This window comes from Vibrio gallicus, from assembly GCF_024346875.1.
GTDB lineage: Bacteria > Pseudomonadota > Gammaproteobacteria > Enterobacterales > Vibrionaceae > Vibrio > Vibrio gallicus.
Genome location: NZ_AP024872.1, coordinates 690,573 through 748,243, shown reverse-complemented (window position 1 = coordinate 748,243; position 57,671 = coordinate 690,573). Strand labels below are relative to the sequence as shown.

Sequence of the window (57,671 nt, the reverse complement as noted above, 5' to 3'; positions counted from 1 at the left end):
TACCTTTGTGGCAATCTACACACGTCTTTTCGCCAGAAGCAAGCGCTGTGGAGTGCTGCTGTGCGCTTCGAGAGCTCTGCTCAGAGAAGTCCATATACTCAAATTTATGGCAGTTTCGGCACTCTAATGAGTCGTTATCTTTCATACGAGCCCACTCACGCTCAGCTAAGTGACCACGTCGAGCTTGGAACTTTTCTTCAGTATCGATGGTACCAAGAAAGTGATACACAATCTCTTTAGATGCCTGCACTTTACGCACGATCTTATCCGTCCAATTGTGAGGTACGTGGCAATCTGAACAGATTGCGCGTACCCCAGATCGATTCGAATAGTGAATCGTTTCTTTGATCTCTTTTACAATAGGGGCGTGACAGCCTGAACAAAATTCTTCGGTATTTGTCGCTTCTAGGCCGGTGTGGAGTGCGCCCCAGAATAGAAGACCACCAGCAAATCCCAAGAAAAGCACGACACCTACCGCAGCTTTACTTGGCTTTGTTAGCCTCTTCCAAAACGCTTTTAATAATTTCATAAATAGCCTCTTCTATTAACTACTAGCAAGGTTAGTCTTTAAGCGAGTCAACGCTTTCAAATTTGTTCTCTACTAGAGGCTTAGCGTTTGCTTGTGGTACGTGACATTGTAAGCAGAAGTAGCGACGCGGGGATACGTCGGCCAATACTGCATCTTCTCGGTTCACGTAGTGCGTAACACTGATTTTGGTTGCACCCATTTCTTTAGCATTCTTCCAGCTATGACAAGACAGGCATTTGTTTGCGTTTAGATCTACTTCATACGAGCGAACATTATGTGGAACCATTGGAGGTTGATACACATAGTTGCTATCAGGAAGAGATTGTTCGCGAGGGAACTTTTTAAATTCGTCTGCAGGACGTGTGTCTTCAAGCTCGGCAGTACCGCGTAGAGACTCAACTCCCCCGATGCCCCCAGGGTTATTGAGTTCTGCTTTTGCGATCCCGGCACCTAAAACACCAATCGATAATAGAGCAAGCAGTAGCTTCTTCATCATTTTTTTCTCCGCCACATGGCAAGTTGTAAGGGCCATACTAACTGACCCCAATTGACTAAAGGCCTTAGGCCACTTTGGTGATTTTAACTGGACACTTCTTGAAGTCGGTCTGCTTAGAAAGCGGATCGGTAGCATCAAGAATTAATTTATTGACCAGAATGCGCGCATCGAAGAATGGGATGAATATCAGCCCTTTAGGTGGGCGGTTTCGTCCACGAGTCTCGACACGAACTCTAATTTCGCCACGTTTATTGGAAATTAAAGCCTCTTCACCACGGCGTAAGCCTTTTGCTTTCGCATCATCTGGGTGCATGTACACCAAGGCATCCGGAACCGCTTTATACAATTCAGGAACGCGACGGGTCATGGTACCTGTATGCCAGTGCTCTAGCACACGGCCGGTACATAGCCACATATCAAACTCTTCATTTGGCACCTCAGGTGGAGCCTCATATGGCGCAGAAATAATCCATGCCTTGCCATCTGGTTTGCCATAGAAGTCCCAACCTTCACGTTTAGCGTATGGATCCGTACCGTTTTTAAAGCGCCATAGGGTTTCTTTGCCGTCAACTACCGGCCAGCGAAGACCGCGTACAGTATGGTAGTGGTCATATGGCGCAAGATCGTGCCCATGACCGCGACCAAATGAGGCGTACTCTTCAAACAAGCCTTTTTGTACATAGAAGCCTTGGTCGTGTGCGTCATCGTTGAGTTCTTGCGCTTCTGATAGCGGATATTTATCAACGTGACCGTTTTTGTACAGTATGTCGTACATGGTTTTTCCGCGATACTCAGGCGCTTTAGCAAGTAACTCTTCACCCCAGATTTCTTCAACCTTGAAGCGCTTTGAAAACTCCATAATCTGCCATAGGTCAGATTTGGACTCGCCTACGGTTTCAACTTGTTGATACCATGCTTGGGTACGACGCTCTGCATTACCGTATGCGCCTTCTTTTTCGATCCACATTGCCGTTGGAAGGATAAGGTCGGACGCTTGCGCGGTCGCAGTTGGGTATGGGTCTGAGCACACAATGAAGTTTTCAGGATTACGATAACCAGGCAGGCGTTCCGCATTGATATTTGGACCGGCTTGCAGGTTGTTGTTACACATAACCCAGTAAGCGTTTAGCTTGCCATCGTGCAACATGCGGTCTTGTACAACAGCATGAAAGCCTGGTTTTGCTGGAATGGTTCCTTCCGGCAGTTTCCATATCTTCTCTGCAATCGCACGGTGCTTCGGATTCGCAACCACCAAATCTGCAGGCAGACGGTGAGAGAAGGTACCTACTTCACGTGCAGTACCACATGCCGACGGTTGGCCGGTCAATGAGAACGGAGAGTTACCCGGGGTAGAAATCTTACCGGTTAACAAGTGGATGTTATAAACCAAGCTATTCATCCATACCCCACGGGTGTGCTGGTTCATACCCATAGTCCATAGCGACATGATCTTGATATTAGGATCGGCATATTGCTCAGCAAGATGGATAAGCTTGTCTTTTTCTACTCCAGAGATCTCACTGGCTTTCTCAACGGTATAAGGTTCAACCGATTTAGCATACTCTTTAAAAGATATAGAGCTCATTGCCCCTGAGTTAGGGTTTGCAGCTTCCATTTGAAGAGGGTCATCATCACGCAAGCCATAGCCAATATCAGTTGTAGCCTGCTTGAAGTGAGTATGCTTATTAACAAAGTCTTGGTTTACTTTGTTGTTTTGAATAATGTAGTTTGCGATAAAGTTCGCAATCGCCAAGTCAGATTGAGGATGGAAAATGTAGCCATGATCAGCCAATTCGAATGAGCGATGGTGATAGGTTGAGAGTACATTGACGCGCACGTGAGGATGGCTTAGACGGCGGTCTGCAATGCGAGTCCATAGTACTGGGTGCATTTCAGCCATGTTCGAGCCCCAAAGCACAAACGTATCTGCGTGTTCGAAGTCATCATAGCAACCCATTGGCTCATCGATACCGAAGGTACGCATAAAGCCACCAACCGCTGATGCCATACAGTGGCGTGCATTCGGGTCAATGTTATTTGAGCGGAAGCCTGCTTTCATCAACTTAGAAGCCGCATAACCTTCCATTACCGTCCACTGACCAGAACCAAACATGCCGACGCTGGTAGGGCCTGATTTTTTAAGAGCCGCTTTCCATTTTTCAGCCATGGTATCGAAAGCAACATCCCAAGAAACAGGAGCAAAGTCACCATCTTTATCATATTTCCCATTCTTCATACGAAGTAGGGGCTTGGTTAGGCGGTCTTCGCCGTACATGATTTTAGATAAGAAGTAACCCTTGATACAGTTAAGTCCCTTGTTGACAGGAGCTTCTGGATCACCCTGGGTAGCAACTACTCGACCATTTTGGGTACCCACCAGCACGGAACATCCAGTACCACAAAAGCGGCATGGGGCTTTATCCCACTTAATCTTGGTTTGGTCAGAGCTTGCGATAAGGTTGGTTGCTTGGGCGGGAAGTGAAATTCCAGCTATCGCTGCTGCCGAAGCAGCTGCGTTTGCTTTCACAAACTCGCGTCTTGTCATTTTCATAGTCAATCCTCTTGCACTAATCAGTTAACCGATGCTGGCATCGGTAGTAACCGTTGCATGAATGTCGGCGTCTAGTTTTGTTATGTCTGCTTCAATCTGGTGATAAACCAGAGCGGTGTTAACCACTCCGGAAAATTCATTTATTTGGTCTATTGCTGTAGTAATAAATCCTTGATTTTCAGTTTCCATTACCACGACAAATTTGCCATCTTCACTCTCAGCATAGATTTCTGTGCCTTCGAGTTGATTAATAAACTGTCTTACGGAGTCTATGCGTTCTGGTGAGCAGTAAACTACGAAGCTGGAGATGTGTACTTCATTGGCCGGCATTTGAACCCTCTTTTTCGTCGGACATAGAGATGGCGGTTACTGGGCATGCGCTTACACATGCACCGCAACCAGTACATAAGTTTGAGTCTAGTTTAGGTTGCGCCACTCGCCCAATCTGAAGAGCAAATTGTATTGCGAAAGGCTCACAAACATCGCTGCAAGTTCGACACTCTACATTCTGTATAGCGAGACAAGACGGTTTAATTGTAGCCTTGATTTTCCAAGGTATTGTGCTTGTTGGCCTAAAGATAGGCTCGGGACATACCTCGGCACATTTTTCACAAAAAGTGCATTCGCCCTTGTCAAAATCGATTGAGGGGAACCCACCAGCGCCTAGCTTGATAATATTGGTTTCGCATGCCGCTATACATTTGCCACACTGAGTGCACCCATCCACAAACTCAGCGTCATCCTTCGCCCAAGGTAGACGTGTGCCTACTTGATAGATAAGCTGGTTTTTTTGGGAGCCGCTTGTAAACAAACGCCGTCTAGACAAATCGACCAAATTGCACCTTTGTGTTTGAATTCATAAACATTTCCTATAATAGAAGTGTAAGTGATTAACAAATAAACCCCATACCTATTAAGGGTTAATCACATGTGTAAATTGTTTTAGATCAATTGTTTACTATATTCAAGTTCGCATAATTGCTTTTTAAGTCCGTCTAAGGAAGAAAGTGCGCAAAATTAATACCAACTCGGTAGCCTTTACTATTGGTGGGGCAGTGTCTCTTATGGTTTTGGTCGCAGTAAGTACCATTGCTATTGCGGTAACCACAGTATATTCGAGTCTCGATGATGCGGAAGCGGTGAATGTGTCGGGTTCGATGCGGATGCAGAGCTACCGCCTCGCTTTTGATGTTATTACTCACTCCAATCAATTAGACAAGCATATTGTGGAGTTTGAACATTCCCTATATTCCCCATCAATGAAGAGTGTAAACCACTGGATGACCCCGTTGGCTATTCGTGATGACTATAATAATTTAATTGCGCGCTGGCTTGAGGTGAAGTCCTTAATGCAGAGTGACAACAAGCAAAACTACTCGGGTGAGGTATCGGAATTTGTCACACTTATCGACAGATTTGTATTGAAGATACAGCATTATTCAGAGCGTAAGCTATTGAACATGGTGGTTATTAGCCTGTTTGGTATTACGGTTATTATGCTGCTGTCATTTGTTATTATGCGCTTTGTTCGAGTAAAAGTGATTCAGCCATTAGAAGCGATGGCGCGCGCCAGTCGGGCGGTAGAGGCGAATAACTTTGAGGTCAAACTGAATGAGTCATTAAGCAATGAATTAGGCACAGTGGCGGCGACATTTAATGGCATGACCAATAACTTAAAGAATCAATATACTCGCCTTGAAGCAGCGGTAGACGCTAAGACAGAACAATTGCATAAAGCCAACAACTCATTGCAGGTTTTGTATCAAAGTTCACAGCAATTATCAGTGGCTAGAATTACCCCCGAGCAATTTAAGCACATCCTTAGTAATCTAGCGTCCGTTGAATCTGTTTACGCAGCTAAACTGGTGATTGATGATGCTGCAGGTCAGGCCGTTGAGTTTATTGAAGGGCAACCACGATCTATTAAGTGGCAGCATACGCGGCTTGAGATAGATGGCATACGCTTGGGAAGCCTCGGTATTCAAACGTCACCAAGGTTTAGTGAGCAAGACCTAGTTAAGAACATGAGTCAGATATTGGCAAGAGGCGTATATTACAATCAGGCGCAGAAAAAGTTTGAGCAACTGCTGATTTATACTGAAAGAAGTGCAATTGCTCGTGAATTGCATGACTCCTTGGCGCAGTCTTTAAGCTTTTTGAAGATCCAGATGAGTTTGCTCAAGCGCCACTTAAGTCATAGCTCAGAAAATGGACAGATTGCGGAAGTCGTTGAAGAGATTGATACTGGCCTGAAAGAGGCTTATACCCAGCTAAGAAGTTTGCTTACCACTTTTAGGTTTAGTATTGATGAAGCTAACTTTGGTGAGGCATTGCACGTACTAATGGACAAGCTACAAACTCACACCAGTGCCAGTATTGAGATTACCAACCACTTGTCGTCTTTACAGGTACAAGCGCAACAACAGGTGCATTTATTGCAGATTGTTCGCGAGGCGGTGAATAATGCGATTAAACATGCACACGCCAAAACCATTAGTATAAATTGCGACCAATATGATCAGCTGATTGAGGTATCGATTGCAGATGATGGGGTTGGATTTGACAGCGGGTTAGACAAAGCGGAACACTATGGATTAAGTATTATGCGCGAACGAGCTCAGTACTTAAATGGTAAGCTCACTATAAAAAGTGAACCGGGAACGGGAAGCCAAGTTACTGTTGTATTTAATTGTGAGGATAGGGTAGCAAGTGACAAATAATTATCGCGTAATGGTTGTAGATGACCACCCGCTGATGCGCCGCGGAATTAAGCAATTGATCTCATTCGAGCCTGAATTTGAGGTGGTGTGTGAAGCGGCAAATGGCACTGAAGCGTTAGCCCATGCTCACGAGTTTGCATTAGATCTGATCTTATTGGATTTAAACATGAAAGGCATGTCAGGGCTAAATACCTTACAAGCGCTTAAAAAAGAACAGATACAAGCCAAGATTGTTGTACTTACCGTATCTGATTCTGCCGCCGATATTGATGCGATCGTGAAGGCAGGAGCTGATGGTTACCTACTAAAAGACAGTGAACCCGATGAATTATTAGAGCACTTACATAACGCCCTAGATGGCGATAAAGTATACAGTGATATTGTGGCTGCTCATATTCGAGATCGAAGTGAAAACCCAAGTTTATTGGACTTACTTACCGACAGAGAGCTAGAGATACTATCTAAGGTTGCCTTAGGCTACCGCAATAAACAGATAGCCGATGTATTGTTCATCTCAGAATCTACAGTCAAGGTACATATGAAAAGCTTGCTTAAAAAATTGCAGGTGAAATCACGAACCGCGGCCACTATTATTTACTTAGACCACCACGGACAAGCCTAGCATCGTGGATGGTTAATAACGCCGTACGATATGCGGCGTTATTGGGTTCTGTTCAAGCCAAGCTAGTCGTTTAAGGTAAAACCGACCTTTACCGTCACCTGCCAGTGTGCGACTTTTCCTGCGTCGATATGTCCTCTAACCTCTGTCATCTCAAACCAGCGCATGTTGTGTACGCTATGACTTGCTTTGTCTACCGCGTTATTGATAGCGTCTTCAATTCCGGTGGGTGATGAGCCGACAAGCTCGGTCATTTTATAGGTATGATTGGGCATTCTGCTTCTCCTTGAGCATGTGAATACTCAATAAAAGCTAGTCGTGACACCGGTATGTGGCAAGAAAATGACGGATTTGCGGCATAAAAAAACCTCGCAACGTGCGAGGTTTGAATGTGATGGAATGTTTGAGCTTAGCTAGCTAGACGCTGTTTTAGCATGTCTTCCAGTTTAAGCTGGTCAACCGCAAACAAACGGATGCCGTCGGCTAGTTTATCTACCGCCATAGCATCTTGGTTGTGATCCCATAGGAACTCAGAGTGGGTAAGTGGCGCTGGGCGCTCTTGAGTTGCACCATTATCAAGGAGTTTTGTCTCAACATCGCCTTGCGCTTCTTCTAGCTCAGCGAGAAGTTGCGGGCTAATTGTTAGACGATCACAGCCTGCTAGTTCAAGGATTTCACCAGTGTTACGGAAGCTTGCGCCCATTACCACTGTATTGTATCCGTGATCTTTGTAGTAGTTGTAGATATTGGTTACAGAGATAACACCAGGATCTTCCGCAGGTTCAAAGCTGCGACCTTCTTTTGCTTTGTGCCAGTCCATAATACGACCAACAAAAGGTGAGATTAGGTACACGCCTGCTTCGGCACATGCTTGCGCTTGAGCGAACGAGAATAGCAGTGTTAGGTTACAGTTGATGCCTTCTTTTTCAAGCTGCTCTGCGGCGCGGATACCTTCCCAAGTTGATGCCAATTTGATAAGGATACGCTCTTTGTTGATGCCTTCGGCTTCGTACATCTTAATGATGTTACGTGCACGTTCAATGCTGCCTTCTGTATCATACGAAAGACGTGAATCTACTTCTGTAGATACGCGACCAGGTACTACCTTGAGGATCTCTAGACCGATCTTAACTGCTAAGTAATCACCAGCGAAAGCAACCTGTTGCTCGATGTTATCGAACTTCTGTTTTGCACTTTCAACTACGCTATCAATAAGTGGTTGATAGTGGTCAAGACTTGCTGCTTTTAATACCAGAGAAGGGTTGGTAGTTGCATCTTGTGGAAGATATTTTGCAATCGCTTCGATGTCGCCTGTATCGGCAACAACAACTGTTTGAGAGCGAAGTTGTTGTAGTTTATTGCTCATTCCTATTCATCCTAATCAGAGTAAATACAAGGAGACATTGCTTCCTTGCCTTCCCGTGTGGGAGGTGTTTGAATTAATCTAAGCTATCCGAGCGCATTTGTGAATGCTTTTTCTATTAAGAATGCGAACTGTAATAAGCGCAAACGTTTAGTTGCCACAAATTTTACACGATTGTTGCTTTAGTAGCTTAAATTCCCGCCATTTCAGGTTTAGAGCATCTAACATCAGCAGCTTACCTGATACTCGCTCCCCGAGCTTAGTCAGTACGCGAATCGCTTCTAATGCTTGCATGCTTCCAATTACGCCAACCACGGGTGACAAAATACCCGCTTCGACGCAGCTGAGGTTTGTCTCACCAAATAGTGAGCTTAAACAGTGGTAACAAGGCTCATCGTCGCCATAGGTAAAGCTAATCACCTGTCCTTCTAAGCGAATGGCTGCCCCTGAAACTAGAGGGGTTCTATTGGTAAAACAAAGCTGGTTTATCTGATTGCGGGTATCGAGATTATCGGTCGCGTCTATAACCAGATCATGCTGTTCAATTAAGGCTTGTAGTTGTTGGTTGCTAAGCTTGGCATGTATGGTATCTATCTGGCATAGGCTATTGAGTGCGCTGAGGCTCTCCTTGGCGGAGTCGACCTTGCGCTTACCAATATCTTGCTCAGTATGCAGTATCTGGCGCTGTAAGTTAGAGACCTCAATGTGATCAAAATCGACAATAGTGAGTTTGCCAATTCCAGCGCTCACAAGATAAGGGCTGGTGGCACAACCAAGGCCACCGGCACCTATCAGTAAAACCGAGGATTGCTTTAGCGTTTCTTGTCCCTCAAAATCAAAGGAGGGTAAGATTATTTGACGGTTATAACGAAGCAGTTCGTCATCACTGAGTATGTCCATGGGCTAGTACATCGCCGCACTAAACGGTTGAATCTGTACCGTTTCACCAATACTCACGTGACCACGCTCGCGTTCTAATATAGCAAAACAGTTGGCAATGCTCATGGAGCGGAACGCACCAGAGCTTTGGTTGCCGGTACTTTCCACCTCAAGTTGGCCTTGTGCAGTTACCGTAAAAATGGCGCGTTGATAGTCAGCGCGACCTGGGTTCTTTTTGAAGGCCGATTTAGAAACTGCAGACAGTCGAGGCGCCTCTTGCCATTGGCTCTCGCCACTTAGCTTAGCAATCAGTGGTTGAACCAATACGTAAGCAGTAACAAACGCCGATACGGGGTTACCAGGTAGACCACAGAAAAGTGCGTTACCTAATGAACCAAAAGCAAAGGGTTTACCTGGTTTTATGGCTAACTTCCAAAAGCTAATTTCACCTTGCTGTTCTAAGATATCCTTAGTGTAATCGGCTTCGCCTACGCTAACGCCGCCGGAGGTGACAACCACATCGGCGATGGATTTAGCTTTCTCAAATGCTTCATAAAGCAAAGCTTCATCATCGGGAATAATGCCAAGGTCAATTACTTCACAACCGAATTTATCCAGCAGTGGACGTATACCATAGCGGTTGCTGTCGTAGATTTCGCCAGCCTTTAGTTCACAACCGACCGGTTTTAGTTCATCACCGGTCGAAAATACAGCCACAATAGGTTTTCGCAATACTTGCACTTGCGCCACACCGAGAGAGGCGAGCATAGGCAGGTCGCGTGCGGTGAGTCGGTTGCCTTTTTCAATCGCGAGTTGGCCGGTTTGAATATCATCCCCAGTTGGACGAATATGCTGTTGCGGTTTCAGTGCTGCAATATCAATATTAAACTGGATATCATTCCCGTTGGGAGTAACGTCTTCTTGCATTACGATAGCGTCACAGCCTTCAGGGATTTGTGCGCCGGTCATGATACGAATGCAGCTGCCTTGAGGCCATTGTCCATCAAACGGAGCACCGGCAAACGATTTTCCAATAACAGGCAGAGTGAGGGAGGCAGTAAGGTCTGCAATGCGGACAGCATAGCCATCCATTGCTGAGTTATCGAATGGAGGCACATTTATAGGAGAGCGTACATCTTGTGCCAGCACTCTGCCAATTGCATCTTCTATCGCAAGAGACTCGGTTTCTTTTACGGTAGGGGTTTGGTTCAAAATAATTGGCATTGCCTGTTCAATAGGCATCAAACCGGGAGCGTCACAACAGCCCATGATCTTTCCTCGTGTCGCATTCAATAAGAGTCAAACTTTAACATGATGTCGACCTTATACGACACCTTCAAAAGCAAATAGAAGATGTAATTTTTGCAAAATCCGAGTATTCTCTCACGCCATTGTGGAATTATTAGCCGCACAGAGCGAAGAGTTGTATAGGAGACGTCATACTATGTCAGGTTTAAGCGAATCTGCTTTACTCGTAAAGCAGGCATTAGAGGCCAGAGGACTTGAAACCCCTATGCTGCCAAATGGATTAAGCAGTGTAGAGAAAAAGCAGCGTATAGAACACCATATGCGCGAGATCTTAGGCTTATTGCAGTTGGACTTAACGGACGACTCTTTGCAAGAAACCCCACATCGCATCGCAAAAATGTATGTTGATGAGGTCTTTTCTGGCCTTGATTACGCTCGGTTTCCGAAGATCACCGTCATCGAAAATAAGATGAATGTCAGTGAAATGGTGCGTGTCAAAGATATCACTCTAACCAGTACTTGCGAGCATCATCTAGTGACTATCGATGGACGCGCGGCGGTGGCTTATATCCCACGCGGTAAAATTATTGGCCTGTCTAAGATAAATCGAATTGTACGCTTTTTTGCGCAGCGTCCTCAAGTTCAAGAGCGCCTTACCCAACAAATTTTAGTTGCCCTACAAGCTCTGCTTGGGAGTGACGATGTTGCCGTGACTATAGATGCGACCCATTATTGCGTTAAATCACGCGGGGTTATGGATGCTACCAGTGAAACGACAACTACCGCATTAGGTGGGATTTTTAAGTCAAACCCGGCTACCCGTCATGAGTTCTTAAGCGGCCTGCGATAAGCTCTCAATATCAATTTAGATGACTTTATCTGAATTGATATTGGTTGATTTTGGCCAGTACATCCTTACATATCCCATAGATACCCAAACAACTAATAGCGTTGCTATAGTCAGTTCAAACAGGCCAAAATTATGTAGCCAGTACCAATGCTGGTGCATATCTTCGAACCAGGTTGTTAAACGAGACATCGCGATTGCGCTGATTACTGATGGAAAGGTAACGGCTGCAATCGACGGCTGAAAATCAAGCTTAAGAAGCTTAAAATAGAACAGGCAAACCAATAGTGTCATGGTAATCGCAATGCCCGATAATGCCCCAGTGAGAATAGGGTCAGGTTCAGGAAAGTTAACCAGATAGGCTGCCAATGTTAGGTTGATAGGGGCGGCCATGATGGCAAGGGTTGGACGCGCGCGCCGCGGGAGCTTACCCAAGAAAATTAAACGATAAAGCACTACAGGTAGCATTAAGAAATAGATAGCAATACAAATGTTAGCCATATTCTGCGAAAAAATCACATGCCCAAGCCCAGAGCCTGCCAAGGTGCTACTTATTACACCTACTGGATATAAAAACCAACTTGGTACTATGTTCGACATCTTAAAATCTGCAATTTGAAAACCAAAAAACAGTACCATCATTATGATGTGTAGCATTAGAGATGCAAGCCACAGATAATGCGCGATGGTCGGTACGATTGTTGCAAAGTAATCACATAAGACCAATAAAGCCATGCTCATTGGTGCCATTAAGCTTCCGTTGAGCGGGTGGCGAATATCAGACATGAACAGTCGAATATTTAGGAAGTATTTCAGCAGCACAGGTATCAGTAGCAAGGTGCCAATAATAGCTAGGCCGGGGCGAATCATCTCACCGATACTGGGAATATAGAGCGCCCACGCTTGGCCTAAACCTATGATCCCAAGAGCAAGAGCAGCTTGAGATGGAGGAATATGATGAAAGCGGTTAAATCTGCCTAGCAAAATGGTGGTCTCGGGAGTGTAAAGTTTCGAGTAGTTACTCAATATTAACCTTAATATGCGCCTAGATACTATGATAGAGGTAGGAATTAGAGCTATTCGTTGCATAAAACTTGAAATTTTGAAGATATGAGCCATGCTTAAACAGCAAGAGGCAATCAGAGGTAACACAAGCGTTTCATAGATACTTTTGTGGTATACAATCCGATATCCTTACAAAGCTGAAGAGCTTCTAATACTCTATTGCTCGTTAATATATCTCCGGTTTATATTCCGCGAGATTCGCAAACTCACGATTGAGTAACGAGACTTTATAAGGCGCAACTTGTTGCGCCTTTGTGCTGTTTGCTCGCCTGAATTTAAGCGCTAGTAATTGATTATGTTTGTTTTTCTTTATGCTCGCCATTTATGCAATTTAAGTTACCCCTGCATATGCACAGCCATCGGTTTCATAGTGGTTGTGAATCCGTATAATCGCTGTGTGTTTCATAACATCATTTGAGTGGGATAAGTGAAAGTCACAGAGTATGTTTTAATGTCGAGTGTGCTGATTACAATTATTGTTGAGTGTTATACCACTATCATGAATGCATCGGATATTTGGTCACATATTCTATTATAGAGTGGGTAGTTAATTAGCTGTTATCATATTTATCACGCAATGAATTTCGGTATTTAATATTCCAAATATGTGCTGATATAATTCGTTGAATTATGCATGTTGCAATGTTTGTAAAATCAGAATGTTTAATTCCATTAATGCACTTTCAGGTTAGCCTTTGTAGTGATCTAGATCACTTTTTTTGGCGGGCGATATATATTAATATCAAGTGTAACGCGTGGGAGGGAACCGAACTCTATTCGGCATGATTCATTTAACGGTCATATTTTCTATAGAATGCTCTCGTTGAATTTTTTACGTCTATTAGGGTTGTCGCTGGTTAGGTTTAGTGAATTTATTTGCTAAAACCAAGCAAGGATTGCTGGTTAAATAACTATTTAGGCTATTCAACTATCTGTATATCAATGTACAGTGTCTTTCTATTGTTGTCGTTTTATGTGAGTTTGGTTATTAAACTATATTCAGTATTATTGACTGCAATTGGTCCCTCTCAATAAGTACAAATTATTTGAATTTTATTGAGATACTAAATTGAACAAATCAAATCTAGTGATAAAAGCTGGGCTTTTACTGGCCATGTTTTCGCTCTCGACGACCGTTGCTTTAGCGAACCCTATAACGAGTGATATCAGCAATACAGACCCTGATGATGTGCAATCTGAGCAAACATTTACTCCAAGTTGGGTAGGTGCTGTCTCTGTAACGTATGCTGACAACTGGGCAAATGATTACCGAGATAACCGCAACGTAGACTTTGACCTTCAGCTTGGCTATCAGTTCACTAATAATTTTAGTGCGGGTGTGATTACCGGCGCGTATTACCTAGATACTCAATATTGTTCTACACACACCAAGGATTATTGGTGTGCTTCTTCTACGTATCTATATGCTAACTACGCTAACCTTTATCAATTTGGTGATTTCACCACTGTTGGTCTGAAAGGGCGTATCTTGTTGCCAACATCTCAGTACTCTCGTGATACCGAGCTTTACTTTGGTACCAGCGTATATGTACCTTTCTCTTTTGATGTAAACCGTTATATCGACGGGTTAAGTCTTGTATTCCAGCCGTCAGCGACTAAATACTTTAATAAGTATGAGTCTATCGGTGGCTCAAACTTAGTTGAATATACCTTCGGTCTAGGTCTAGCAAGTAGTTATCAAATTACTGACAATCTGTCGTTCTCGTTTAGCATGACCGATAGCTACTACATCACCTATCAGGGTTATACCAAATACCCAACCATTTCTCACAGTGAAGAGTTTGACTACACATTTACAGACAATCTGTATGTCGGTCTTGGCTATACCAACAGTGCGCAATACTTTAACCCTGACAAAGGTCCAAACCCTGTTTCTGGTTTATTTGATGACAAAGACCCGAACTACTACGTGTCAGTTGGCTACAGCTTCTAAACCTATTTTTATAATCAAGGGAGAACCCCATTGTTAGGTTATTTTGTTAAACGATTGCTGCTTATAATCCCAACCTTTATCGGGATAACAGTACTGATCTTTTGTTTAACGCGCTTTGTTCCCGGTGGTCCGGTTGAGCGTATGATTTCTGAGATGCAGATGAATGGCGGCGCAAAGAGTGCTTCCCAAACATTATCAGAGAGTGACATCAATGAGTTGAAAGCAATGTATGGCATGGATAAGCCAGCCTATATTGCTTACGCTGATTGGTTGACTGATGTTGTTCATCTGGATCTTGGTGTATCTACCCGCTACTACGATCCAGTATGGGATATGGTCAAAGAACGTATGCCTATATCTCTATTTTATGGGGTGATTGCGCTTATTTTAAGCTATGGGATTGCTATCCCATTGGGTATTTATAAGGCAATTCATCATGGAGGTAAGGGAGATAATATAAGCTCGGTTATTATCTTCGTCGGTTATTCAATGCCTAACTATGTATTAGGTGTATTGTTGCTTTCTTTACTGGCATTTTATTACGATATTTTACCGTTAGGTGGATTTACCAGTAATAATTTTGAAGAGCTTAGCCTTTTAGGTAAGGCGCAAGACTTGTTCTCGCACGCAATACTTCCGGTTATTTGTTACACCATTGCAGATGTTGCCATTCTAACAATGACAATGAAAAATAACCTGTTAGAAAATCTCTCTTCTGATTATGTTAAAACAGCGGTGAGTAAAGGGTTAACTTATAAAGATTCTGTTTATAAACATGCGCTTAGAAATAGCCTAATCCCAATAGCTAGCCATTTTGGTTCTGTTATTAGTGTGTTTTTGTCTGGTTCATTCCTAATTGAAGTTGTGTTTAATATCGATGGTATTGGCCAGCTTGGTTATGAAGCAATTATTCAAAGAGATTACCCAGTTGTAATGGGCATTCTTTCCCTTTCTGCTCTGCTACTGATGTTCGGTAATATCATTTCGGATCTGTGTGTGGCAGCTGTCGATCCTCGCGTTAAGTTTGGTAAATAGATGTTTAATTTTGACGATTTAACTAAGAAGAAGATTGCACGTTTTTGCTCAATAAAACGTGGATATTTCTCGCTTATCTTTTTGCTATTACTGGTTGTATTGTCGCTATTCTCAGAGGCATTAGTTAATAGTAAGGCATTGGTTGTCTCTTATCAGGGACACCTTTATTTTCCTACTTATTCAAAGATGCGCACTGGCGAAGACTTCGGTGAGCAATATGGCTATGAAGCAGATTATCGCGACCTGCAAGCCAAGTTTGAACAAGCAGACCAAGGTGACTGGGTAATTATGCCTATGGTGCCATGGAACCCATTAGAACAAGACTATTCTAATGGATTCCCACCGACAGCTCCGAATGCTCATGCGCAACATTATCTGGGAACAGATAACTCAGGTCGTGACGTATTAGCAAGGCTGGTATACGGCTTTCGTATTGCCATTTTCTATGCCTTTATCACTTTAGCCATTTGTTACTTTATTGGTGTAATTGTGGGCAGTGCAATGGGGTACTTAGGCGGTCGTTTTGACCTAATCATGCAGCGCTGTATTGAGATATGGTCGATGCTACCGATGCTGTATGTGATTATGATATTGGTATCGATAGTGAAGCCAAACTTTGCTCTGTTTGTATTTATAAACGTCCTGTTTGGTTGGATTCCAATTACCTGGTATATGCGCTCTATATCTTACAAAGAGCGTGCGCGTGAATACGTGCTGGCAGCTCGCGCTCAAGGAGCGAGCTCTTGGCGAATCATCACGAAACATATTCTGCCAAATACCTTAGTTATGATTGTAACTCTGGCCCCGTTTACCATTGTTGCCAATATTTCAACTCTGACAGCGCTTGATTATTTAGGCCTAGGTTTGACACCACCAACCCCAAGCTGGGGTGATTTACTTCAGCAAGGTAAATCTAATCTAGATGCATGGTGGATCATGAGCTCGGTTGTGTTCTCTATCGTTGGCATTCTCACCATGATTACCTTTATTGGTGAAGCAATCCGCGAAGCATTTGATCCTAAGAAACAGACTAAATATAGCTAATATGATGACCTTAAATTCTCTTAAAAAATCGGCGTTATTGGCCTCACTATTGGGTGTGTTTCTATATACATCAAGTAGTGCAGTGGCTGCCGAACAGCCAGCTCAGACTCAGCAAGCTGAAACGCCAGTACTGCCAAGTAATCTGCATTGGATTACTAATTCAGACTTGCCGTTATTTGCAAGTCCTGAAGCAAAACAAGGTGGCACGCTGAATCTATATGTGGCGTCTTATCCGCTAACACTGCGCTCTATTGGACCAGATACTAATGGTTCATTCCGTTCATATTTAGCAGACGGTTATCCGGGCTTGCTTGGTATCCATCCTAATACGCTACAAGCGTATCCTGAACTGGCGACTGCTTGGGCGTTTAGCCAAGACAACAAGACCATGTATTTTAAGCTTGATCCACAAGCAAAATGGTCAGATGGTGAGCCAATTACGGCTGAAGATTACACGTTTTTCTTTGACTATGTGAAGAACAAGAACGTTCATGCACCCTTCTATAAAAACTATTACACGACTAAGGTAATCGGCATCACCGTATATGACAAATATACGATTGCTCTGCATTCAGCGGATGCACTGCCTCATGATCAATTGATTGATCGCATCAACATGCAGCCTAAACCGAAGCATTTCCTTAAAGATGCCTTAGATAAAAACTATCTACGTGGATACAACTGGAAAGCAGAACCAACAACTGGGGCTTACTACGTATCGTCTTTGAAGAAAGGGCGCACGATTGAATTGGCTCACGTTAAAGATTGGTGGGGATATCACAACCGTTACCTCAAGAACCGTTACAATCCAGCTAAAATCCGTTTTTCTGTGATTCGTGACCCTGATCTTGCGTTCAAGTACTTTGAAAAGGGTGAACTGGATGTGTTCTTTGCCAACGATCAGAAGATCTGGTTTGAGAAAACAAATTCAGCACCGTTCCGTAAGGGTTATATCGTTAAATCAACGCTGGCTAATGAAACCTCAAAAGGCGCAACAGGCATCTGGCTGAACATGGTCGATCCCGTGCTTAAAAATGACGAGTTGCGTGCTGGTATTGCTTATTCTATGAACTTTGATTCGGTCATCAAGAATGTGCGTCATGGTGAAGCTACGCGTCAAAATGGCTTTGGTACCTTAGTCGGTGCTTATGCCACGCCTAAAGATGTGGGTGTAAAACCGTTCTCTCCAATTGAGGCGCAAAAGCACTTTGCTAAAGCTGGCTACACTAAGCTGGGATCTGACGGCATTTTATACAACAAACAAGGCCAGCCACTGCAGATAACCTTGATGTATTTAGGTGCTAAAAGCACTGCTGATGTGATCGTACTAAAAGAGCAAGCTAAAAAAGCAGGACTCGACATCGAGTTAAAACTGGTTGATGGTTCTACCGGCTTTAAGAGCCTACTAGAGAAAAAATTCCAAGCTGCTTATTTTGGAATGAACAGTGGTCTTTATCCAGCATATCGCCAGTACTTGCATTCAAGTAATGCTATCCCTCAAACCAACAACTTTTTTAGTTTTGTAGACCCTGAGATGGATAAGCTGATTCAAACCTTTGATACCAGTTTTGATACCAAAACTCGCATCGCAGTATCTAACCAGATTCAGCGTAAGGTGATGGACGCGAATTGCTTTATTCCTGGTACCGTTAGCAGCTTTACTCGCTCTGTACATTGGCGCTATGTCCGTGCTCCTAATTCAGTAGGTACAGCGCAATCACGCTTCTTATTTGATTCCAACAACCTCGACCTAGGTCTGATGTGGATTGATTCTGATATGAAACGCACAGTGTTAGATGCAAAAAGTGATGGTGATACTTTCCCTATGATGACTCATATGAGTACTCAAGTAATTAACGTGGAAGGCAAATAACATGACTAATAACGTAATTTTGTCGCTTAATAACGTCACCACCAAATTCAGCACTGATGAGGGTGATATCACTGCACTTAGCGGCGTTAGCTTTGATGTTATTGCTGGGCGTACCCTTGGTATTGTTGGTGAGTCTGGCTGTGGTAAGAGTATTACAGCGGCATCGATTATGAACCTTCTTCCTCAACCATACGGTAAAGTGACCGATGGCGAGATCATCTTTGATGGTCGCGATATCACTAAGCTTAACGAATCAGAGCGCTGCGCACTGCGTGGGCATGACATATCGATGATCTTCCAAGATCCAATGACCGCACTCAATCCTGTAGTGCGTGTTGGTAAGCAAATCGAAGAAGTTTACGAGCTACACAGTGATAAATATCTTGATGCGGCGAGCCGTCGTCAAGCCGCGCTTAACATGTTTAAAATGGTTGGTATCTCTGAGCCTGAGAAGCGCTTAGATGTGTACCCACATGAACTGTCTGGCGGTATGCGCCAGCGCGTAATGATTGCAATGGCACTGGCATGTGAGCCAAAGGTTCTTATTGCAGATGAGCCAACCACAGCACTCGACGTTACCATCCAGGCCCAGATATTGGATCTAATGAAGCGTATGCAAAAAGAGCTGGGAATGGCGATTGTGTTCATTACCCATGACTTGGGCGTTGTGGCTGAAATTTGTGATGACGTTGCAGTGATGTACGCAGGCAACGTAGTAGAGCAGGGGGATGTCTACCAGATCTTTGGGAAACCAACCCATCCCTATACACAAGGTTTATTGGCTTCTATGCCAACTGTATCTACGGTTCCAAAAGCGCAACTTGTTACCATTGAGGGTAGCGTTCCACAATTGAAAGATATGCCAAATGGCTGTCGTTTCGTTAACCGCTGCCCTAAGGCGATGGAAGCGTGTCACGAAACCAACCCCAAGCCTGCGCTAGTTGAAACTGGCCATGCCGTATCTTGTCTCGTTGTTGAAGAGGTTCTGTAATGACGCAGGCGACTCCTTTATTAAAAATCGAAAACCTGAAACAGCACTTTTTGGTATCCAATAAGCTGTTTCAGGAGAAGAAATACGTATATGCCGTTGATGGTGTGTCTTTTGATCTTTATCCAGGCCAAACCATTGGTTTAGTGGGTGAATCAGGTTGTGGTAAGAGCACGGTAGGCCGTACCTTACTCAAGCTTTATGAACCGACTGCGGGTAAAATCTATTTTGAGGGGCGTGATATCACGAACCTCAAAAACCGTGACATGATCTCTTTGCGTAAAGAGATGCAGATTATTTTGCAAGACCCCCTTGAGAGTTTGAACCAGCGTCATACCGTTGGTGAGATATTAAAAGAACCGTTTGTGGTTCATGGCATTGGTAGCGCGCAAGAGCGTGATCAATGGGTTGCTGAGTTGTTAGTTAAAGTTGGCTTACGCCCAGACGCCGCATCTCGTTTTCCCCATGAATTCTCGGGTGGCCAGCGCCAACGTATCGGTATTGCCCGCGCGATCGCGCTAAAACCTAAGCTTATCGTATGTGATGAATCAGTATCTGCGTTAGACGTATCGGTACAGGCTCAGATTGTAAACCTACTACTCGACTTGCAAAGAGAGATGAATATCGCACTGATATTTATTGCCCATGATTTGTCGGTAGTAAGACATGTTTCAGACACTATTGCGGTTATGTATTTAGGCAAATTTGTAGAAGTAGGGGATGCGGAGCAGGTGTTTAATCACCCAAAACATCCTTATACCGAAGCCTTGATTTCAGCAATACCTCAGCCCGACCCATGGGCTAAAAAAGACAGAATTATTCTAAAGGGTGATATTCCATCACCAATGAATCCACCGGCAGGCTGCGCCTTTTCTACAAGATGCCGTCACGCAGAAAAGTTATGTCCAGAGCGCTCACCGTGTTTAAGCGATGATGAACATAAAGTTGCTTGCCACTTAATAAAACCGTAAACAGGATGTAACAATGAAAAAAACCGTGTTTGGCCTCAGTCTCGTAGCTGTTGCCACAGGACTGGTTGGTTGTGGGCCCAAGGATCAGCCCTATGATACAGTCGACCGTTCCCCGTATGAGTTGTCAGTCGCAGACTTGAATCAATTATCGACTAAGACATTCTTATATCGCCGCATGATGGGTGAAACGCCACGTTATCTTACCGCGCTTAGGGGTAAGGTGCCGGATGACGTCAAGTTGGTAAAACTCATTACCACTGAGAATGGCATCCAAGTAGTTCAATTTGATGATGATGTTGTTAGCGCTGACACTAAAGGGCGCTTTGATACCGAAAACAACTATCGTCCAATTCTTACTATTGGTGGTAAATACGTTGATTATAAGTGTTCAGAAGACAGCTATGATAAATGTACCAATAAAGAGCAAGTTGACAGCAGCGCGGCTAAGACATGGGATCAAAAGCGTTATTTCGTGCCTGATTTCTCAAACGTAACCGTTTCTGAAAAAGACATCAATGACCTATTTGGTACAAGTTGTGCAGTGAAAACTGAGAGCTCAACCTTGACTCAGGTTCCTGAGCAAGACTGGAAAGGCTACCTTCTCGACCTTAAGAATGGCGTGATCAACTTTGAGCTGAGCTCTATCTATTCTGTACCGAGTAAACACTGTATTCCTAAGTTTACTTCTGATTGGGATTTCGACAAGCTGAGCTTCCAAACAACAGAATACTTCTCACTGGTTGAGCGCGATAAAGTTGTATCGAAAGACTATAAAGTCGTTCCATATCAACATGCAGACGATCTAACTTACGGTATGTTCCATAGTAATCGTTCTTTCCGCGATGAGAACTACGTAGATGGTCAAGATGGATATAGCCGTTCTTATTTAAACCGCTTTAACCCAAATAAAGATCAGATTACTTACTATCTTTCAAATAACTTCTGGAACAAAGATAACGCAATCTTCTTAGCAGCAGCTAAAGAAGCGGAAGCGGTTATCAATGTTCAGAATGAAATGTATAAGACTGGCCTGCCTCATATCAACTTTAAACAAGCTAAAGAGAAGCGTTACGGTGATTTACGTTATAGCTACTTGCGTTTGTATGATCAACCTCTAGATAACGGTCTACTTGGTGTTGCTAACTATAGTAACGATCCCCTTACTGGTGAGATCATCAGTGGTGGCTTTAACCAATTTAGTGCTAACTTCTTAGGTAATGCGGCATTTACCTACAATAGCTTTGTTCGTCAATATAACCTAGGTCGTCTAAACCCAGAAGCAATTAAAGATGCAGTTGGTGTTGATTACCCGAACAAAGATATGCAGCAAACTAAGCTGGAAGGCATAACCGACTATGCACACCTTAGTCAAGATGGTGCCTTGCTAACAAGAACTGCGGCGCGTCAAGCACCACAAGATATTGAGCATGCAACAGAGCAAGCGGGTAAGTACGTAAGTCAAGAGCAACGTGCTAAAGAAGCAGATCAAAAAGCGGAACGTGCGCTGCAATCTGGTGGCTATCCAATGCTACAAGAGACCATGCAGCAAATGACTGAGCGCAAGGCTGTGTCTTTCGCACACCTGCAACAGCTATCTGAAGATGTAAATGGTGACCTTAATTACCAATTAACTCCACAAGAAGCTATTGCTCAGGCTGACAAGGCTAGCGAGTTATATGATCAGCGCATGGCATTTAATGCTGAGCATAATATCATGACTGCGGATGCGGCGAACCTAGGGGCTAACTACGATGTTCTTCCTAAGGGCGTTAAGGGCTATCCGATCAACTGGAAGAACCCAGAGCTATGGGTTAATAATGCAGTTGGTGGCAAGCTTAAAAAGCTAAAACAGCTTCCTAAAGCACTGCGTCATGACATGATAATGAAGACTGCAGCGGCTGGTTTTGTGGGTACTATTATCCATGAATTCGGGCACAGTATTGGTCTGCGTCATAACTTTAAGGGTAGCTTAGATTATACTAACTTCTTTACAGCTGATGATATCGCCAAACAAACGGCGGCACTTGCTAAGTTAGGTTACAAGAATGTAAGCCTATCAACTGCAAGTACATCGCAGATGGAATACAACCAAGATATGTTCGGTATGGGCTTTGGTCCTTACGACTTAGCGACGCTACGTTTTGGTTATAGCCGTCAAGTACAAGCAAATACAGCGACCTACGCGAATTGGAACAATCCAGAGGATTGGTACTCTCTAGAAAAATACGACCAACAGCGTCGTGATGAGTGGGCTCAGGGCATTGAACACGGTGCAACCGATGCAGGCTCTTTGGCTATGCTACGCGATGATATCGGTGGTAACGAAAAGCTTATCAGCTATAAGTACTGTACTGATGGAAACCGTACTCTTAACAGTGACTGTAATATGTTTGATATGGGTTACAACAAAGAGCAGATCGCTCAGTACTATATCGAGCAGTATTTAGACCGCTATAAGATGCGTAACACGCGTGATGATCGTGCTAAGTTCTACGATACTAGCTACTCTGCCTATATTTCTGCTCGCAAGCGTGGTTTCAATACCTTACATGAGTTTATTGAAGATGCTGGCGGTTTAGAAGATAGAGTGGGTTGGGAAGCTGGCGTTTTAGACTCTATGTGTGCGCAAGACAATTCATCTTGGTTATGTGATGGCGTTGCTGCAAAAGATGCAACGGCGAAGTTCTTCTTACAGGTCGCAAGCCAGCCAGATTCAATAGTTAGTATTAACTTTAGATTGCCTGACGGTAAAATTGCATGGCCAAGCGGTGGCATGGAAGTGCACTTAAATTCATTGCTAGGCAACTATGCCAAAATGGATAAGTCTTATCTTACCGATGCTGAAAAACTAAAACCAGGTCAGGTACTGACTCAGTACTCTGATGCACCTAAAGTGTTTGATGAATTAGCTATCCAGAGTGCAATTAAAGCTGAGTATCAGGATAAATATCGTCAATTTACACCTGTGGTTAAGGTAATTGGTCGTCAGCTAAACAGCGCACAAGCAACGGTTAAAGATCCACAACATCCGTACAGCAACGAAGTTGATTTGTTGGGTGTATGGCCTGACCGACTACTTGCAGTACAGCAGTTAGTAACTCGCCATACTCACCGTGATACTAGCGGTCTGACATCTCAAGCCTTGGTTGATTATGCGCCTATCAACAAGCTGTTCAAAGATATGCTATGTCGTATGACAATGGCAAATAATGAAGATGATAAGTTCCAGCCTTATATGGTGAAGATGATTGCGGACACTGAAAAGCCTTGTGATGACTATGCAACGCCAACGCCTACCGGATTACCTTGGGCAGGCGTATCTAGTGTTGATGATTTCTATACCTCATACACAGATATGGTTAATCAGAACATCGAAGCACTTACTCCAGATTTAACCCGTGCAACCCTAGGCTTTGGTTTTGACCGTGACTTTGGTGAAATCAAAGGTAAGACTAACCTGTTGCATGCAATGCTAAATCAAGTGGCGTTGTATTCAACTGATAGTGATACCGCTAGTCAAGAAAAAGCACGCGTACTTCGTGAGTTTGTGGGCATCCACCAAAAAGCGGATTATGTGGCTGCGGGTAGCATGCAAGTCATAAACCTTAATACGAAGACACCGGATAAGGTTACGATTGATCCAGTATCAATTCGCGGCAAACAGTACATTGTTACTGATGAGAACGTGCTTGCTAAGAGTTTGATGCAAGAAATTGCTATGCTGAAACAGTATACACCTGACGTTATCGCGAAGTTGTATCCAGATGCAAAAGATGCAAAAGATGCAAAAGCCTATAATGATATAAGAGCGAACTTAGTATACGTAGCCGGTCAACGTATTAAACGTGACCAAAAAGCATTGGAACAGCTTCCAGTACTTTAAGTTAACGTAGAGTTACTATCATAAATTCAAAGCCGCTTTCGAGCGGCTTTTTTCTTTCTATTGAAATAGCCATTTAACTTCTCTTCTCTATGTGCACGTGGACAACGAAACTGGGTTTTCTATCTGCTCAAAACTGAAAACATATTTACCCCTCCGTGATGGTTGTCACACATTGCGCTATATTTTTTATATGTGAGTTTTTCATTGTATAACCGCTTTCAAATACAGTTTTTACAGTTTACGTCGAAAGACCGCACATTAGGGTGGGGACTAACACTATTTTTGAATGCTTAACTCGATTTTGAGTGGCGAATGTAGAGTTAGAAATCATCGTAAGATAATGAAAAAACAAGAAGATATTTTCAGGTAGTGACTCCTGTTAAGGAATCCACTGTGATTCACACTTTATTTGGTAATGCCGTTTTGCCAAACAAAGTATGATTAAAACGCCTCTTTTTGCATAAGAAGCGCATCGGTGGCCATTACTGTGGCAAGTTTAATTAGGAACGAAATATGAAAAAAAGTCTGTTGCATTGCAGCTTACTCCTAGCTTCCGTTAGCCTATTTGGTTGTGGGCCGGGTGATGAGTCGTATGACACGGTTGCCAAAGACCCTGACATGCTAAAAAGTGCCGATATTGAGCAAACAGTGAAAGAGGCAGATGGCAGTGTCCATGCGCGCCGCTATCTTTATCTGCGTACGATTCGTAAAGCGCCACGTTACTTCGCCTCTATGGGAAGCAATACTTGGTTTAATGACACCAAACTTGTCACTCTACATCGTTCTGAAAATGGGATTGAAGTACTGCAAGAAGACAAAGGTGCCATTGGCGCAGGTCAAGAGTACTCGCCATTTGATAACCCAGAAAACCTGCGTCCATTACTGACCATTAATGGTGATTACGTAGATTATAAGTGCGCCACTGACAGCTACGATAAGTGTACTAACCAAGAACAAGAAAACACCGATGCTGATGTTAAGTGGGATCAGAAGAAGTATTTTGTTCCTGATCTAAGAGATATCACAGTTAAAGATACAGGTTACAATGATTTAGATATGAATCGTTGTTTAACTGAAGCGGGTGCTCCGCGCCTAGTAAACCGTACCGAAACATCAGAAAACGATAAAAAAGTTACTTGGAACGGCCATGAAGTCGACCTTAAAAACGGTATAATTAACCTTGAGATTGCTCAAGATTATACCGTGAGTACTTCAGCAGGTTGTGAAGATTTTGCTCCTCAATCTAACCTAGATGACTACTCACTAACGGTAACAAGCTTTGTTTCTATTGTTGCTCTTGATGCGCCAGTTACAGATGGTGCTAAGCGTACAGGAACGCTAGTTTCTAAGAACTACACACCTGTTCCGTATGCAGAGCAAGAAACGACAACCTTTGGTTTCTTCACCACCACTATCGACCACCTAGATACCTTCTATCAAGCTAATCAAGATAGTGCGTTCCGTCGTTACCTAAATCGTTGGAACCCGAAAAAAGCCAAGCTAAATTATTACCTGTCTAACAACTTCTATGAGCCAAAAAATGCCCCTTATCTAGCGGCAGCGACTCAAAGTATCGATTTAATCAATGCTGAAAACGAAGTGTTTAAAACAGGTGTACCTAAGATTGAATTAGCCCCTGCGGGTAATCGTCAATCCGGTGACTTGCGTTACGCTATTATCGAGCTTGCCGATGAGCCGTTGGCAAATGGTCTATTGGGTTATGCACCGACTGCAACTAACCCACTAACGGGTGAAACCATATCAGCGGTTGTTAACCAATACAGTGGTAATGCGATTAACTCTGTACCTTACTATTGGGAAGCTATCCGTCGTTCATTCAATCACGGTAAATACTCTCAGCAGCAAATTGATACTCAAGTTTCGCACTCGGTTTCTTATACGCCTACTGACGATAAAATCAGTGAACCAGATGCAGAAAACCTTGTTTCACCTATAGCGGATGGTTCTACTTCATATGCGCAACGCGTGCATACCGCGAAGGTGATGGCGGGTGAAAATGAGAAACTTCCGGCATCTGAGCTTAAGAACATTGTTCAGCATAAGACTGCAAACAGCATCTATCAAGATCGTGAAGATGGTGAAAAAGTATCTCTAACCAAAATTGCGAAACAGTCACGAGAAGATCTCTATAACTTGGGTCGCAATAATATGCTAAGTACCCAAGCTTTAGAGCATACTGTGTTTGGTAATGGTGATTACCGTACGCTACCAACGGGTGTACGTGAACTACCTGGTGAGGCGGCAAACAAATACCGCATCGACTGGAGTAAAGACAGCTATTATAGCGACGCTAACCATAAACAATTGAAGCATTTTGGTAATTTAAGCGTTGCTGATCAACAAGATATCAAAGTGAAGCTTTCTGCTGCAATCTTTGCAAGTACCATTTCTCACGAAATGGGGCATAGCCTCGGTTTGCGCCATAACTTCAAAGGCAGTATGGATGCAGAAAACTTTAACTTCAATACACAAGAAATTGCGAAACTGAAGCATAAACTAACGGCAATGGGTTACCCTGATATCAATCCACGCTCTAACTCTAGTAGCCGCATGGAATACAGTGTTGATGCGTATACTACAGGCTACGGCCCGTATGATATTGCTGCCTTGCGTTTTGGTTATGCACGTCAAATGGAGCTGTCGCAGGGCACTCTAACCAATATGGTGAGTGGCACAACAACCTTATCTGACACTCCTATTGTCGATGGTAAATACGTTTCACTAAAACAGCGCGATACTGAGCGCCGAGCGGAAATCGCTGATCTTATTGGTCAGGGTGAAGCGCGTGGTCAATACTCACGTGGTGTAGCAGATGCAACGTTAATTGCTCAAACCAAAGCGTATCAATTCTGTACTGATGAAAATACCTTCTTAGGCAATACCTGTAACCGTTTTGATGCTGGCTTTACTGCATCTCAGGTTAGCCACAATATTATTGAAGGCTATAAAGATTTATATACCTACAATAATACCCGTGACGGTAAAGACTTCTTTGGTATCAATTACCTAACGTATTATACCATTTCAAGAATGAACACCTTCGAAAGCCTGCATAGCTTTATTGATGATTCTCAATATCTGCTTGCTACTGGTGAATCGGGTCTAACGGTTAAGAACCAAAATACAGTTGATAAGGTTATCAAAGAGTGTCGCACTCAAGACCCTCTAACGGGTAAATATGACGCGGCAGATATCCCATCTGTAATATCGTTCTACGGTGATGCGAAGACAGGTGGCATAGTATGTGACTTGGTCAAAAGTGCAGACAACGGCCGTCAATTCTTGCTTGGTAACGCGTTGGAACCTGCAGGGCGCATGCTACACCTTGTATTTGTAAAACAAAGCGGTGATATCAAGCTGTTAGATGTGCCTTATGGTATGGTTAGAGATGCGTATATTAGTGACAATGATTCATTGGGCCTAGAAGCTGGTGAGGTAATACTGGATTCAGATTCTCACCCTGTAATCTTACGTAAACTGGCTGAATATGCTGCAAGTAGTATGGTCCCAGGCTCTCATCTAGTTGCTGAAGACTGGACGGGTAGCAAACCTGATGGTTCTACTATTACGGGTAAAGTTCGTTTGACTGGACACCCACTTAACAGCTTATCGGGTGATACTAAAGATCCTAACCACCCTTATGTTAATGACCGTGATGTGCTTGGTGTATGGCCAGACAAATTGCTCTCAGTACGTACCTTGCTTTCTCGTGTAACCACGCAAATGCAAGATTCAAGTACCACAGCTTCTCTTGCTGACAGTGCATTTGCCGGTGAAGTACTCAAAATGGGTATCTGCCGTCAAGCACTAGGTGGTGCTTATGGTACGGACGAAAAAAAGGCTACCTCTGAGTGTTTCCAAGCAGTGAGTAATGGCATCTACCTAGGTGGACAATACAACACCGATCCAGATGCTTTGGCGGCGAAGACCTCAATTACTAATGCATATGACGAGCAAAATGTGACGTTCTCACCGTTGGCGGATTGGGCTGATATTAATATCGAAACTATCCCTACCTCAGGTTACCCAGTAGCCGCTTATTTTGATTTGCCAATGGCAGGTAAAGTAAGCCTATTAAGAGCGATGTTGAATCAATTTGTGCTAGGTTCAATCACAAACAATACCGGTCCTAACCTCAAAGCGGTTTCAAAGGAATACCGTGAGTTTGCGAGTGTGTATAGCGAAGATGCGGTATACGCTTATCAATCACCGATTGTGTGGGATTTCGATGGCGATAGGAGTACGATTCAAGCTGGTCAAGCTAACCTAGCTAAGTTGTTAAAGCATGACCCATCAGCTAAGAGCATGGTGGTGCATTTACCTGGTTCTCACAATCGATTCTGGGTTAAAGAAAACAACCGTTTGGCACTTATCGTTATGAACGCATATGTTAATCCGATAATTGCTAACGTGACTGCTAAAGATCAAGCAAGCAAAGATGAAGCTGAGACGAACACTAAGCGTTTGGCTAAAATCCTAGAGATGATGCCGCAAACCAACCGTAATGCAGAGCTAGAGAATTACTCTCTACTTACAAACTTCTAATCTAGATTAGATTGCAACGATAAAGCGACGCCTTAATGGTGTCGCTTTTTTTTGGGTTGGGTTTTATGTAGACTCAGGCTACGATATTAAAAATATAAGAGCGCGACCGTGACGCACAAAGTACCGACCAATATTATTACTGGTTTTCTTGGAACAGGAAAAACCACCGCCATCCTAAATTTACTAAAGAATAAGCCTGCCGGAGAGAACTGGGCGGTGCTGGTGAATGAATTTGGAGAGATAGGCATCGATGGTGCTTTGATGTCAGAGCAAGGAGCGATGATCAAAGAAGTTCCCGGCGGCTGTATGTGTTGCACTGCTGGTGTGCCGATGAGCGTTGGTATTAATCTGCTATTACGCCAAAAACCAGACCGGTTACTGATTGAGCCAACAGGGCTTGGACACCCTAAACAGGTGATGGCGACACTGACATCAAAGCAATATCAGCCCTATATTGAGCTACGCTCAACCTTGACCCTGACTGACGCTCGCTATTTTTCTAATCCAAAATATACCAGCAACGATAACTTTCAACAGCAATTGGCAGTTGCGGATATTATTATTGCCAATAAAACCGAGCTTGCTTCTACCGCGCAAACTGCGGCTATGCAAGCGTGGTTGGCAACTCAAGATTACAGCGATAGAGTGATTGCAACGACCCGTGGCGAGTTTGATTTGCAGTTGCTAGATGAGGTAGTAAAGCCACATGTTGAACTTGAAATAGCGTTTCATCACCATGAACATGCTGCATTAGAGCCTCAGTTTGCTATACCGCCGAATCAATCCTTTGTACGTAAAGAAAATAAGGGGCAGGGATACTTCAGTTGTGGTTGGTTATTTGGACCCGAGTTCGAGTTTCCCTTTGATGATATTTTCTCTCTGTTTTCAGACCTTACCGCTGAGCGTATCAAAGCGGTAATTAATACCGATAAAGGGTGTTTTGCCTTTAATGTTGCAGATGGGGTAGTGTCAGTAAATGAAATGAGCCTAGATGGCTTTGAGTCGCGTATGGAAATCATCGATACACAATTGATGCCATGGGATCAGCTAGAGCAAATTTTATTAAATATTTCGACTACCAACTGATCTGAACATTATGCTTTATTGAGGTAATTGAGCGACTTATAGGTTAGTCGCTCTTTACCAATAGCCGGTCTAACATGGGTGTAGATAACAATCTGCGCAGTATCCCAAAGATATAGGTAGGCTTGGTGACATAGTAACGAGCCTTAGGATTGTCACTATTGAGAATGTGTACAACCTTGTCAGTGACCGCATCAGCTGACAGAGTAAACTTGTTAGACGATGAGGTTTTACTAAGGCGCTGTATGGTATTTTGATAGCTACTTTTATGGCGAGAGTTATCAATATCAATGGTTTTTTGAAACATCTTTAGGGCATTTTGCCTAAACTTACTCTCAATTGGACCCGGCTCAATCAGGCACACACTGATATTGGTATCCATTAGTTCGAGGCGTAAGGTATCGGTATAGCCTTCAATCGCAAACTTACTGCTGTTATAAGCGCCACGGTATTTCATCGCCACCAATCCGAGCACAGAACTATTTTGGATGATCTTACCGTCGCCCTGCTTTAGCATTATCGGAATAATGGCTTTTGTTAGGCGATGCCAACCGAAGAAATTGGTTTCAAATTGCGCTCGTAACGCATCAGTAGGCAGGTCTTCTAGTGCGCCACACTGCCCGTAAGCCGCATTATTGAATAATACGTCAATCCGTCCATTTCCCGATTGTAAGCTGTGTTGTATCGCGTTTGATATTGACGATTCTATAGTGACATCTAACACTATACTATTAAGTCCTTGCAGCTTAAGCCTATGCACGTCAATGGGGTCGCGACAGGTCGCGATGACGTTGTAACCTGCTTCATGCAAAGTCTTGGCCGTATGATAGCCAATTCCACTACTGCAACCTGTGATTAATATTGTTTCTCGCATCTATGACTTAAACCTCCACTGTTTTAATGGAGATATCCTAACACCACCGAACGTACAAAAGACACAGCTATACATCCCAAAAAGGTTAGTAGTGATGCCTAACCGCTGATGAAGTGATTAAAGTCTTTAATTATTTCACGCGCCCCTTGCTGGATATCGCGTATTGGGTCGCCAGAGATAAATTGCCACATCTCTTCACCAAAGAAGATGCACAGGATAAGAAATAAGATAATTGCAGGATAGAGTAGGCGGCGTAGCATGGTTCTTCCTCCATGAAGAAAGGCGTACTATCGCTTAAATATAGGCTATCTGAATAAAAAACACCTCTGATCACTGGTACCAGAGGTGTTGTGGGGGGGGTATTAGCGTTTGTTGCGCAGATAGCGCTTACGGCGTTCTTCTTTTTTCTTCACTTTGAGTTCTTCTCTAAGGGCCGTTTCTTTCTCAACCTCAATTAGCTCTTTGGTAATCATTTCAGGAAGCTCTAAGGTTACTTGACCTAGGGTTCCTTGACGTAATTCATGCAGAAGAATCTCCGAAGCCTTATGCAGGTCAATACGTCCGCCAGCGCGCAGCGCGCCACGTTTTCTGCCGATCTCTTCCATCAGCTCAACTTCTGTTTCAGGTAGTTGTTCTATCTGATAACGTTCTTTTAGACGCTCAGGATAGTATTGAGCAAGGTATTCAACGGTATAGAAAGCAACCTCATCGTATTCCATCGCGGTGTCTTTAATAGCCCCTGTTGCGGCTAAGCGAAAACCGCTGTGCGGGTTTTCAACCTTAGGCCATAGTATTCCAGGGGTATCAGACAGCACCACCCCATTTTGCAGGTTAATACGCTGCTGGCGACGAGTTACCGCGGGCTGGTTGCCTGTTTGAGCAATGGTACGCCCCGCGAGGCAGTTGATGATAGTAGACTTCCCAACATTAGGGATACCCATAATCATAGTGCGAATATTTTTACCCATAGCTTCACGATGCGGAGCCAATTTACGACACAGCTCCATGATTTTATGAACTTCCTGAGTATTTTCAGTTGTGACCGCCATCGCTTTCACCCCTTGCTCTTTCTCATAATGCTCAATCCACATTTCAGTGAGTTCAGGATCTGCAAGGTCGCGCTTATTCAATACCTTAATACAAGGCTTCTCACCGCGTAATTCAGCAATCATCGGGTTCTCAGAAGAGTAGGGAATACGAGCATCCAACACCTCGATAATCACATCGATCTGAGGGACGACCTCTTCTATTTCCTTGCGAGCCTTATGCATGTGACCCGGAAACCACTGAATTTTATTGTTAACCATTTGAAAAGTTTACCTTTTGTTTCTTGTGCTGACGTAGTGGGGCATCAGGTGGGGTATCAAAACTTCAACTAAGAAAGCGATGTTTTGTTCCTGAGCGCTATTGTTTAACGGCAGAATAAGTAGATATGGGGATTTTAACACTTTATGGAGAAAGGGCGAGTTTTCTGCTTAGGGTTAAGGGTAATCATTTACTGTTTTAAATGAACATAACTTATTGACCCAATATTTGCCCCTTACAGTGTTGGTTCTAATATATAACCAAAAGTTAGCTTACTTATGAGCGCCTAAGAATTATTATGCAGCTAACATCTACCTGTACATAGATACGGATATGCGCATGCGGCGTATTGGGTTTGTGGATTATACTTCTGAGTATGTCTATACCATTATCTCTATTTGGTAACAGAATTTAATATATAAGTTAGTGCAAGGAATATTGTTATGCAGCGCAAATTGTTAACCTTGATCATGGCGACCGGTTTAAGTTTTAATGCCATGGCAGCAAATGATACATTGGTCATTGCAACCTCTAGTACGGTTCAAACAGTGAACCCACACTTGGCAACGGTGACACAAGATTACAGCATAGCTAATGCCTTGTATGAAAGCTTATTTCGTTTTGACAAAGATATGAATATCGTTCCTGATCTTGCTCTTGATTATACTATCTCGGACGAAGGTAAGGTTTATACTATCAATCTGCGTCAGCAGGTTAAGTTTACTGATGGCACTCCTTTTAATGCGCAAGCGGTAAAATTCAACTTTGAATACGAGATTCAAAACAAACTCAAACACGCCTCTTTGCTGTCGAGCGTGAAGTCTATTGAAGCGGTATCTGATGATACCTTAGTGATCACCCTTAATCAGGGCTCGAATAATTTCATCAACAACCTAGCGCACCCAAGCCAAGGGATTATTAGCCCTAAAGCGCTAGAGAAATATGGCAAAGATATCAATAAGCTATCCGCTGGTACTGGTCGATACCAACTTGCTGCATGGCAACACGGTTCAAAGGTAACCCTCAAAGCTAATCCCAATTATTGGGGTGGCGAGCCGAGTATAAAGCAAGTTGAATTCAGAACGGTACCAGAAGCAGGCTCTCGCTTAGCAATGCTAAAAAGTGGCCAAGCGCAGGTCATGTTACAGCTGCCAAATACCCAAAAACCGGTCGTAGTGGCGGACAATAAATTAACCGTCGTATCAACGCCGTCGACTATTGCAAGTTATTATGGATTTAACGTCAAAAACCCTATTCTTGGCAAGGTAAAGGTACGTCGTGCATTAAGCTATGCTATCGACCGTGACGCCTACATCAAGGTTATTTATGGGGGAGAGGCGAATAAAATGCACTCTATTATCCCAAGTAAAATTGAGACCTATCAGGCACAAACGCCATTTGATTATGATGTGGACAAAGCAAAACAATTGCTCAGTGAAGCGGGTTATCCAAATGGGTTCGATGTGCAGATTTGGTCAAAGAGTAATACGATTGATTCTCGCTCGGCTCAATTTATCCAACAGCAATTATCTTTGGTTGGGATAAAAGCTAAGATTGTTCAACGAGATGTGGCAAGCCATTATGCGGCTCTTGGAAACATAAATAACAGCGGTAATACGCCCGCGGTAATACTACAAGCGAGTTGGTCTGCATCTTCGGCAACTGCGGATTGGTCAATGAGACCTCTGTTCCAAACAGGCGCTGAGATCAATTTCACCTCATATAGCAATCCAAAACTGGATCAGCTATTTGAGCAGGGACAAATAACACTAGATAAGCAACAGAAAACAGACATCTATCAGCAGATCCAACATACAGTATGGGAAGACGCTGCGGCAGTTTGGTTAACAACGCCAAATCAATTGTTTGCTAAAGCAAAGGATGTGAAAGGCATTCGTCTATCGCCAGATGGTGCTGTGATTCTTTCTGAAGAATAGCCAAAAGAGCTGCTTAGTTAGGCTAATCCCGGATATTTACGTAGTAAATTCCGGGATTTATTTTTTAAGCTGGTAGCAAACGGCTTAAAGCTTTTTGAAAATAATTGAGGTGTTAATACCGCCGAAGGCAAAGTTATTGCTCATTAGGTAGTTAACCTCGATCTCACGACCACTTCCGGTGATGTAATCGAGATCACCACATCGTTCATCTAAATTGTCTAGATTGAGAGTAGGGTTAAACCAGCCTTGGTGCATCATCTCAAGACTAAGCCAAGCTTCAACTGCTCCGCAAGCACCTAACGTATGCCCAAAATAGCTTTTTAGTGAGCTAATTGGCACCTTGCCCAGTGCATTGGCAGTGGCATTGCTCTCGGCAATATCGCCACGCTCAGTTGCGGTGCCGTGCGCTGAGACATAATCTATTTTATCGGCTGTAATGCCCGCATTTTCAATCGCCATCTCCATGCAGATTTGCATGGTATCGGCTTGAGGTTGGGTGACATGCGCCGCATCACAGTTGCTGGCAAACCCAATCACCTCAGCATAGATCTTGGCGCCACGAGCAACGGCATGCTCGTACTCTTCTAAAATCAAGGTGCCAGCGCCTTCACCAATGACCAAACCGTCGCGATCTGAGTCGTAAGGGCGAGGGCTCAACTTAGGTGTATCGTTCTTTAAGCTAGTGGCAAATAAGGTATCAAACACTGCCGACTCAGTGGGACAAAGCTCTTCTCCGCCGCCCGCAACCATCACGGTTTGATAACCGTGCTTAATTGCTTCAAAGGCGTAGCCGATAGCTTGGCTACCAGAGGTGCAAGCACTGCTGGTTGGGATCACTCGCCCCTTTAAGCCGAAAAATAATCCAACATTAACCGCTGCGGTATGTGGCATCATTTGTACGTAGGTGGTGGCGGTGATAGCACGGGTAGACTTTTCGTTGAGCATCACCCCAAATGCGCCAATAGCATCGGTACTGCCGGTTGAAGAACCGTAAGCGATACCGGTGCGGCCACCAGTTAATACTTCATGACCTAACAGATTAGCATCAATAAGGGCGTTCTCGGTAGCAACCGTTGCTAAGCGCGATACTCGTCCCATACCTCGTACTTGCTTGCGCTTATAGTGCTTAGGCAATTCAAAGTCGTTTATGGGAGCGGCAAGCTTGGTATTCAGGCCATCATATTGCTCATAGCTTGTCATGTACTGAGTGGCATTTTCACAGGCGCGCAGACGCGGCTCAATCGCACTCCAATCGTTACCAAAGGCGGTCACACCTGACATGCCTGTAACGACAACTCGACGACTCATATTAGTCCTCCATTTACTGAGATAACTTGACGGGTAGTATAGGCGGCAATATCAGACATAAGATAGCTAACCAGACCTGCAACCTCTTGCGGTTCGCCCATACGGCGCAAGGGTACTTGCGGTAAGGCGTGTTCTTTAACCTGCTCATCAACCATACCGGTGTCAATCAAACCTGGGGCAACACAGTTAACCGTGATTTTACGCTTAGCGAGTTCTAGTGCTAGAGACTTAGTTGCGCCAATAACGCCAGCTTTAGCTGCACTATAGTTGGTTTGGCCGCGATTACCCATCAGGCCGGAGACAGAAGCCAGCGTAACAATGCGTCCTCCTTTGCGCTTTTGTACCATAGGCATAACGCACGGATGAAGGACATTGTAGAAGCTGTCGAGGTTAGTATGAATAACGCCATCCCACTCCTCTTCGCTCATAGCTGGAAACGCTGTGTCACGGGTAATACCTGCGTTATTCACTATGCCATAATAAGCACCAAACTCAGCAATATCGGCTTCTAAAACAGTGCGACATTGCGCTCTATCGCTAATATCAAACTGGATAAGGCGTCCCTCACCACCTAACTCAAGGATAGTGTTAAGGGTATCTTGGGCACCATTTTGGTCACCCATGTAGTGTACTGCAATGCTAAATCCATCTTTAGCGAGTTGTATCGCAATGGCCTTGCCGATGCCTTTACTTGCTCCGGTGACTAATACCTGTCGGGTCATTGTGGACTCCTGATGTTCATCTGTTCGAGTTTTTGTGGTGATGGGACATACACATTAAGTTGGCAGGATGCGATTTGTGTTCCATCGTGCTCAATTTGAGCGCTAAATACCGCCATGCCATTGTCTTCCATCACTTTTTGCGCGTAGATATCAAGGGTTATTCCACCTTGGTAGCTATCACATTGGGTGGTAAATCTGCGGCTGCCGAGTAAAAAACCAATCGGAGGTTGCTTTTGCTGTTGCATCGCATGAAAGCCTGACCAAGCCGCAATAGCTTGCGCCATAAATTCAATACCTACATAGGCCGGTACGGTTTGGGTTTGTTGTTCAAAAAACGGGTTGTGCTCTCCAATCGTAACCTGACAATGTACCGTGTCAGATTGGATATCAACTGCTTTATCAATCAATATCATCGGCTTGTCATGGGGGAGTAGCACTTCTATGTCAGGGTAATTAGTCATGGGCGTAACCAAAAATCAGGCTTATATTATTGCCACCAAATGCAAATGAATTACTTAAGATAGCTTTGTTGTTGAGTGACATCTCACTCTCAACCAATGCTACCTCAATATCATCTGCTTTTTGTTGGCAGTGTTGCTGCGGTAGCTGTAACTTATATTTCAGTATATGCCATGCAATAGCCGCTTCGGTGGCGCTGGCCGCGCCTAAGGTATGCCCAGTTAATGGTTTGGTCGAGCCAACGGGTGTATCGTTACCAAATAGGCGAGCAATTGCTTTGCTTTCCATGCTGTCGTTGAGCTGGGTTGCAGTGCCATGGGCATTCACATAACCGATATCTGAAGCAGAAAGCCCCGCATCCTGCAGTGCTTTTTGCATAGCTTGCTCAGCGCCAACGCCCTCAGGATGCGGCGCAGATATGTGGTGAGCATCAGAGCTATCACCAGCACCTAGCAGTGCAATCTCAGCCGGTTGTGTAGAGAGTAACATCAGAGCAGCAGATTCACCGATGTTGATACCACTGCGATGGGCATCAAATGGCTTACATAAAGAATTTGATAGTGCTTCAAGGCCATTGAACCCATTAAGGGTTAAACGGCTTATAGAGTCAACGCCGCCAACAATCACAGCATCCACTAATCCTGCTTGTAGCAAACGCTTAGCGCTTATAAAGACACGGCCACTGGAAGAGCAGGCTGTAGATACCGAATAGCAAGGGCCTGTTAGGTTAAAATAACGTGCAATAAAATCACTGCAGTTACCTAATTCTTGCTTTGAATAATGAAAGTGCGTTGGAAAAGCACCATTTTCGATTCGCTGTTGATACGCATCTTCTCCGGTTGCAATCCCTGAGGTGCTGGTGCCGATAATGACAGCTACTCGAGAAGCACCAAAGCGTGTAATTGCTTGGTTTACGGAGTCCTCGATTTGTACCATCGCTGATAGAGCTAATTGGTTATTACGTGAATCAAATTGAATCAAGTGCTGAGGAATTGACGGCAGCTCGTCCTTAACCCGGCCCACTATGGTAGATGAAGCGGTATTGAGAATCGTTTCATCATTGACCATGTTTGATGACATAGTGCCGTTAAGGCATTGATGGATATCAGCATGTTGCTTTCCCATCGCACAATGGAGGGCGCAATCTTGGATGTATACTGGAAATTTACCTGTCATAGGGCTGAGTCGTAATTCTACTGTGTTTAAGGCTGTGAGATTTGATGTTGCAAGGTTTGTATCGTGATACTGTAACCCTGCTTGATGTTATGGAAACGAATGTCACCATCAAGTCTATTCGGTTGCTGGTATTGGATTACAATCAGGTCGTTTCCTTGTTCATCCTGTATTGTTCGCGATGTTTGTGTATCAATTATATGCCACTTTACCTTATTTAAAGGCGCTTCCCAAGAAGAAGCCGGCCATAGGGTTAGCATCAGATTAAATAGTACCTGTTGTGGTTCAGGAAGTACGCCATCGAGCCCTTTCATCACCTCTGTGGTGACCGCGCCATCGCTATAAGTCAATGACAGAAGGCGAGTTCCCCATGAAGAGAAGCCGGCTAAGACTAACTTGTTATCCGTGACCTGTAACTGCACCGGAAGCTGTTGATTCTGTTGCTGGTCGTCACCCCACTGTGCGGTTATTAGTTGACTGGCGGTAAGTTGATATCCAAGCTGCTCCGGCAGCGGAAGGTCGACCTGGACTCCCGGCTCAACTTCTACATAGGGGGTGCTTTGCTTAGGTGCAAGGGCGCAACCACCAAGGGTGATAGCCATCATCAGTGCCAATGCTTTAACCAGTCTGATTCGCATGCTATAGGTTCTCTTTCTCAAGTGAGTGTGGCTTGATTGCCAGTGGCGCAAGCAGCCATGCAATGAATATCCCACACAATACGGTAAGCCCAAAGCTATGAATTGCATGGGTATTACTCAGCGCAAGTAGCCCAAACGATAACAAGGTGGTTGCGGCTGATAAACTAATTGCCAGTAGGGTGCTGGCACTGCGCGTCTTTTCTGCAAAAAACAGGGTATAGTCAATGCCGATACCGACAATCAAGATCAACGCCAACAAGTTAAACAGGTTCAAGTTTGAACCAATAACCACGGTTACCGCCAATCCAGCGATACACGCTATCATAGATGGAAGTACAATAAGGACGCCGTGCTTCAAGCCATAACGCATACTCACGACCAGTAAGATAACTAATATTGCCCCGCCGAGCAGCTCCAATATTTTGCCGCGATACTCTGCAAATAGATTCGATATTTCTTCTGCCTTGTTGAGGTAATAAACCCCTTTGGTTTTTTGTGCAAAGTCATGGATAACATGGGTTTTCGAGACATCAGTTTTCGAGACATAGTTTAGCGTTACAACTGCGGCCACATGATTACCTAGCGCACCTAGATATAAAAAACGAACTGGCTTTGATACGTCAGAGCTGAGGAAGGTATCGAGCGAAATGGGTGCAAATGGGTGCTCAAATTGTGGTGTTTTATTTAATCCCAATGCCGTTGCTAACGGTTTCCCTTGCTGCTGGTAGAGGCTTTTAATCAGCTGATAGTCTTTACTTTGACGCGAATTCGATGGTAAGTATTGGCTAAGGCTCTGATAACCGGAAATGATATTGTCATCTTTCCATTTATTTAGCGGGCTATCTAATTGCTCTAGCTTTTCGAGCAGTGCCTGTGAATTGCTAGCAGTAATCAGCAGCATCTGTGAAGAAGCTTGCAACCCACTGAGCTCAGATATTTTCTGCTCTTGTTGTTTTAGGTTGTGTGGCAGTGCCTGCAACTGGCGAATATCGTCGTTATATTGCGCCTGTGTCACCAATAAGCCGCTCACTAAAAACGTAGCCAGAGGTAGCCCAATTTTTACCGCAGGTTTTTGCCATAGTTTGAACCATGCGTTCCATAGAGCCTGCCCCGGAATTACCTGATTATTAGACGGTTTGCTGGCGAGTATCGGATACCAGGCAACCACACTGGCATAGGCGGCAATTAAACCGATTGCCGAGAATACGGCCAGCTGCTGTAGTCCTGGAAAGGGCGCAATTAGCATACCTAGGTATCCGACTAAGCTAGTAACTAGGCCCAGCGAAATCGCGGCAAAGATATGCTTTAAGCCTTGGTAACTGTCCCATTTATCCCCCTGTGCTAAGCGTTCGGTAAGGTAATGGAATGCATAGTCAATAGAGACTCCGATTAAGCTGGCACCAAACACTAAGCTAAACAGGTGTACCTTGCCAAAGATCAGGGTGGTGATTGCCATTGCACAGATCAAACCAATGCCAATGGACAATAACGCCAACAATAACGGGGTGGTGCTACGAAAAACCACTAACAGCAACAGCACCACGCCAACTAGAGAAAATACCCCAATAGTGCTGATCTCTGATTTGGCACTTTGAGCGCCAAAGTCTGCATAAAATACAACCCCAGTATGTAGGGTGCTTGCTCCATAACGTTGGCTAATATCGTGCTCGGCTTGGGTAATAAACTGCACCGCCTTCTGGGCATGGCTTCCGTATGGGGAGTGTGCGAGCGTTGCGGTAATCAATAAATAAGGCTGGTCTTGGTATTGGGTGTAAAGATAGCCGTTTTTTACGTTGAAGTTTGAGGCCTTACTACTGACTTGGGTAAGGTAGTCTCTAAACAATAAAAATGGGTCGCTATTAAGCTCTTTTCCGGTTACGCCAGAAAAGGGGTTATAGATCTGCTGAATAACCTTTTGCAGCTGCTGCTGGGGTGCTTGTGACAAGCGCTGGCGCTGCTCTGGGGTGAGCTGCTGAAAGCGGTTGTTGTAATAGTATGTTGCCCATTGCTGCTGAGTCTTTTCATCTATATGGCCGGTTACTTCACTAAAATTGTCACTGCCTTTTAGCTGGTGTGCAAAGTCACCTGCTGCGGCATATAAATCCTTGTCATTGGCTGCGGTGAGCGCAAATACTACCTGCTGACTCATGTTGTCAGTCACGGATTCAAATGCTTGTTCAACCACTGGATTCTGACGATTCTTAGGCAGTAACTTTAGAATGTCAGTCTCTATGGGAAGCTGTGTGGAGCCAAGCCACTGCTTCGCCAACAGCATAAGGCACAACATGACAAAACCGAGCCAAATAAGGGCTCGGGTTCGTTGCTTAGTAGTGCGCGTTTTTAAAGGCTTAGAATCTAAATTGGGCAACTTCTTTATCGCTCAATTGCGCCGGTTGGTGGCTTTGATTGCTAAATGTAATCTCGGTGATGTCACCACGCAATTCGGTCAGTTTTAGGCTATTAATCTCGGTATCACCAGAGAGGGTGATCTGCTTAAATACTGCGTTAAGTGGGGCTTGAGTCGGGGTAAGTAGTAGTGTCCAATCCGATTTATTGGTGGTTAACTCTAGATCAAACTGCGCTTGTAACGCACTAGTGTCGCCCTGAAATACAGCCAAGAAAATGCGGCTAAAATAAAACGCCATTGGATTTTGTTTAGCCGTGATTATCTGGGGTGCTTGATTGGCAATACTTTGTCTGAGTTTATCTTCGGTCAATACCAAGTCTACCGCAAAAGGCTGGCCCTGTTGCCACAATAGCCCTTGCTGTTTGTTGAGGGTAAATGTCCCAGAAGAAGTGAGCGGGGCAGAAAACATCTCAAGGTGGCGAGATTGGACAAAGTCACCTCGCACCGTTGGGTGTTTTGCCAGTTGAGTTTGCAGTGAATCAAGGTCTGTAACCTGAGCTTGAGCAAAACCACTAAACAATACTAAGCACAACAATATACGGCGTATCATAAGCCTACGCTCCCAGTTTGATGCCATGAATCGACCTTGTCGGTAAATACCTTAGGTGAGGCAAAACACATTTCTTGTTTTTCAATAGATACTGCGACTTGGGTGGTGTAACCCTTGCACATCCGTTGTCCAGTTTGAGCATCATAGATAACAAAATCAATACGCAGACGGTTCTCCCACTCGGTCAGTTTGCCGGTAATTCGGATCTGATGATTAAATGGGATCGCTTTTACGTATTTAACTCGGGTATCTATGATCGGCCACATGTACCCAGAGTCTTTCATCGCCAAGTAGCCATATTCTAATTTTTCCATCATCACACGGCGCACCTCTTCGAAGAATCGAAAATAGTTGCCGTGGTAGATGACACCCATAGGGTCGGCATCTTGAAAAGAGGTGATAAGTGTCACCTCTGCCTCTAGTGGGAACGCTATGGTGTGTTGTTCCATTATTTCTCCGCGTATAAATTCCAATGACGCTGTTGAATGCGAGCCATAAAGTGGCGCAAGTCATGCTCTAACGGGCGATCTTCGGTAACAAAATCAAATTCATCCAATACCGAGCTACACATGATTTTGAGCTGGTGGCTCATATTATGTTCATCAAGCTCTTGATGGCGACGTCGGATCTCTATCGCTTGTACGCTCGCCAATAATGACGCTGATGCTACCTGTTCGGTTAATTCAAGTACCCGCAAGCAGTCACGAGCTGAAATGGTACCCATGCTCACTTTATCTTGGTTATGGCATTCAGTCGAGCGAGAGAAAACACTGGCTGGCATAGTGTGTTTTAGCGCTTCGGCTGTCCATGCTGATATACCAATTTGTACCGCTTTGAAGCCGTGGTTGATAGGCTTGCGTTCACCTTCTGAACCAGTCAGGTTATATGGTAACCCATTGTTAAACTTATAATCCATAAGCTGAGCCATTTGACGGTCGAGGAGGTCAGCAAGGTTAGCAACTCCGGTTTTTAAGGTGTCCATTGCCATTGCGATATGACCGCCATAGAAGTGACCACCATGCAGTACACGCTCGTTGTCGCCGTCAATGATAGGGTTGTCGTTAGCACTGTTTAGCTCATTCTCAATCATTTGACGCAGCCACGGCAGTGAATCTTGAACCACACCAATAACGTGAGGCGCACAGCGCAGTGAATAGCGGTCTTGTAAGCGGTCACTGTTACGTGGTGGATGATCGGCTTTGAGGTCGCTACGCAACCATGCTGCAATCTGTTGTTGGCCTGGGTGAGGCTTAACCGCGAACAGGTCTTCATCAAAGTGGAAATCGTTACCTTGGATACCAACTGACACAAGTGCCGTGATTTTCGTAGCAAGCTGCGCCAGATATTCAGCACGCTTATATGCAAGGCAGGCAAGGGCGGTCATCACTGAAGTGCCATTCATAAGGGCAAGGCCCTCTTTCGGCTTGAGGCGAATAGGCTCGATACCCAACTCTTTAAATACCTCAGCAGTAGGGCGGGTTTCACCTTTATAGATAACATCACGCTCACCAATTAATGCTGCCGCTAGGTACGACAGTGGTGTTAAATCACCACTTGCACCAACCGAGCCTTCTTCAGGGATGCGCGGTGAAATATCTTGGTTGATCAGAGTGATGATTTGGTTAAGCAGGTCGTGCGTAACCCCTGAAACCCCTTGTGATAGAGAACATAGACGTGTAGCCAGTACTGCACGTGATTGCTCGTGATTTAGGATATTACCTAAACCACATCCATGAAAGCGGGTTAGATGCAGTGGCAGTTCATCAACTAGATTAGGTGGTATTGCGACGGTACATGAATCACCATATCCCGTGGTTACGCCATAGATAACACCTTCTTCTTTAAGAAGTTTCTCTAAGAATGCAACACCACGGTCTATTTTTGAGGTGAACTCAGGAGAAGAATTGATGCTCGCATTTGCGCCTTGGGCAATGGCAACGACATCTTCAATAGTCAGTCGGTCCGCGCCGAAAGTAATGTTATTTGCTTGTTTCGTCATCGCTTGTTTCACTTAAAGTCCAGAAATTAAAAAAGTTATACCACTGAAGTGGCGCCTTCAGCGCAAAGTGTTCAAGTCTATTAGCATAGCTTTGAACGATTTGTTCGAGTGCTTGTTGGCGAGATTTTCTTGGCAGCTCAATTTGCTCACTAAAAGGTTCTAGGTAAACATTAAAGTGTGGCTGTGAACTGGTATCGTCTCGCAAACCAAATAATAGATATACCGGAGCCTTTAACACGGCAGCCAACATAAATGGGCCTTGTGGAAATGGAGCCGGTTTGCTTAAAAAGTTCGCATAAATGGAGCGACTCTCTTTAGTGGTTGAGGTTCTATCCCCTACAATTACCACCCATTCACCCTGTTCAATCTTTTGCTGCAAAAGAATTGCGGTATCCGGTCCCATTGAGCTTACTTGAATTAAGTTAAGTTCTGAGTTTGGATTCACAGTTTTCATAACTGAATTAAATTGTTCTGCATGCTGAGTGAACACTAAAGCGTTAATTTTTACTTGTTTGTAATTTTGACTCAGTGCTCGGCAAAGCTCGAGGTTTCCCAAGTGTGAGCCTAAGATCACAATACCTTGTTTGTGGGTGACTATCTTTTCAAAATGCTCGCGCCCATGCACAGTGACATTATCTAAATTATAGTCGCCTCCCCACGCTGCGAGCTTATCGAGCATGGTTTTACCAAATGACAGCAAATGTTGATAGCTAGTCAGTTCATCATTGAGCTGAATACGTTGCTGTTTGGCATGATGTTGCAGTTGCGCTAGGTAGTGTTCAGAGGCGCAACGAGCCTGTTTATTGGTAAAGTGGTAATAGCGCATAACCAGCTTGAGAATCGCTTCAAATGCCTTCCTACCGAGTATTTTATATACAAAAAGTAGGGTCTTAATACCAATGACAGTGCCTTTTTCAGCACGCTTTGACCAATGCTGGCTATTTGATGAAGCGTTGAACTTTCTAGCTAATAGCTTGGGTATTCGAGGTAACATGCCAAAAAACAAGCGGGTATGCATCCAGCTTATTTTTAGGTTGTCCCATAGCGCATCAAAGTGTGAGATGCCGCCCTCTGGGTAGATAACGCGGGTTTCAACAAAGTCGATATCTACGCCATCCCAATACATTCGCACCAATATTTCAATATCAAAATCCATGCGACTACCAATAGAATAGCGGTCTAAGGTGGCGATGGTTTTGTCGACGGGGTAAGCACGAAACCCGCACATGCTGTCTTTTATACTCATCGAAAGCGTTTCAATCCATACCCATACATGGGTGGCATAGCGTCCATATAAACGTGATTTTGGTACGCTTTCATCGTAAACCGGTTGCCCAGAGATAAGACGATGGGGGAATTTCCTCGATTGTTCGAGGAGCTTAGGTAGGGCTTGGATATCATGTTGACCATCTGAGTCAATCTGGATGGTATGGCTGTATCCTAGCTCGAAGGCGCGGCGTATGCCCGCCATGACAGCGCCACCTTTGCCTTGGTTTTGCGGCAGTGTAACCAGCTCGATACCCGGTTGCAGTATTTGTTGCAACGCGGCCTTGGTCTGTTGATTGCTACCATCATCAACGAGGATAATAGGCATTGAAAAAGGACTTAGCGATTGGATGACACTGGCGATGGTGCTTCCATGGTTGTAGCAAGGAATAAGAAAGCATGGATGATAGTTACTCACTTACTGCCCCTAGCTTCATTTTTCCCGAAGAATGCACCACAATACGCTCACCATCGAGTGAGGTATATTTAAAGGCCAATTTTTGTTTTTCGCTGTCCCAATTTAGTTCGAGAAAGGCAGTGCTGCCTGGCAAAATAGGCTCTTGAAATTTAATTACTTCCATCCCTTTAAATGCCGGAGGGGTGTTTAGGTATTTGATGGCATAGTGCAGTGCCCAGTCTATTTGAGTCACTCCGGGTAAAAGCGGGAATTGACTAAAATGCCCTTGAAAATCAAGTATATCTGAATCTACATTGAATTGAAGGATGGCATGAGAGGTGTCAACCTTCGATTGAACAAGAGTGGGTTTTCGTTTATCCATTACTTTGTTATGCCTTACCTTGTTGTTCATTTGCGAACAATTTCTCAATCTCTGCAACCTGACGCTTGCCTTGGCTGTTTAAAGGGATTTCTTTTACGGTGCGTATCTTTCTTGGAATGGCAACGGGCTCTAACCAAAGTCTAAGTTTCGCGCGAATTGCCAACCAAAATTTACCCTTGCCTAACGTGGTGAACTGTTCGTCACCTTGCGCAGTCAGTACTAATGTGGCGAACAACGATAAACGATTGCCATCTTGCATCGAAATAACTGCGGATTCTTCCACCCACTCGAGCTGGTCTAACCGCTTCTCAACCTCAACCAAAGAAACGCGTTTTTCTTCGATCTTTACCACGCGGTCTGTACGGCCCAATAATTCAAAATGGGTATCGTCAAACAAGCGACATTGATCCGCTGTTTGATACCAAGATGAAGGACTAATGTGCTCTGCCATTAGCCTTAAACAGCCCTCATCGTTGAGTTTAGCACTCACATTGGGGAAAAGCTGCCACGGTTGGCTGGTGGTAACTTGCTGACGATGGGCGATTCCACCAGTTTCTGTGCTTCCAAAAACTTCGATTGGATAATGGCCTAATAATAACTTGGCGTGATTGGCTGCATTGTTACTAAGGGGGCCACCGGAAGAAAAGACGCAGCGAATCTTACCTTGCTGATGTTCAGCGGTAAGGCGCTTAAGAAGCGCAGGGCTACTTATGAGCGTTGATTTATTACTCGCGATATGTACGAGCTGCTCTGGATATTCTAGATTAGTGGTTGAAAACGGGCGTGCGGCACAAAGAGGCCAAAGTATGCGGTATAACAAGCCGTAGATGTGCTGATGAGATACCGTGCTATAGATGCGCGTATCTGTTAACTGTTCGCCCCATAAAGCCTCTAGAATTTCCACTTCATGGCTGAGCTGGTATAGGGATTTATGGATAGCCTTAGGTTGACCACTTGAGCCTGATGTAAATAGGGTCAACGCAATCTGTTTTGGGTCTAGTACTGGCCACTGTATCGCGCCGCGGTTGGTTGAATGCAAATCTAACCATGCGCAGCTAACCTCTTGAGTGGTTGGATCGATGGCGTTGTCATGTAGGAGTAGGTCAAACTCACTACCAAGCTCATTAAGCGCTTGTGATTGATAATTGCCTGGCAGAACAATGTGTTTATTTGAGAAGCAACATGCCAGCAGAGCGACGCTAAATTGATAACTGCATAGAAAAGTCAGTGCAACTCTATGGGCGTTTGTATTTTCAAGTTGCCCCACGACGCTTGCTACGTCTTGTTGAAGCGTTTGCCATGTAATGTCATTTTCTGAATCAAAAGCGACCACCATCTTGGCATCACGCGGATGGTGAAATAGGTGCGTAATGGGACGAAAGCTAGGTGGTTTTTGTGTCATTGCTTAGAGTGTTCCTTAAGCTTAAATTGGCGAACGATCCATTCAATAGCAAATAATAGGCCCGCTAGGATATAACTGATAAGACCGTTGTATAACGTCCAAATTGCCATTGATAAAAAGCAGGTATACAGCGCAATAGAGGCGTTGATGATAAAAAATGCGCACCAAACCTTGGTTACGGCTCGGGTGTAATCTATGCCTGATTGAGGCAGGTCTGGATCTTGAAGGCGAGCGAGGCGTTCAACAATGGTCTGCTGCTGTCTTAGGCTATTGGCAAATACCATTAGCATACAAAGATTTACTACCACAGGGTAAAAAGTTAATAAGCCTTGTTGCCTAAAGATAACTCCTAAGGCAACCAAGGTGATTCCAACTGAAGCACTAATTAATGCCAGTTGTTTTAGCTCTTTGAGACGACTCTTACTTGAATATAAAAGCCGAAGTAGCAGGGCGGCAATTAACACCCCTCCCACTAGACTCAAGCCATATCGTTCGATACCAAAATAGACCGCTAGAGGGTAGGCAAGTAAAATAAGTGCCGAAAGTGCGGTCAGCAAAGCACGCACTTAAGCTTCCTTCAATAGCTCAGTTACAGCCTCAACCACATCATCGACCGTACGTACGGTACTAAATTCAGTTGGTTTGATCTTCTTGCCCGTCACATTTTGCAGGTGAACTACAAGGTCTACGGCATCAATACTATCTAGGTCTAAATCTTTATATAGGTGCGCTTCAGGCTTGATATCTTCAGCATCAAGTTCGAAAAGCTCAATAAGTGCATCTTGAACCTGTGTGAATACTTGCTCTTTATTTACGTCTGTCATCACGATACCTTTCTACTATTCAGTAATCTGTGAAGAGATGTAACTAGCGAGATTAGCAACCGATGCAAAGTGCGTGCGTGTATTTGTATCATCAGCATCAATTACAATGTTGTATTGCTTTTTAATCGCTAAACCAAGCTCTAGTGCATCGATAGAATCCAAGCCTAAACCTTCACCAAATAGCGGGGCTTGTGCGTCGATATCTTCGAGAGTCAGGTCTTCAAGGTTTAACGCATCAATGATGAGTTGCTTAATTTCATTATGTAATTTTTGCACGGTATCCTACTCGTTACTTATAGGTTATTGGGGGAACAAACGGCTCGTAAGGTGTTGTTGAACACGTCTAGCGGCGATTGTTGATGATGTAGTTTGCTTGATTATAGGCGCAACCTCAACTTTATCCTTAACCTCAATGTGGAAAAAGGGCCTTTTTTCGGGCACTTGATACCATTTCGCTTGCTTGGTTAAAAAGCTTTGAGATACCGATATATGGACGATCCTAAGGTCTCTGCCAGTCCTTACGGCTATTTGGGCTGCCCCACGCTGAATCTTTGATTCCACTCCAGGTGTCGTGCGGGTTCCCTCAGGAAAAAGCAATAATACGTTACCCTGTTCGAAGCGTTGTTCACAGATATCGAGCAGATCATCTGGGGCTTTATTAGGAATATAGCCCGCCGCTTTTACGATATGTTTGATAAAAGGATTGGACCAGAGCGATGCCTTTACTAGGCAATCACAGCGCTTAAGCTGAGAAGCAATTAAAACATAATCAATTAGGCTAGGGTGATTCGCTACAACCAAGCAGTTTCGATCTTGTTTTAGGATGTCCGCACCAGAGATCTTATAGTCGATGGCTCGGGTATATTTCATCAGTCTACAAAACCCATGGAAGGAGAGCTGAATTACCGCTTGAACGCGATACTCCCTGTGCATGGATTTTGGGCTAGTAAGCTGAATAATTGGGATAACAATAAAGCTTAATAGCAGTCCTCCAAGCCCAAAAACGGTAAAGCAAAAACCAGTGGCTATGATACGAGACCATTGATCTAGTTTACGTATTACTCGCTTCATGCGCGCTGCCACTGCCAGGTTTGATTAGCCGATGAAATTGTCCACGAAGGCTCGTCTAACAAAAAGTGACGTAAAAATTCAAGACCTTGAGGTAATGAATCACAGGTGTCTAACTTAGATATATGCGCCGATAATTGCTCGCCTTTAGATAGGATGCAACCAAAACCAAATCCGATAAAAGAATCGGGTTCATAGATGGCGTAACAGTCAGGAACAGGTTCATCAAAGTCTACAAAAAGCACTTTATGCTCGGGGTTTAGATTAAGGTAAGCGTAGGCTTCCAGTAATGCCATTTGAAAAGTATTGTCTGCCGCGGCGATAGAGGTAACTGCAATGGCCTTTTTTGCCGCAATGGTTGTCAAACCCGCAGCGGTATTGTGCACTGACTGCGAAAAAGCAATTGGGGACGCATCTTCACCTTGAACAATATCTTCAATCAGTTGTACGCTTCGCTCTAGTTCACCATGGCGACTGGCGAACACGATATAATCCACATCATGTTCCTTGAGCAATTCCAATGCGACCTGCACCGCGTATTTACTAAGATTACTCATGCGACGACGCATCATAGGCGGAATATTGCTAACCTGAATTTTACCGTCAGCAGGGCATTGTTGGGATTGCGCCCAATCGATCCACTGTTGCGCTGTGTAAAGACCTTTAGCGTTAGCGCGCCATGCTTCAAGGTTAAAGCTTATTGAAAGTGTATTGTTTGACATGACAAATAATATTTATGCTATTAAGTGACATACTATATGTGTTTCATGCAGCAGTTAAAAGTATTTTGAATTGCAATTTTCAAAAGTACTACCTTTATTTTGCATTGTAAGTCATTGAAAAAATGGGCAGTAGATACGCGCACACTGATAATGGCGCTATTATCCCTGTTCTGAACAAAAGGTAAGCCCAGACCTTTTATGCGTATGACAGACAATTTTTACGATTTTCCCATGACGCTCAACAAAATGGATAGATGTCCTTTCAATCTCAGCCACGCTAGATGCACTAAATAATAATGTTGCGACAAATAGGATGCCAATGACTCTTTTCTTAAGTGATGTTTTCATATTGCGCCTCTGTTTTAGGGGTATATTACGCAAGTTAGAGACAAAAAGTGTCTGTTGGGGGAGGGGCGGCTCTGTGGTGCTATGGTGCTATGGTGCTATGGTCCTATGGAGTTGGTCATCGTTAAACCGCTACATCGAAACATCGAAACATCGAAACATCGATACGCCTTTCCACCGTCCTCCCCGCGCAGGCGGGGATCTGTGGTCACTCGACGCGCAATTCAGTGTGTTGTTTTTATTGAACCTGAGATATCACAGATGCCGGCTTAAAAGACTACCGGCATGACGGGGGGACGAGGTGCGGTTCTGTGGTGCTATGTTCCTATGGTCCTATGGTCCTATGGTCCTATGGCTCTATGGAGTTGGTCATCGCTACACCGAAACATCGACACATCGATACACCGCTACATATCCCCCCGGAATGGAATAAACTACCTCCCAGCCCCCCTACATTTGTCTTTACCAAGTGTATATTGTACACTTCCGAAACTAATATCATTTGATGATGTTTTTGTATTTATATGGCGATTAAGTTGTTGATAATCAATGACTTGTGGTCGTGTGTACTCTATTAATCTTTATGCAATCAGGTGATTTAATAGAAAGTTGATATACTTCTATTATCCTTGTTAGTCATTAAGTAACACGCACAATTAGGTTTATCTGTGTCTAATCATAATCAAGATCCATACAACGCTTTTCAAGCGAAGACTGAAGCTCAAAAGCTTTCTTTTTCTCCTATTGTTTTCCATACCGCGCGTACATTACGTGATTTGGGAATACTTGCAGCGCTCGATAAGTCAGGCGCGAAAGGGCTGTCTGCGGTAGATATTGCGCAACAAACTGGGGTTTCAGAATACGGTGTTAAGGTGTTACTCGATATGGCGCTAAGTGCGCATATTGTGTTGTGGGAGAAGCCTAATTATTCCTTGGCAAACATGGGACACTTTTTGCTACATGATGGCATGACGCAGGCTAACTTAGATTTTACAGCTGATGTTTGTTATGCCGCTATGATGCACCTTACTGAAGCGATTAAAGAGGGCACCCCAGCAGGTCTTAAAGAGCTAGGTGATTGGGAAACCATTTATCAAGGCCTGTCGCGTCTACCGCAAAAGGCAAAAGAAAGCTGGTTTAAGTTTGACCACTTTTACTCGGATCGCTCTTTCCCTCTATTATTAAAAGAGGTGTTTAAAGACAAGCCGCAGCGTTTAGTCGATATTGGTGGTAATACTGGTAAATGGGCGTTGCAGTGCTTTAACCATGACCAAGATGTAGATATTACCATTGTTGATCTTCCGCAGCAGCTTGAGGTTGCTACAGGCAATATTGAAGCACAAGGCTTTGGTTCTCGTTTCACGCCATTTCCTGCGAACATGCTAGATAAATCGCAAAATTTACCTGAACGTGCAGATGTTTGGTGGATGAGCCAGTTTTTAGATTGCTTCTCTCCGATGGAGATATTAAGTATTCTTAAGCGAGTGAAAGGTCAACTACAAGCGGGTGATACGGTTTATATTCTTGAGCTATTTTGGGATGCCCAAAAATATGAAGCAGCAGAGTATAGCCTCAACGCGACTTCGTTGTATTTTACCTGCTTAGCCAATGGTAATAGCCGTTTTTATCGTAGCGATGACTTTTTAGAGATTGTCGCTGAAGCTGGGCTTGAGGTTGCTGAGCGCACCGATGATATCGGTTTAGGCCACACCTTGTTGAAACTTCGCAAGGCTTAATTCTGATTAACGCTACCATTTAAGGTAGCGTTTTTATTTCTCTTCAGTGCTCATTTATCGAGCCTAATTATTGGTAAATTTATGCCATTTTCTAATCTTGGTCTTAGCAAACCGCTAATCGATGCAATCGCAGCGGCGGGTTACGACAAACCTACACCAATTCAGCAACAAGCCATTCCTATTGCGCTTAAAGGGGATAACCTGATTGCGGCGGCGCAAACTGGTACCGGTAAAACTGCAGGTTTTGTACTACCTATCCTTGAGCGATTACTTACTGCAACAACCCTTAAGAAAAAGCGTGTTCGTGCGTTAATTGTTGTACCCACCCGTGAGCTTGCGATTCAGGTGGATGAGAAAATAAAACAATATGCTCAATTTACTGAGCTTAAATCTACCGCGCTGTATGGCGGCGTAGATTACGCACCGCAAAAACAAGCGCTGATTGAGGGCGTTGATGTGTTGGTTTCTACGCCAGGCCGCCTGATAGACCTTTATGGGCAAAAGGCGGTGTATTTTGAAGAGGTAGAAACCTTAGTCTTAGATGAAGCCGATCGCATGCTAGATATGGGCTTTATCGAAGATATCAACAAGATCATTGCTCGCCTACCAGACGATGTTCAAAATCTGTTGTTCTCAGCTACTTTATCTAATCCCGTTCGAGAATTAGCTCGTAGTGCTATCGATGATGCGCAAGAGATCAGTATTGCGAAACACAGCGCGTCTAAGTCGAATATCGAGCAGTGGTTAGTGACAGTAGATAAAGATAAAAAATCTGCGTTACTGGCACATATGATCAATGAATATAAGTGGGAACAAGCACTTATCTTTATTGAGACTAAACATGGTGCAGCAAAACTAGCGGCTCAACTTGAAAAGCGCGGTATCTACGCAGAAGCGTTTCACAGTGGCCGAAACCAAAAGGTAAGGGCGCAGCTGTTAGAAGACTTTAAGCGTGGAAAACTGCAATACATGATAGCCACAGGTGTCGGTGCGCGTGGTATAGATATCCATGAACTGCCAACGGTAATTAACTACGATTTACCTTACCCAGCTGACGAATACGTGCATCGTATTGGTCGAACTGGTCGAGCTGATGCCAAAGGTGAGGCAATATCCTTTGTTTCAAAGGATAACTTTAAGAACCTATGCATGATAGAAAGCCGCTTAGGCCACCTTATTGAGCGCAGAGAAATTGAAGGCTTTACCCCAAGAAAAGAAGTGCCGATCTCGGTTTTAAATTACGTTCCTAAGCATAGACGTCCAGAGTAAGCCACTGCGCAATAACAACGTTTTTAGACCGAAAACTCTAAGCGTAACCAGTCAAGGAAAGCCAATGCATGTTGGTTTTCCTTGAGTTTTTGTTGATACACCACGTATACCCCTTGCTTGGGATTAATCACCGCATCCCCAATCTCAATTAATAACCCCTGCTCGATATCGTCTTTTGCAAAGTGTCGATGAGTCACTAAAATGCCTAATCCACGAATTGCAGCCTGAATGGCTTGCACCGATGCCACGAACGTTAACTGATGTTCAGGCTTTGGATTGGCTAAGCCATAAGCCTTGCTCCAAATATCCCAATCTTGTCTTCGACGCGCGTTATCTACATTGATCCTTGGAAAGCAGGCTAATAGGTGGGGTATGTGCTTGTGGTTTGTTTCATTAAGTAAGTCTGGGCTACAGACTAAGATCAGCTCATCATCGGCTAGACGTTCATGGTGATAGTCTTGCCACGGCTCAATTGAGTCATGCACAATCGCAATATCAACGCCTTCCCGCTCAAGATCAAATGCTCCAACCTTATTTGAGATACGAATATCCATCTTAGGCGCAAGCTGATGTAGTTGATTCACCCTAGGGATCCACCAATGTAAGGTAAGTGAATTCACCATATTTATGGTGAGCCTAGTTTGGTCCTTATTAAGTAATTCTTGATTAGCCTGCATGATGCTCTCTAGGGCAGGAGCAACTTTTTGATAATAAATTCTACCCACCTTATTCAGTTCAATGCGTCGGCCTATACGCGTAAACAGTACGGTATCTAGTTGAGATTCAAGAGCCTTTATTGCTTGGCTAATAGCAGAGTGACTGACGTTAATTTTATCCGCTGCCGCAGTCATACTGCCAGTTTCGCTCACTGCAACAAAAGCGTATATAGACTTTAATGGAACCTGCTTTCTCATCGCTAAACCCAGAAGATAATATGTTAGTTTTACTTACAGATTAGTTTAGCATTATTCAGTTATTGATAAGGCATATATTCTCTATACTGCGACTAAATCCTATCCGAGTGATTATCGTGATTAAAATAGAACATCGTGCGACAGCGTTTATGTTAGGTTCCACCTTGTGCACGTCGGTTGCAGGGCTCATGGCCAAATTCTTAACCGTAAGAATAGCGACTGGCAGTGTATTACTGCTACGGTTTTTCGTACCTGCTGCAATTATGTTGTCATTAATATTTGTTGCCAAGCGCAGCTTACCTGAGCGGGGCATGTGGCGAGTGTTAACAATTCGCGCCTTAGGGGTAGCTGCCTGTCAATTTTGTTTCTTGTATTCATTGGGGACATTGTCGCTGGTGGAGAGCGTTGTACTATTTAGCACCGGACCAATTTTCATCGCCATTTTTGAGCGTTGTTTATTCAAGGTTCAACTCTCTACCACTATTTGGGTTGCAATTGGGTTAACCTTTATTGGTGTTATTTTTCTTGCTGGTGAGAACGATGGCTTCACTGTTAAGCCCGCACTTGTCATTGGGCTGATGTCAGGAATGTTCAACGCAGTTTCTCAATTGAGTTTGCATAGAACATCGAAAAGTAGCATGAGCGGGATGGAGAGTAGTGGATGGTCGTTCTTACTAGCGGGTATTCTACTCATTCCCGTAATAACGGTTTTTAATTACACTGGAACGGTAAAATTAAGCTTATCGCTGTTGTCAGCAAGCCAAAGCGTTGTGTTGATTGTGCTGGCTATGACACTCGCTATTATCGGTACCCAGGTATGGCGCAGCAGTGCCTACCGATTAGCTGAAACTAACTCGCAATTGGCACCATTGATTTATACCAACTTAGTGTTTACTGCGATCTGGCAGTTTACTTTATTTGATATTTACTTTAACAGTTTTCAATATCTAGGGTTAGGATTGATTATTGGTGCAAATATTCTTATTTATCTGAACACTAATAGTAAGAGTTGTAATTGAAAGGGTGCAGAGGGCGTTGAAATAAATAGTGAATATTACTTTTAGTTGCTAGTATAATACTAGCAACTTGAAAGTAATCGATATTGGAGCTTATGTTTATAAATACTTTATTTATGTGTATTAAACAGGTGCAACAGTAAGAAGTAAATTTGCAAATCTACGGGTTTCACCACTGGCTATTACCAATAATGTATTAGGTGATTTAACAGTAGAGTAAAACTCTTGTCTTTCTAATAATTCTAACTCTTTGTTAGAATCTAAGATCGATTTATATTCTGATTCAATTGTATTTTCAAAATTATCGGGCCAAGCCATCATAGTCGCTCTTTCAATATTGATCATTTTTACTAAACTAGAAAGAATAATCGTAGAAGGAATCATATCTTTGGAAAGGTTCAAATAAATAACTTTAGCATCTTTAGGTGAATTAGTAACAAAAGAATAATTTGAATCAGCTATCAGTATTTGGGTTTTATGACCACATTTAGCTAATACACTTAATAGCTCAGGATGAATAATATCTGACTTAATCATATTGCCTCATTTTATTATAGTATAGGCGATATTAAACTAATAATACCGCCTAAATATTATTACATGCGATAAGCGCCGCCGTTGATATCAATAGTTGCACCAGAAATAAAACCATCGTACTCAGATGCTAAGAAAGTGATTGTTCTTGCAATATCTTCTGAGTTTCCGGCTCTAGCTAGTGGTATGGATTTTACGGTAGCTTCTGCCGAAGATTTAGTAGTGTGTTTATCATGGAAGCGAGTCCCAAGAATAAGGCCAGGAGCAACTGCGTTTACCCGAACCCCAAACTCACCTAACTCAGCCGCTAGCGAACGAGTCCATGTCAGTATAGCCCCTTTGGTTGTAGAATATGCTAATGATCCTGAGTGTCCACCACAACGACCAGCTAGTGAAGCAAGGTTAATAATACTAGAGCCTTCTGGCGCTTGCTTAAGGTATGGCAAAGCAGATTGAGTGACATTTAGCATAGTCGTCATATTTACATCGATCACTGTTTTCCAAAAGTCTTGCTCAATTTCACCAAGCCATTTCCTAGCAATGATACCGCCAACATTATTGACCAAAATGTCTATACCACCTAAGAAATCGGCGGCATCTTTAATGCATGCTACAGTTTCCGTTTCATTAATTAGATTCGCATAGCCGAATTTTGCAAGTTGGCCTCGTTCTTCTGCTAATTTTACAAGCTCTTCTGGTCCTTCAGTGCCAGTAAAGTAATGAATATAAATATCGCATCCAGATTCTATTAATTGTTTCGCTGTGTGGAAGCCAATACCTTGTTCACCACCAGTAACAAATGCTTTTTTACCTTTTAATTGTCCCATGTTTTATACTCTTAATATGCTTGAATTGAATGAAGTAGTTCTTTTAAATCTGGGTTCTGTTTCTCAAATTTTTCGTAAACAGGTTTAACTTTATCTTGGAATGAAGGAATATCTGCTTTTACGATTTCCCCACCATTTTTAATAATTTCGTCTCGAGCTTTATCGACATATGCATCCCAGTATTTATCCTGTACCTTAAGAAGTTCTTGGGTTATTTCACGAATAGTAGTTTGGTCTTTATTAGATAAACCATTCCATACTTCGGTTGACACAGCTAAGATGTCGGGAATCATTGTGTGGTGATCTTCGGTATAATATTTTGCAACTTCATAATGACGGTTTGCAAAATAGGTAGGGATGTTATTCTCTGCACCATCGACAACACCTTGTTGTAATGCTGAATACACTTCGGTAGATGAAATAGGAACAGGACTTCCTTGTAATGCTTTCATTGTATCGATGTCAATCGGTGAATTTTGTACTCGAATTTTTAGGCCTTTAATATCACTTGCTTTTTCAATCTTGTGATTTGAATAGAATCCACGAGAACCGCTAGACAGAAATGCTAAGCCAATGAAACCATCTTTTTCTGATGAAGCTAATATACCTTGTCCTACAGGGCCGCGAAGAATGCGTTTTGAATCAGCTTCAGACTTATACAAATATGGTAAAGATAGTACATTATATTCTTGTGAAAATGATGCTGTTAAGCCTCCGCCAACTTTTGCAAATGCTAATGTTCCGTTTTGAAGCATTTGAAGGCTCGATTGTTCACTACCTAAAGTTGCGTTTGGATAAACTTTAACTCGAAGGTCGGTCTTCTTAGTTACTTCTTTAGCAAACCAAGTTAATGATTGATTTACTGGATGATCCAATGGCATTGCATGAGCAAGCTTTAGAAGTTTTGCAGAAGCGCCGAATGATGCTGTGAGCGCAACAGCAGATAGCGTTAATAATATTTTTTTCATTTTTTTATCCTTTAGCCAGCATAACCAGCAAGTCGAGGTAACCACATTGAAAGACTAGGGAAAGCTACAACAGAGATAAGTCCTAAGACTAGTAACACGTATAATGGAATCAATTTAGGTACTACATCACCAAGTTTTGAATCTGAGACACTACAGCCAACAAAAAGCGCAGTACCTACAGGGGGAGTGCATATACCGATTGACAAGTTAAACACCATCATTACACCAAAATGAATAGGATTCATTCCGATATAAGTTGCTATTGGCAGCATGATTGGTGTGAATATCAAGATTGCAGGTGACATATCCATAAATGTACCTACGACCAAGAATATAATATTAATTAGAATTAATATAGCAATTGGATTATCTGAAAAGTTTAAAACGAAATTAGCAATGAATGCTGGTATATCTGAATAAGCCATAGCCCATGACATTGCGCTTGATGTTGCGATCATGAATAGAACAATCGCTGTAATGATTACACTATCAAGAACGATGCGAGATAAGTCGTTTACTTTTATTTCACGATATATAAATCCAAGAATTAAACTATACGCCACAGCAATCGCTGACGCTTCAGTAGCAGTAAAGACACCACCAACAATGCCACCCATAATAACGACTAACATTAAAAGGCTAGGTATAGCATCAATAATTGTTTTAACTACTGATTGTTCTAGTTTAATTGGCTCTTGAGGAACATCATATTTACGTCCAAACAAATATACGCCAGCCATTACACATAGTCCCATTATCATTCCTGGCACGTAACCAGCGAGGAATAAGTATTGAACGGAGCTAGTGCTAACCAATGCGTAAAGAATTAGTACATTAGATGGTGGAATTAATAGTCCTGAGGGACACGAAGCGATATTAACAGCAGCTGAGAATCCTTTTGGGTAATTTTTCTCA

General features: G+C 43.6%; 51 protein-coding genes (2 of these 51 cut by a window edge). 16 read left to right on the top strand and 35 right to left on the bottom strand.

Annotated features, from left to right (window positions below):
• The 5 genes from OCU28_RS15045 to napF form a co-directional block, all read right to left on the bottom strand.
• Positions 1-529: the 5' portion of a NapC/NirT family cytochrome c gene (locus tag OCU28_RS15045; protein WP_261817704.1), read on the bottom strand. The gene continues 44 nt to the left of window position 1, outside the view; the window shows 529 of its 573 coding nt (coding positions 1-529); the start codon lies at positions 527-529; its stop codon lies off the left edge, out of view.
• Positions 530-560: 31 nt separating this feature from the next.
• Positions 561-1,022: a nitrate reductase cytochrome c-type subunit gene (locus OCU28_RS15040; protein WP_261818284.1), complete on the bottom strand. Its 462-nt coding sequence runs from the start codon at positions 1,020-1,022 to the stop codon at positions 561-563.
• A 67-nt stretch (positions 1,023-1,089) separates the two neighbouring features.
• A complete protein-coding gene (gene napA, locus OCU28_RS15035) occupies positions 1,090-3,576 on the bottom strand; it encodes a periplasmic nitrate reductase subunit alpha (RefSeq protein WP_261817703.1) in 2,487 nt (828 codons plus the stop codon).
• Between the two features lie 24 nt (positions 3,577-3,600).
• On the bottom strand, positions 3,601-3,906 hold the full coding sequence (locus tag OCU28_RS15030; protein WP_261817702.1) for a chaperone NapD: 306 nt from the start codon (positions 3,904-3,906) through the stop codon (positions 3,601-3,603).
• On the bottom strand, positions 3,893-4,411 hold the full coding sequence (napF, locus tag OCU28_RS15025; protein WP_261817701.1) for a ferredoxin-type protein NapF: 519 nt from the start codon (positions 4,409-4,411) through the stop codon (positions 3,893-3,895). The genes OCU28_RS15030 and napF overlap by 14 nt, the downstream gene beginning before the upstream one ends.
• Positions 4,412-4,583: 172 nt before the next feature.
• Between napF and narQ the strand changes: the two genes are divergently transcribed.
• Together narQ and OCU28_RS15015 are read left to right on the top strand one after the other, a co-directional pair.
• Positions 4,584-6,296 (top strand): nitrate/nitrite two-component system sensor histidine kinase NarQ, encoded by a 1,713-nt coding sequence (gene narQ, locus OCU28_RS15020; RefSeq protein WP_261817700.1) that lies wholly within the window; start codon positions 4,584-4,586, stop codon positions 6,294-6,296.
• Between the two features lie 10 nt (positions 6,297-6,306).
• Positions 6,307-6,918 (top strand): response regulator, encoded by a 612-nt coding sequence (locus OCU28_RS15015; protein WP_261818283.1) that lies wholly within the window; start codon positions 6,307-6,309, stop codon positions 6,916-6,918.
• A gap of 62 nt (positions 6,919-6,980) precedes the next feature.
• Here the strand turns inward: OCU28_RS15015 and OCU28_RS15010 are convergent, their stop codons facing one another.
• The 4 genes from OCU28_RS15010 to moeA form a co-directional block, all read right to left on the bottom strand.
• A complete protein-coding gene (locus OCU28_RS15010; RefSeq protein WP_261817699.1) occupies positions 6,981-7,190 on the bottom strand; it encodes a dodecin in 210 nt (69 codons plus the stop codon).
• A gap of 134 nt (positions 7,191-7,324) precedes the next feature.
• Positions 7,325-8,281, bottom strand: coding sequence for a transaldolase (tal, locus tag OCU28_RS15005; RefSeq protein ID WP_261817698.1), 957 nt, complete (start codon positions 8,279-8,281; stop codon positions 7,325-7,327).
• Positions 8,282-8,428: 147 nt separating this feature from the next.
• Entirely contained in the window at positions 8,429-9,178 is a 750-nt protein-coding gene (moeB, locus tag OCU28_RS15000) for a molybdopterin-synthase adenylyltransferase MoeB (protein WP_261817697.1), read from the bottom strand.
• 3 nt (positions 9,179-9,181) lie between these two features.
• Positions 9,182-10,426 (bottom strand): molybdopterin molybdotransferase MoeA, encoded by a 1,245-nt coding sequence (moeA, locus tag OCU28_RS14995; protein ID WP_261817696.1) that lies wholly within the window; start codon positions 10,424-10,426, stop codon positions 9,182-9,184.
• Positions 10,427-10,601: 175 nt separating this feature from the next.
• Here moeA and folE point away from each other — a divergent pair, with 175 nt between their 5' ends.
• On the top strand, positions 10,602-11,255 hold the full coding sequence (gene folE, locus OCU28_RS14990) for a GTP cyclohydrolase I FolE (RefSeq protein ID WP_261817695.1): 654 nt from the start codon (positions 10,602-10,604) through the stop codon (positions 11,253-11,255).
• Between the two features lie 15 nt (positions 11,256-11,270).
• Here folE and OCU28_RS14985 read toward each other — a convergent pair whose 3' ends face one another.
• Positions 11,271-12,236 (bottom strand): TDT family transporter, encoded by a 966-nt coding sequence (locus OCU28_RS14985; RefSeq protein ID WP_390623820.1) that lies wholly within the window; start codon positions 12,234-12,236, stop codon positions 11,271-11,273.
• Between the two features lie 1,150 nt (positions 12,237-13,386).
• Between OCU28_RS14985 and OCU28_RS14980 the strand changes: the two genes are divergently transcribed.
• The 9 genes from OCU28_RS14980 (at position 13,387) to OCU28_RS14940 (ending at position 29,717) form a co-directional block, all read left to right on the top strand.
• Positions 13,387-14,271, top strand: coding sequence for a hypothetical protein (locus OCU28_RS14980; protein WP_261817694.1), 885 nt, complete (start codon positions 13,387-13,389; stop codon positions 14,269-14,271).
• A 30-nt stretch (positions 14,272-14,301) separates the two neighbouring features.
• Positions 14,302-15,306 (top strand): ABC transporter permease subunit, encoded by a 1,005-nt coding sequence (locus OCU28_RS14975; RefSeq protein ID WP_261817693.1) that lies wholly within the window; start codon positions 14,302-14,304, stop codon positions 15,304-15,306.
• Positions 15,307-16,350 carry an ABC transporter permease gene (locus OCU28_RS14970; protein WP_261817692.1) on the top strand — a complete coding sequence of 348 codons (1,044 nt, stop codon included), beginning with the start codon at positions 15,307-15,309 and terminating at the stop codon, positions 16,348-16,350. It abuts the gene before it with no gap.
• Between the two features lies 1 nt (position 16,351).
• On the top strand, positions 16,352-18,223 hold the full coding sequence (locus tag OCU28_RS14965) for an extracellular solute-binding protein (RefSeq protein WP_261817691.1): 1,872 nt from the start codon (positions 16,352-16,354) through the stop codon (positions 18,221-18,223).
• A 1-nt stretch (position 18,224) separates the two neighbouring features.
• Entirely contained in the window at positions 18,225-19,214 is a 990-nt protein-coding gene (locus tag OCU28_RS14960; protein ID WP_261817690.1) for an ABC transporter ATP-binding protein, read from the top strand.
• A complete protein-coding gene (locus OCU28_RS14955) occupies positions 19,214-20,182 on the top strand; it encodes an ABC transporter ATP-binding protein (RefSeq protein ID WP_261817689.1) in 969 nt (322 codons plus the stop codon). The genes OCU28_RS14960 and OCU28_RS14955 overlap by 1 nt, the downstream gene beginning before the upstream one ends.
• A gap of 13 nt (positions 20,183-20,195) precedes the next feature.
• Positions 20,196-24,065, top strand: coding sequence for a zinc-dependent metalloprotease (locus OCU28_RS14950; protein ID WP_261817688.1), 3,870 nt, complete (start codon positions 20,196-20,198; stop codon positions 24,063-24,065).
• Between the two features lie 513 nt (positions 24,066-24,578).
• Positions 24,579-28,631, top strand: coding sequence for a zinc-dependent metalloprotease (locus tag OCU28_RS14945; RefSeq protein WP_261817687.1), 4,053 nt, complete (start codon positions 24,579-24,581; stop codon positions 28,629-28,631).
• Positions 28,632-28,739: 108 nt separating this feature from the next.
• Complete coding sequence (locus tag OCU28_RS14940; protein WP_261817686.1) at positions 28,740-29,717, top strand: CobW family GTP-binding protein; 978 nt, start codon at positions 28,740-28,742, stop codon at positions 29,715-29,717.
• A 43-nt stretch (positions 29,718-29,760) separates the two neighbouring features.
• Here the strand turns inward: OCU28_RS14940 and OCU28_RS14935 are convergent, their stop codons facing one another.
• From OCU28_RS14935 to ylqF, 3 genes are all read right to left on the bottom strand, one after another.
• Complete coding sequence (locus OCU28_RS14935; protein ID WP_261817685.1) at positions 29,761-30,588, bottom strand: SDR family oxidoreductase; 828 nt, start codon at positions 30,586-30,588, stop codon at positions 29,761-29,763.
• Positions 30,589-30,686: 98 nt separating this feature from the next.
• Positions 30,687-30,848, bottom strand: a complete 162-nt coding sequence (locus tag OCU28_RS14930; RefSeq protein ID WP_261817684.1) for a hypothetical protein — start codon at positions 30,846-30,848, stop codon at positions 30,687-30,689.
• Positions 30,849-30,950: 102 nt separating this feature from the next.
• Positions 30,951-31,895, bottom strand: coding sequence for a ribosome biogenesis GTPase YlqF (gene ylqF / locus OCU28_RS14925; protein WP_261817683.1), 945 nt, complete (start codon positions 31,893-31,895; stop codon positions 30,951-30,953).
• Positions 31,896-32,336: 441 nt separating this feature from the next.
• On the opposite strand from ylqF, the gene OCU28_RS14920 reads away from it, so the two are divergent.
• Positions 32,337-33,830, top strand: coding sequence for an ABC transporter substrate-binding protein (locus OCU28_RS14920; protein ID WP_261817682.1), 1,494 nt, complete (start codon positions 32,337-32,339; stop codon positions 33,828-33,830).
• Between the two features lie 84 nt (positions 33,831-33,914).
• On the opposite strand, the gene OCU28_RS14915 is transcribed toward OCU28_RS14920, so the two are convergent.
• Genes OCU28_RS14915 through OCU28_RS14835 form a run of 17 tightly spaced genes read right to left on the bottom strand, consistent with a single transcriptional unit; the run spans position 33,915 to position 49,147 of the window.
• On the bottom strand, positions 33,915-35,138 hold the full coding sequence (locus tag OCU28_RS14915; protein ID WP_261817681.1) for a beta-ketoacyl-ACP synthase: 1,224 nt from the start codon (positions 35,136-35,138) through the stop codon (positions 33,915-33,917).
• Positions 35,135-35,860, bottom strand: a complete 726-nt coding sequence (locus OCU28_RS14910) for a 3-ketoacyl-ACP reductase FabG2 (RefSeq protein WP_261817680.1) — start codon at positions 35,858-35,860, stop codon at positions 35,135-35,137. The genes OCU28_RS14915 and OCU28_RS14910 overlap by 4 nt, the downstream gene beginning before the upstream one ends.
• Complete coding sequence (locus OCU28_RS14905) at positions 35,857-36,321, bottom strand: hotdog family protein (RefSeq protein WP_261817679.1); 465 nt, start codon at positions 36,319-36,321, stop codon at positions 35,857-35,859. Before OCU28_RS14905 ends, OCU28_RS14910 begins: the two co-directional genes overlap by 4 nt.
• Complete coding sequence (locus OCU28_RS14900) at positions 36,314-37,495, bottom strand: beta-ketoacyl-[acyl-carrier-protein] synthase family protein (protein WP_261817678.1); 1,182 nt, start codon at positions 37,493-37,495, stop codon at positions 36,314-36,316. The genes OCU28_RS14905 and OCU28_RS14900 overlap by 8 nt, the downstream gene beginning before the upstream one ends.
• A 26-nt stretch (positions 37,496-37,521) precedes the next feature.
• On the bottom strand, positions 37,522-38,130 hold the full coding sequence (locus OCU28_RS14895) for a DUF3261 domain-containing protein (protein ID WP_261817677.1): 609 nt from the start codon (positions 38,128-38,130) through the stop codon (positions 37,522-37,524).
• A 1-nt stretch (position 38,131) separates the two neighbouring features.
• Positions 38,132-40,498 carry an MMPL family transporter gene (locus OCU28_RS14890; RefSeq protein ID WP_261817676.1) on the bottom strand — a complete coding sequence of 789 codons (2,367 nt, stop codon included), beginning with the start codon at positions 40,496-40,498 and terminating at the stop codon, positions 38,132-38,134.
• On the bottom strand, positions 40,479-41,087 hold the full coding sequence (locus tag OCU28_RS14885; protein WP_261817675.1) for a LolA family protein: 609 nt from the start codon (positions 41,085-41,087) through the stop codon (positions 40,479-40,481). The genes OCU28_RS14890 and OCU28_RS14885 overlap by 20 nt, the downstream gene beginning before the upstream one ends.
• Positions 41,084-41,536, bottom strand: coding sequence for an acyl-CoA thioesterase (locus OCU28_RS14880; RefSeq protein ID WP_261817674.1), 453 nt, complete (start codon positions 41,534-41,536; stop codon positions 41,084-41,086). Before OCU28_RS14880 ends, OCU28_RS14885 begins: the two co-directional genes overlap by 4 nt.
• Positions 41,536-43,086: an HAL/PAL/TAL family ammonia-lyase gene (locus OCU28_RS14875; RefSeq protein ID WP_261817673.1), complete on the bottom strand. Its 1,551-nt coding sequence runs from the start codon at positions 43,084-43,086 to the stop codon at positions 41,536-41,538. Before OCU28_RS14875 ends, OCU28_RS14880 begins: the two co-directional genes overlap by 1 nt.
• Positions 43,067-44,770: a glycosyltransferase family 2 protein gene (locus OCU28_RS14870; protein WP_261817672.1), complete on the bottom strand. Its 1,704-nt coding sequence runs from the start codon at positions 44,768-44,770 to the stop codon at positions 43,067-43,069. Before OCU28_RS14870 ends, OCU28_RS14875 begins: the two co-directional genes overlap by 20 nt.
• Positions 44,763-45,131, bottom strand: coding sequence for an ApeI family dehydratase (locus tag OCU28_RS14865; protein ID WP_261817671.1), 369 nt, complete (start codon positions 45,129-45,131; stop codon positions 44,763-44,765). Before OCU28_RS14865 ends, OCU28_RS14870 begins: the two co-directional genes overlap by 8 nt.
• Positions 45,132-45,138: 7 nt before the next feature.
• Complete coding sequence (locus OCU28_RS14860) at positions 45,139-46,533, bottom strand: AMP-binding protein (RefSeq protein ID WP_261817670.1); 1,395 nt, start codon at positions 46,531-46,533, stop codon at positions 45,139-45,141.
• Positions 46,530-47,099: a COG4648 family protein gene (locus OCU28_RS14855; RefSeq protein ID WP_261817669.1), complete on the bottom strand. Its 570-nt coding sequence runs from the start codon at positions 47,097-47,099 to the stop codon at positions 46,530-46,532. Before OCU28_RS14855 ends, OCU28_RS14860 begins: the two co-directional genes overlap by 4 nt.
• Positions 47,100-47,357 (bottom strand): acyl carrier protein, encoded by a 258-nt coding sequence (locus OCU28_RS14850; RefSeq protein ID WP_261817668.1) that lies wholly within the window; start codon positions 47,355-47,357, stop codon positions 47,100-47,102.
• A gap of 15 nt (positions 47,358-47,372) precedes the next feature.
• Positions 47,373-47,633, bottom strand: coding sequence for a phosphopantetheine-binding protein (locus OCU28_RS14845; protein ID WP_261817667.1), 261 nt, complete (start codon positions 47,631-47,633; stop codon positions 47,373-47,375).
• 24 nt (positions 47,634-47,657) lie between these two features.
• Positions 47,658-48,416 (bottom strand): lysophospholipid acyltransferase family protein, encoded by a 759-nt coding sequence (locus OCU28_RS14840; protein ID WP_261818281.1) that lies wholly within the window; start codon positions 48,414-48,416, stop codon positions 47,658-47,660.
• An 8-nt stretch (positions 48,417-48,424) separates the two neighbouring features.
• Positions 48,425-49,147: a beta-ketoacyl synthase chain length factor gene (locus OCU28_RS14835; protein WP_261817666.1), complete on the bottom strand. Its 723-nt coding sequence runs from the start codon at positions 49,145-49,147 to the stop codon at positions 48,425-48,427.
• 1,013 nt (positions 49,148-50,160) lie between these two features.
• Here OCU28_RS14835 and OCU28_RS14830 point away from each other — a divergent pair.
• Both OCU28_RS14830 and OCU28_RS14825 read left to right on the top strand, forming a co-directional pair.
• Entirely contained in the window at positions 50,161-51,228 is a 1,068-nt protein-coding gene (locus tag OCU28_RS14830; protein ID WP_261817665.1) for a methyltransferase, read from the top strand.
• Positions 51,229-51,309: 81 nt separating this feature from the next.
• Positions 51,310-52,497: a DEAD/DEAH box helicase gene (locus OCU28_RS14825; RefSeq protein WP_261817664.1), complete on the top strand. Its 1,188-nt coding sequence runs from the start codon at positions 51,310-51,312 to the stop codon at positions 52,495-52,497.
• A 23-nt stretch (positions 52,498-52,520) separates the two neighbouring features.
• Here OCU28_RS14825 and OCU28_RS14820 read toward each other — a convergent pair whose 3' ends face one another.
• Positions 52,521-53,411, bottom strand: coding sequence for a LysR substrate-binding domain-containing protein (locus OCU28_RS14820; protein WP_261817663.1), 891 nt, complete (start codon positions 53,409-53,411; stop codon positions 52,521-52,523).
• A gap of 188 nt (positions 53,412-53,599) precedes the next feature.
• Here OCU28_RS14820 and OCU28_RS14815 point away from each other — a divergent pair, with 188 nt between their 5' ends.
• On the top strand, positions 53,600-54,430 hold the full coding sequence (locus tag OCU28_RS14815; RefSeq protein ID WP_261817662.1) for a DMT family transporter: 831 nt from the start codon (positions 53,600-53,602) through the stop codon (positions 54,428-54,430).
• A 120-nt stretch (positions 54,431-54,550) separates the two neighbouring features.
• Here the strand turns inward: OCU28_RS14815 and OCU28_RS14810 are convergent, their stop codons facing one another.
• The 4 genes in view from OCU28_RS14810 to OCU28_RS14795 are tightly spaced (at most 59 nt apart) and all read right to left on the bottom strand, a layout consistent with a single transcriptional unit that may run on beyond the window.
• Positions 54,551-54,964 carry an RbsD/FucU family protein gene (locus OCU28_RS14810; RefSeq protein WP_261817661.1) on the bottom strand — a complete coding sequence of 138 codons (414 nt, stop codon included), beginning with the start codon at positions 54,962-54,964 and terminating at the stop codon, positions 54,551-54,553.
• Positions 54,965-55,023: 59 nt separating this feature from the next.
• Entirely contained in the window at positions 55,024-55,788 is a 765-nt protein-coding gene (locus OCU28_RS14805) for an SDR family NAD(P)-dependent oxidoreductase (RefSeq protein ID WP_261817660.1), read from the bottom strand.
• An 11-nt stretch (positions 55,789-55,799) separates the two neighbouring features.
• The gene (locus OCU28_RS14800) at positions 55,800-56,756 is read right to left on the bottom strand and encodes a TRAP transporter substrate-binding protein (protein ID WP_261817659.1); all 957 of its coding nucleotides are present in this window, start codon (positions 56,754-56,756) and stop codon (positions 55,800-55,802) included.
• An 11-nt stretch (positions 56,757-56,767) separates the two neighbouring features.
• Positions 56,768-57,671: the 3' portion of a TRAP transporter large permease gene (locus tag OCU28_RS14795; RefSeq protein WP_261818280.1), read on the bottom strand. It continues 398 nt past the right edge of the window; the window shows 904 of its 1,302 coding nt (coding positions 399-1,302); its start codon lies beyond the right edge, outside the window — the gene reads right to left on this strand; it ends in the stop codon at positions 56,768-56,770.

What these genes read in the sequence shown, in the direction of transcription:
- OCU28_RS15040 (WP_261818284.1), bottom strand. Translation starts at nt 1,022, where the DNA reads ATGAAGAAGCTACTGCTTGCTCTATTATCGATTGGTGTTTTAGGTGCC.
- napA (WP_261817703.1), bottom strand. Translation starts at nt 3,576, where the DNA reads ATGAAAATGACAAGACGCGAGTTTGTGAAAGCAAACGCAGCTGCTTCG.
- OCU28_RS15030 (WP_261817702.1), bottom strand. Translation starts at nt 3,906, where the DNA reads ATGCCGGCCAATGAAGTACACATCTCCAGCTTCGTAGTTTACTGCTCA.
- OCU28_RS15015 (WP_261818283.1), top strand. Translation starts at nt 6,307, where the DNA reads ATGGTTGTAGATGACCACCCGCTGATGCGCCGCGGAATTAAGCAATTG.
- OCU28_RS15010 (WP_261817699.1), bottom strand. Translation starts at nt 7,190, where the DNA reads ATGCCCAATCATACCTATAAAATGACCGAGCTTGTCGGCTCATCACCC.
- tal (WP_261817698.1), bottom strand. Translation starts at nt 8,281, where the DNA reads ATGAGCAATAAACTACAACAACTTCGCTCTCAAACAGTTGTTGTTGCC.
- moeB (WP_261817697.1), bottom strand. Translation starts at nt 9,178, where the DNA reads ATGGACATACTCAGTGATGACGAACTGCTTCGTTATAACCGTCAAATA.
- moeA (WP_261817696.1), bottom strand. Translation starts at nt 10,426, where the DNA reads ATGGGCTGTTGTGACGCTCCCGGTTTGATGCCTATTGAACAGGCAATG.
- folE (WP_261817695.1), top strand. Translation starts at nt 10,602, where the DNA reads ATGTCAGGTTTAAGCGAATCTGCTTTACTCGTAAAGCAGGCATTAGAG.
- OCU28_RS14970 (WP_261817692.1), top strand. Translation starts at nt 15,307, where the DNA reads ATGTTTAATTTTGACGATTTAACTAAGAAGAAGATTGCACGTTTTTGC.
- OCU28_RS14965 (WP_261817691.1), top strand. Translation starts at nt 16,352, where the DNA reads ATGATGACCTTAAATTCTCTTAAAAAATCGGCGTTATTGGCCTCACTA.
- OCU28_RS14960 (WP_261817690.1), top strand. Translation starts at nt 18,225, where the DNA reads ATGACTAATAACGTAATTTTGTCGCTTAATAACGTCACCACCAAATTC.
- OCU28_RS14955 (WP_261817689.1), top strand. Translation starts at nt 19,214, where the DNA reads ATGACGCAGGCGACTCCTTTATTAAAAATCGAAAACCTGAAACAGCAC.
- OCU28_RS14950 (WP_261817688.1), top strand. Translation starts at nt 20,196, where the DNA reads ATGAAAAAAACCGTGTTTGGCCTCAGTCTCGTAGCTGTTGCCACAGGA.
- OCU28_RS14945 (WP_261817687.1), top strand. Translation starts at nt 24,579, where the DNA reads ATGAAAAAAAGTCTGTTGCATTGCAGCTTACTCCTAGCTTCCGTTAGC.
- OCU28_RS14935 (WP_261817685.1), bottom strand. Translation starts at nt 30,588, where the DNA reads ATGCGAGAAACAATATTAATCACAGGTTGCAGTAGTGGAATTGGCTAT.
- OCU28_RS14930 (WP_261817684.1), bottom strand. Translation starts at nt 30,848, where the DNA reads ATGCTACGCCGCCTACTCTATCCTGCAATTATCTTATTTCTTATCCTG.
- ylqF (WP_261817683.1), bottom strand. Translation starts at nt 31,895, where the DNA reads ATGGTTAACAATAAAATTCAGTGGTTTCCGGGTCACATGCATAAGGCT.
- OCU28_RS14920 (WP_261817682.1), top strand. Translation starts at nt 32,337, where the DNA reads ATGCAGCGCAAATTGTTAACCTTGATCATGGCGACCGGTTTAAGTTTT.
- OCU28_RS14915 (WP_261817681.1), bottom strand. Translation starts at nt 35,138, where the DNA reads ATGAGTCGTCGAGTTGTCGTTACAGGCATGTCAGGTGTGACCGCCTTT.
- OCU28_RS14910 (WP_261817680.1), bottom strand. Translation starts at nt 35,860, where the DNA reads ATGACCCGACAGGTATTAGTCACCGGAGCAAGTAAAGGCATCGGCAAG.
- OCU28_RS14905 (WP_261817679.1), bottom strand. Translation starts at nt 36,321, where the DNA reads ATGACTAATTACCCTGACATAGAAGTGCTACTCCCCCATGACAAGCCG.
- OCU28_RS14900 (WP_261817678.1), bottom strand. Translation starts at nt 37,495, where the DNA reads ATGACAGGTAAATTTCCAGTATACATCCAAGATTGCGCCCTCCATTGT.
- OCU28_RS14895 (WP_261817677.1), bottom strand. Translation starts at nt 38,130, where the DNA reads ATGCGAATCAGACTGGTTAAAGCATTGGCACTGATGATGGCTATCACC.
- OCU28_RS14885 (WP_261817675.1), bottom strand. Translation starts at nt 41,087, where the DNA reads ATGATACGCCGTATATTGTTGTGCTTAGTATTGTTTAGTGGTTTTGCT.
- OCU28_RS14880 (WP_261817674.1), bottom strand. Translation starts at nt 41,536, where the DNA reads ATGGAACAACACACCATAGCGTTCCCACTAGAGGCAGAGGTGACACTT.
- OCU28_RS14875 (WP_261817673.1), bottom strand. Translation starts at nt 43,086, where the DNA reads ATGACGAAACAAGCAAATAACATTACTTTCGGCGCGGACCGACTGACT.
- OCU28_RS14865 (WP_261817671.1), bottom strand. Translation starts at nt 45,131, where the DNA reads ATGGATAAACGAAAACCCACTCTTGTTCAATCGAAGGTTGACACCTCT.
- OCU28_RS14860 (WP_261817670.1), bottom strand. Translation starts at nt 46,533, where the DNA reads ATGACACAAAAACCACCTAGCTTTCGTCCCATTACGCACCTATTTCAC.
- OCU28_RS14850 (WP_261817668.1), bottom strand. Translation starts at nt 47,357, where the DNA reads ATGACAGACGTAAATAAAGAGCAAGTATTCACACAGGTTCAAGATGCA.
- OCU28_RS14835 (WP_261817666.1), bottom strand. Translation starts at nt 49,147, where the DNA reads ATGTCAAACAATACACTTTCAATAAGCTTTAACCTTGAAGCATGGCGC.
- OCU28_RS14825 (WP_261817664.1), top strand. Translation starts at nt 51,310, where the DNA reads ATGCCATTTTCTAATCTTGGTCTTAGCAAACCGCTAATCGATGCAATC.
- OCU28_RS14820 (WP_261817663.1), bottom strand. Translation starts at nt 53,411, where the DNA reads ATGAGAAAGCAGGTTCCATTAAAGTCTATATACGCTTTTGTTGCAGTG.
- OCU28_RS14815 (WP_261817662.1), top strand. Translation starts at nt 53,600, where the DNA reads ATGGCCAAATTCTTAACCGTAAGAATAGCGACTGGCAGTGTATTACTG.
- OCU28_RS14810 (WP_261817661.1), bottom strand. Translation starts at nt 54,964, where the DNA reads ATGATTAAGTCAGATATTATTCATCCTGAGCTATTAAGTGTATTAGCT.
- OCU28_RS14805 (WP_261817660.1), bottom strand. Translation starts at nt 55,788, where the DNA reads ATGGGACAATTAAAAGGTAAAAAAGCATTTGTTACTGGTGGTGAACAA.
- OCU28_RS14800 (WP_261817659.1), bottom strand. Translation starts at nt 56,756, where the DNA reads ATGAAAAAAATATTATTAACGCTATCTGCTGTTGCGCTCACAGCATCA.